Consider the following 44,159-nt stretch of genomic DNA (forward strand, 5'->3'; position numbering starts at 1 on the left):
CTATACGGGGAGAAGGTGGCGGCAGCCGGATGAGGGGCGGCGCAAACGCCCCCGAAAAATGCGACTGGAGGACGAGACCATTTCTTTCCGCACCGATCAGGCGTGGCCGCGCTTCAACCGTGCTTGCTTCAGGATGGCGCGCCAGCGGATCATGGCGAAAGGGATCGGCTCGTTGTTGTTGGCGATGGAAAAAATTTCGTAGTTGAGGTTCTTCAGCGAGCGCCAGAAATCGTAGTCGCTGATGCGTGGGTCGGCCGCCAGCCTGTCCGCCTCGACCTTGATGTCGGTTTTCATGCAATTTCCCCGAACCGCTTCAGCCCCCGCCGCCAGTATCGCAATGCGGACGGTTTTCGAACACCCGGCTGAGTCGTTCAACGCCTCAATTCGGCTTGTTCACGTTAAAACCTTGGTAAGGTTAACGGCGGTCTGACTGCGACTCAAGCGTCTTGCGACGAATACCGATCGAACGGCCGGCGCGCTCAGGCATCGGCAGCGCCGCATGGGCGGCGCGCATGACTTCGACCTTGGCCAGGACATCGGCCGGGAAGGGCGCCACCTTCGGTCCGGACATGTCGACATGCAGCGACAATGATTCGGACGTGGCAGCGAGCCAGCCGTCGACATGGCGGATTTCCTGGTAGGCTCTCAGCCGCTTGTCGTCATGGTCGAGCAGCTGGAACGAGACATCGACCTTGTGGTCGAGATGCAGCTCCCTGACATAGCAGACATGGACTTCCGCCGTGTAGATGGTCAGCCGGCGCTGCTTCGCATAGTCCGGCCCCATCCCCATCATTTCGAACGCTTGGTCGGAACAGCGGTCGAACAGCACGTTGTAATAGGCCATGTTGAGATGGCCGTTATAGTCGATCCAGTCTTTTTCGATGGCCATGGGAGCAGAGGCGAAGGGGGCGGCGGTGGACATCGAAAACTTCCTTCTGGCTGGACAGGACGTGGTCGGGGAGACTAGAGCGACGTGCGTCCAATTGGACGCACAAAGTACGCTCTAGCACATTGAATCTTCGCATCGTGCTTTCCGAAAATCGATTTCGATTTTCGGGCCGATGCGATAGGCATCCATAAGTCCATAACAAGGGTGGACGCTGGTCCATTCGCGGAGGAATAGATGGCTCTGAGCGACCTCAATCCGGTCGAGCGCAACGAAGAAGGCATCGCCGCGGTGCTCGGCATCCTCAAGCAGCGGCTCGGCGAACGGTTCCAGACCGGCCAGGCGATCCGCACCCAGCACGCGCATACCACCACCTACATTCCAACCCAGGCGCCGGATGGCGTGGCGTTTCCAGAGACGACACCGGAGGTGCAGGAGATCGTGTCGGCCTGCGCCGCGCACCGCGTGCCGGTGATCGCCTTCGGCGTCGGCTCTTCGCTGGAGGGCCACACCAACGCGCCGGGCGGCGGCATTTCTGTCGATACGTCGCGGATGAACCGCATCCTCGCGGTCAACCCGCAGGATCTCGATTGCACGGTTGAGCCCGGTGTGACGCGCGAGGATCTCAACCGGCACCTGCGCGACACCGGCCTGTTCTTTCCGATCGATCCGGGCGCCAATGCATCGCTCGGCGGCATGGCGGCGACGCGGGCGTCGGGCACCAATGCGGTGCGTTACGGCACGATGCGCGAGAATGTATTGTCGCTGACGGCGGTGATGGCCGACGGCGAGACGGTGACGACCGGCAAGCGCGCAAAAAAGAGCTCGGCCGGCTACGATCTGACGCGGCTCCTGATCGGCTCCGAAGGCACGCTCGGCATCATCACCGAGCTGACGCTTAAGCTGCAGGGCATTCCGCAGGCGATTTCCGGCGGCGTCTGTCCGTTTCCCAGCGTCGAGGCGGCCTGCAACGCGGTGATCGCGACAATCCAGATGGGCATTCCGGTGGCGCGCATCGAACTGGTCAATGCGCTGCAGATGCGGGCGATGAAGAGCTATTCGAAACTCGACTATCCCGAAAGCCCGTGCCTGTTCGTCGAATTCCATGGCAGCGACGCCGGCGTCGACGAGCAGGCCGAAACCTTCGGCACGATCGCCGAAGACTATGGCGGCGGACCATTCCTGTGGACCAGCGTCGCCGAGGAACGGACGAAGCTGTGGAAGGCCAGGCACGACGCCTATTGGTCGTCGCTGACGCTGCGGCCGGGCGCCAAGGGGCTGTCGACCGACGTTTGCGTGCCGATCTCGCGCTTTGCCGAATGCGTTACGCAAACCGAGGCCGACATCGTCGAGATGGGGCTGATCGCGCCGATCGTCGGCCATGCCGGTGACGGCAATTTCCATGTGCTGGTGCTGATGGACGCGGACGATCCGAAGGAAATCAAGCAGACGGAAGAGTTTGTCGCGCGGCTGAACATGCGGGCGATCGGCATGGATGGAACCTGCACCGGCGAGCACGGCATCGGACAAGGCAAGATCGGCTTCCTGCGCCATGAACTCGGCCACAGCGTCGATATCATGCGCACGATCAAGCAGGCGCTCGATCCGCAGAACATTATGAACCCTGGGAAGATACTGCCGGCCGACTAAAGTCTTTTGCTTTTGGGGCGATCGATTTGCCTCTTTATCGACACGCTGATGCGGGTAGAGTGCGGCTGATTTTCAATCGACTGCTTGGGGGTTGATGCTCGCACGTTTGTTCGTGATCTTCGGTGGCTTTTTCGTGCTGGTGCTGTGTGCGGCGCTGGTGGTGCCGTATTTTATCGACTGGACGGGCTACCGGGCCGATTTCGAGCGCGAGGCGAGCGCCATTCTGGGCCGCAAGGTCACCGTTCAGGGCGATGCAACGGCGAAGTTGCTGCCGTTTCCCTCGGTGACCTTCTCGAATGTCACTGTCGCCGGCGGCCCCGGCGGCCGGCCGGCAATGACCGTCGAGACCTTTTCGATGGATGCCGAACTGGCGCCCTTCCTGAGCGGCGAGGTGCTGATCTTCGACATGCGGCTGGTGCGGCCGAAGGCGACGATCGACATTGCCGCCGACGGCACGGTCGACTGGGCGATACGCCCGTCCTCGCCCTACGATCCCAGCCAGATCTCGATCGAGAAGCTGACGGTGACCGACGGAGAGATCGCGCTGCGCCATGCCGCCGGCGGCCGCAGCCATCGTCTTTCCGAGATCAATTCGACAATCTCTGCCAGATCGCTGGCCGGACCCTGGCGGATGGATGGTTCGCTGCGGCTCGACGGCCTGCGCAGCACGGTCGTCGTCTCCACCGGCAAGGCCAGTGGCGACGGACAATTGCGGCTCAGGCTCAAGGCCGACCCAGACGCCTATCCGGTGGTCATCGAAGCGGATGGCAATGCCGGCATTGTCGACGGGGCCGCGATCTATTCGGGCCAGTTCAGGGTCACAAGCTCTGACAGGAATGGCGCCGACAAGCGTTTGCCGCAGCTTGACAGCACCGACGGTGAGAAGGCCAGCGCCGGCAAGCCGGAACCGGGGTTCAGGCTGAACGGCAAGTTCTCGCTCGACCACCGGAAGCTTGGCGTCGACGAATTCCGCTTCGAAACCGGGCCACTCGACAATCCCTACACCGCCGACGGCAAGGCTGCCGTCGACCTTGGGCCGAACCCTCGCTTTTCAATCGAGGCCGATGGCGCTCAGGTGCAGTTCGATGAAGCCGTCGGCGCCGCGACCGGACTGACGCTGTCCGAGCGCGTCGCGGCGTTGGAGCAGGCGTTGCTCGCCCTGCCCAAGCCGACCATACCGGGCACCGTCGAGGTGAAGCTGCCGGCGGTGGTTGCCGGCGACACGACGGTTCGTGACGTGCGCCTTTCGGCCGAACCGGCCGATGCCGGCTGGTCGGTGAAGTCGCTGGGCGCGACGCTCCCGGGCCGCGCCAGGCTGGAAGCAAACGGCATGCTCAGTCTCGAGGATCAGTTCGGCTTCAGCGGTTCGCTGCTTCTGGCCGTGGGGCAGCCTTCCGGCTTCGCCGCCTGGCTGTCGAAGGATGTCGACGAGGCGATCCGCCGGCTTCCGGCCGCCGGCTTCAAGGCCAAGGTCGACCTGTCGGGGAACCGCCAGGCCTTCAGCGACCTCGAACTCGTTCTCGGCAAGGCGAAATTTTCCGGCCGCATCGATTCCAGCCAGGGCGAAGACGCCAGGCCGTCGGTGCTGATGCGGCTCGACGGCGGCGAGCTCGACGTCGACGGGCTCGCCGCCTTCGCCTCGATCTTCATCAGCGACAAGGGCGCCAACCGATTTTCCGACCGCGACCTCGATTTCCAGATCAAGGCCGGGCCGGTCAGCGCCGGCGGACTGACCGCCGATACGGTCGATACGGCGCTCAGGCTGCGCGACGGGCTGCTTGAAATCGACCGGCTCTCGGTCGGCGGACTTGCCGGCGCCTCGATCAGCGCCACCGGCCGGATCAAGGATTTCCCAGCGAGCCCGACCGGCAAGCTCGATGCCTCGGTGGTGGCCGTCGATCTCAAGCCGTTGGTCGATGTCGCGGCGAAGCACTATCCCGACAATGCCGTGCTGAAAGGGCTGGCGGGGCGTGTCGCCGCCTATCCCGAGCTGTTGCAGAATGCGCGCATCGATCTGGTGACAAGTGCCGCCGCCAATGGCGACGGCACGACGGGACTGGCGGTCAGCGCGCAAGGCAGGGCAGGCGGTTCGGCGTTTTCAGCATCGCTGTCCGGCAAAGGACTGGCCGATCGGCTTCTCGAGGCGCCGGTGTCGGTGACCCTCAACGCCAGGAATACCGACGCCACCGCGCTTCTGGCGCTTTACGGCCTGCCGGCGCTGCCGCTCGGCATGCTTGGCGAGGCGACTACTGATGTTTCGGCGAAAGGCACGCTTGGCGGCGGCATGGCGACGAGCTTCAACCTGACCGGCGACGATTTCAAAGCCGGTTTCGACGGGACGATCGCCAGCGCGCCACAAGGCGCCACCGCCAAGGGCAAGATCAGCCTGGAAGCCGCCGATATCGAGCCGTGGCTGATGACGACAGGCGTCGGACTGCCGGGCCTGGGGACAGGCATGTCGACTTGGCTTGCGGCCGACGCCGACTTCGGCAACGGCCGTCTGGTGCTGTCCAGCCTCAGCGGCGCCATCAACGAGGCTGCGGTTTCCGGCGACCTCAATGTCGGCGTCGCCGACGGGCTGCCGCATCTTGCCGGCGCGCTGGCGCTCGATGATCTGGATCTCGACCCGATGGCGGTGGCAGTGTTTGGCGACCAGGCCTTTCTGGGCTCTGGCAAGGCTTGGCCGGCCGCCCCATTCAGCCAGAAACCCATCCTGCCGTTCACCGCCGAACTCGAGTTGACCACGGCGTCGCTGGTCGCCGGCCCGTTGGCCACGGCCTATGACGCGGCGCTTTCGCTGAAGCTCGACCACGAAGGCATCCGCGTTTCGGACCTCAAGGCAAAGTTCGCCGGCGGCGCGCTTTCCGGACTGTTCGAGCTGAAGAACAATGACGGCACCGGGTTTTTCTCCGGCCAGCTGAAACTTGCCGGCGCCGATCTGGCCACCGTGCTGCCAGAGACCGGCATCAGCGGAACCGGCGATTTCTCGGCGGCGCTCTCGACCAGTGGCAAATCGGTCGATGCGATGGTTGCGGCGTTGTCCGGTTCCGGCACGGCGGCGCTGAAAGGCTTGACCATTGCCGGCGTCAATCCCGCCGCCTTTGGCGCCGTCATCGCCAAGGCCGACGCCATTGGGCGCGATATCGACGCGGCCAAGACCGCCGGCTTCGCGCCGCAGATCGCCGCGGACGGCAGTTTTCCGGCTGGGGATGCCGACATCGCCTTCACAATTGCCGGTGGCACGCTGAGGGCACCGCCGGTCAATCTTGAAAATCCGGCGGCGACGCTGTCGGCCGACATCACGGCGGACCTGAAAGCCAGCAAGGTCGCTGCCAGTGGCTCGATCACTTATCGGCCGGGCGACGAAGCGCTGGTCGGCTCCGATCCGACGGTGAATTTCAGCGTTGACGGGCCGTTCGGCGCCGCGAAGCGGCGGTTCGACAGTGAGCCGCTGGCGCAGTTCCTGACCCAGCGCGCGCTGGAAAAGGAGCAGCAGCGGGTCGAGGCGATGCAGGCAGCGCTGCTTGAAAAGCAGCGGTTGCGGCGCGAGGTGCGTTACTACGCGGCCCTGCAAGCCGAGCGCGACAGGGCAGCCGAAGAATTGCGCAAGCAGCAGGAGGCGGCGCGGCTGAAAGCCGAGGCAGATGCCAGGGCGAAAGCCGAAGCCGAGGCAAAGGCTAAAGCCGAAGCGGAGGCGAAGGCCAAGGCGGATGCGCAGGCGAGGGCTGAAGCCGAGGCTAAAGCCGAAGCCGAGGCGCAGGCGAAGGCTGAAGAGGAGGTTAAAGCCAAGGCTGAAGCCGAGGCCAAGGCTAAGGCGGATGCCGAAGCGAGAGCCAAGGCGGCGCAAAAAGCGGCGGACGAGGCGGCGAAGGCCGAGGAACAGCGACGTCGGAAAGCGGAAGAGGCGAGGCGGGCGGAAGAGGCGAGGCGGATCGCTGTGGAACAAAAGGCAAGGCTCGACGCCGAGCGCAGGGCCGCCGCCGAGCAGGCGCAGAAAATCGAGCGGGCGCGTCAGCCGCCGGCCAATGACAACCCGCCGCCATCAGGATCCGCGCCAAAACCCACGCTTGAACCTTCGTCGATCGACAAACTGCTGAAGTCGCTGGGCGGCGGATAGCTCGCCTAGACATCCGGGCTAGACCGGTTTCATCCCTCGCTTCGCCCAATCCAGGACGTAGAGCCTGAGCGCCGAGGACAGGTTGGCATCGCGCGGCCGGGCCTCGTCGATTTCGGCGACGAGGGCTGCGAGAGTCAGTTTGCGCGCGGCGGCGATGGCGACGAGATCGTCGAAAAACGGCTTTCGAGCGAATAGCTGGTGCGATGGCCGCGAATGGTCACCGAGCGTTTCTCGACCGGGCTCACCGGACCTGACTCATTTCACTTCAAGCATCGGACTTGTCCGAAAACCCCGCATTTTTCGGTCCGACATCCGGGAAACGCGGATCGCCTAAAATTTCGCGGCGATGGCCGGCGACAAATTTTTCTGCCTTGTTGGCGATCGAACGGTCACGCTCCCGGTCGGCCTTGGAGCGGCCGTGCAGCGTCCGGTTCTGTTCGGCCAGGCGCTCCTGCTCGGCTCGTGCCTTCTGCTTGCGGGCCTGGCGGAGGTTGACGATGTCGGCCATGTCGCGCGGCCCGTCGGATCACTTCTTGCGGAAGGCGTCGAGCGACACCACTTCGGCGCCCTTGGCGGCGGCGTCTGCTGCGGCCGGCTTCTTTTCGGCCTCAGCGGTCTTCTTCTTCTCGGGCTTTTTCTCGGCGACGACGGCCAGCGGTTCGGAAGCGGGCTTGCCGGTCAATTCCCCTTCTGCCGAGGTTTCCGTCTTCACGTCGAATTCGAGCTCGAAATTGACGGACGGGTCGTAAAAGCCGCGCACGGCCGAGAACGGGATTTCCAGCTTTTCCGGCACGTCGGAGAAAGACAGCCCGACCTCGAAGCCGGTGTCGGTCACCTTCAGGTCCCAATACTGGAACTGGATGACGATGGTCATCTGTTCGGGATAGCGCTCCCGCAAGCGGGAAGACACGCGCACGCCGGGGGCGCCGGTCAGGAAAGTGATGAAGAAATGATGGTTGCCGGGGAGGCCGGTGCGCGCGACTTCGGCCAGGACCTTGCGCATGACGCCGCGCAGTGCCTCCTGGGCCAGAATGTCGTAGCGAATGTGGTCGTCGGCCATGTCGCTGTCGGGTTCCGTTGAATCGTCCGCATAGCTGTAATCAAGCTTGAGCGCGGCGTAAACCGGATATAGATGCCGGCAGCACAGATGCGAGAGGGCATGCCTCAGATTTTATCGCTCAGGCGCCAGCGAGCGCGCCGTGCTTTTGCGCATCGGCCGCCGGCTGCCGCTTGGCGAAGGCGCGCAGGAAGGTGCGCACGCCATGTGTCGCGGATTGCAGCACTTCATCATCGGTCGGCGTGCCGCCGAGCATGAAGGTCGTCTGCAATTCGGCATTGGCGAGGGCCTGGAACTGGCGCGCCGCGACATCGGGGTCCTCGATGTCGAGGAAACCGGCATGAGCGAGGCGGGCGAATCGGGCGGCGATCGCCGGCCATGTCCTGCCCGGTCCCAGTTCGCGCCATTCGGCAAACAGCTCGGGATAGCGCTCGCCCTCGGTCTGGATCAGCTTGCGCAGGAACTTTCCGTCGCGGCTGCAGATACAGTTGCGGGTCATGCGCACGGCGAAGCCGATCAGATCGGCCTCGAGATCCTTCGGCTGGTCGGGAAAGGTTGAAATGGTGGCGAAGATGCCGGCATTGCAGCGCTCGGTGAGGTCGCGGACGATGGCGACGAAGAGTTTCTCCTTGTCGCCATGGTGATTGTAGATCGTCTGGCGCGACACGCCGGCCTCGGCGGCAATCATGTCGATATTGGCGCCGGCGAAGCTTTCGCGGCAGAACACCTCGCCGGCAGCGTCCATGATCGAGGCGCGCTTTGCCTCATGGCCGCGTGGCGGGATGCTGTCAGGAGAAACGTCGTGCTTCATGAAAACTATATATAGGTGATTGACGAATTAGACAAGAGTGTCTAAATTTATGGACTTAGATTTAGAGGAATTCCCGCTGCAGGAATTCCACGGGATGGGACGTCCCGGGATTACACGCCGGTCGGCAAACCAGATTGAAAGAAGCCCGCTATCATGAATCCCCAATTCCTCCGCATCGCGGTTGTGCTCGGCCTGTTGTCGGCCATCGGTCCGTTCGCCATCGACATGTATCTTCCCGCACTGCCTTCGATCGGCGCAGATCTGCAGGCCAGCACCGCAGCCGTGCAGATGAGCTTGCTGATCTTCTTTCTGTCCATGGGTTTTGGCCAGATCGTCGTCGGACCGATCTCCGACATGGTCGGGCGCAAGCTGCCGCTCTATGGCGGCCTCGCCCTGTTCATGGTCGGCGGCATCGGCTCGGCGCTGGCGCCCTCGGTCGAATGGCTGATCGCCTTCCGTTTCCTGCAAGGGCTCGGCGCCAGTGCAGGCATGGCGGTGCCGCGCGCCATCGTGCGTGACCTGCACACCGGCACCGAAGCTGCCAAGCTGATGTCGCTCCTGATGCTGGTGTTTTCGGTGTCGCCGATCCTGGCGCCGCTGACCGGCAGCGTCATTATCGAGAATTTCGGCTGGCGTGCCGTGTTCTGGACGGTGACCGGTGGGGCGGTGCTCGCCACCATCCTGCTGGCGACCTCGCTGAAGGAGACGCGGCCGGTCGAGGCGCGTGCAGGCAGTTCGTTCGGCACCGCGCTGTCGGCCTATCGCTTCCTGATCGGCGACCGCAACTTCCTTGGCCTGGCGGCCATCGGCGGCTTCGGGCTGGCGAGCTTCTTCGTCTATCTGTCGAGCTCCTCCTTCATCCTGATAGAACACTACGGGCTGTCGCCGTCGGTCTACAGCGTGTTCTTCTCGATCAACGCGGTCGCCTTCATCGGCATGTCGCAATTGACGGGAACGCTGTCCGAAAGGTTCGGGCTGAGGCCGGTGGTGCGGGTCGCGGTGGTCGGCTATGCGACGACGATGGTGGTGCTGTTCGCGGTGATGGCGTCCGGCGTCGATCGGCTCGACGTCATGGCGGCGCTGCTGTTCGTCGGCTACGGGTTCCTCGGCCTGGTGATCCCTGCGACTTCGGTGCTGGCCATGGAGGAGCATGGCGCGATCGCCGGCACGGCCTCGGCACTGATGGGCACCCTGCACTTCGCCATCGGCGCGGTCGCCATGGGCATCGCCGGGGTGTTCTTCGACGGCACGCCGCTGCCTATGGTGGCCGGCATCATGCTTTGCGCGGTGATCTCGTTCACGCTGGCCAAGGTGACGCTCGGCCGCAGACGGCAGGTTGTCGAAGCGCCGGCAGAATAGATGCTTTCCAGTGAGAGCAATGAAAAAGGCCGGGTCAGTCCCGGCCTTTTTCACGTCTGGGCGCGGCCGCGCGGCCAGCAAGCCTGCTGCCGTCACAGTATCGAGGGGAGATGGGGATCGGAGGGGAAGAATCGAAGCGGGAGAAGTGGAGGTTTCTGTTGCCAGGTACCTCCGAACCCCGCCTAGAAGTGCGAACCACTAGGGCTTGATTTGAAGCTATCGCACCGCTTACGCGGCGAGACGTGCTTCCGCATAGTTGTCGTTGGCAACTATAAGTTCAGCCCGATAACGGTGGTACAATGCCGGGCAAAAGTACGATCTTTACACCTTCGTCGATCCTATTTCGCCCCCAGCAAAAGCCGCTCTTCGCAGAGTGGTTTTTGGTGGAGGCGCCGGGTACCGCCCCCGGGTCCGAACGGCTTATTTCATCGCCTGTTTATCGCCATAGTCGGTCGAGCCGACGAAACAGATATAGGGACCGATCGTGAAAAATGAAAGGCCTCAATGATGCTTTGTCCGCTGTCTCAAACAGCATCGCCAAAGGCTTGACTTGTCAACGCTCTCAACCGAAGCTTTGCGGCGGTGAGGAGTTACCGACTAGCGCACATTTTGCGGCAGCGCGCCACAACCCTCATCGACTGGATCTCGTGGCGCCGACGAGGGGAAAATTTGATGGCCGATTATCTCGCAGACGTGAAGAAGTACGACGCCGCGGCGGATGCCGACGCGGTCGCCAAGATCGTGAAGCATTTGGGCATTGCGCTCAGGAATCGTGATTCCGCGCTGGTCTCCTGCACGGATCCCGACGAACTCGGTCGCGTCAAGGCCAGCTGGGTTGCCAAAAAGCTCGGCGTCGACGACGGCAGCAAGGCGGACGCCGCCATCGAAAAGGCCTGCAAGGCGATGGAGGCCGATAACACCAAGAGCCGGGTGACCTTTTATTACCTGGTCGCCAAGGAGCTGGGCAAGCTCGCCAGCCTCTGAGCATCGCATGTCAATTTGCGGATGCTGACGCGGGCAGCTGTTTCTCCCCGTCACTATACGGGGAGAAATGCCCGGCAGGGCAATGAGGGGCGGCGCTAACGAGCGGTAAGAGAAAGCGACTCTGGTGCCGTTTTGACATATTCGGCCGGCAGCCAGTCGGTTATGATTGCCTAACCCGAATCGAGCCCCCGAATCGCCGATGCGCCAATATCTCGACCTGTTGAAGCACGTGCTGGAAAACGGCGCCGATCGCGGTGACCGCACCGGCACCGGAACGCGCTCGGTGTTCGGCTACCAGATGCGCTTCGACCTCGCGCGCGGCTTTCCGGTCACCACCACCAAGAAGCTTCACCTGAAGTCGATCGTGCATGAACTTCTGTGGTTCCTGGCCGGCGACACCAATATCAAATATCTCAACGACCACGGCGTCTCGATCTGGGACGAATGGGCCGACGAGAATGGCGACCTCGGCCCGGTCTACGGCAAGCAATGGCGCTCCTGGCCGGACGGCCATGGCGGCGCCATCGACCAGATTGCCAATCTCTTGAAGGAGATACGCAAGAATTCTAATTCCCGACGGCTGATCGTTTCGGCGTGGAACCCCGCCGAAGTGGAAGCCATGGCGCTGCCACCCTGTCATTGCCTGTTCCAGTTCTATGTCTCGGAAGGCAGGCTCTCCTGCCAGCTCTACCAGCGTTCCGCCGATATCTTTCTCGGCGTGCCGTTCAACATCGCTTCCTATGCGCTGCTCACGTTGATGGTGGCGCAGGTGACAGGGCTGAAGCCCGGCGATTTCGTCCATACGCTGGGCGATGCGCATCTTTATGCAAACCATTTCGAGCAGGCGCGCGAACAGTTGCAGCGCACACCCAAGGCGCTGCCGACGCTATGGATCAATCCGGAGGTGAAGGACCTTTTTGCCTTCCGCTTCGAAGATTTCCGGCTGGAAAACTACCTCGCCGATGCGACGATCAAGGCGCCCATCGCGGTGTGAGCCGCAACATCGGGCTTTTTGCTTTGTCTCAAATTGCTCGCCGGTGCTGTGTCGTCCGCCCGCGAGCGGTGGCGGTGTCATGCAGTGCCGTCGGCGGGCTATTGGGCTAAGTCAGGCAAAAAGCCTTCCCTTGTTATATTCAGGCGGATATATCGACTGGCAGGGTCGCGCCGATCGGATTTCAAGCCGCGGGAGAGTTTCATGCTGGTGCGCAAGGGTTTCGGATTGAAGGCGGCCGCCATTGGCGGTCTTGCGATATTGATCGCGGCCATGCCGGTTGCCCATGCCGATGACAGGCTGATCGTCTTTGCCGCCGCAAGCATGAAGAACGCACTGGATGCAGTGAACACCGCCTGCGCCGCCGATGTCGGCGAGGCGGCGACCATTTCCTATGCGGCAAGCTCCGCATTGGCCAAGCAGATCGAGGGCGGCGCGCCGGCCGACGTCTTCATCTCGGCCGATCGCGACTGGATGAACTATCTGTCCGACAAGAAGCTGACCAAGCCGGGTTCCGAGGTGAAATTGCTCGGCAACCAGATCGTGCTGGTGGCGCCGAAGGGTTCGACGGTCGAAACCAGGATCGAAAAGGGTTTTGATCTTGCCGGGCTGATCGGTGACGGCAGGCTTGCCATGGGCGATTTCCAGGCGGTGCCGGCCGGCAAATATGGCAAGGCGGCGCTTGTATCGCTCGGCGTCTGGTCCTCGATCGAAGACAAGTTGGCGCAGGCCGAGAATGTGCGTGCCGCGCTCAAGCTGGTCTCCACAGGTGAGGCAGCGCTCGGCCTCGTCTACGCCACCGACGCGCATGCCGAGCCCGGCGTCAAAGTGATCGGCACCTTCCCGCAGGATTCGCACCCGCCGATCGTCTTCCCGGTTGCCCAGATCGCGGATTCGAAGGACAAGCATGCGTCGGCATTCCTAAAGTGCCTGCAATCCGCCAAGGCAGGCGAGCTCTTCAAGGCGCAAGGTTTTACGGTCCTCACGCCGAGCAACTGAGGCACGCCAAAAGATGGATTGGTTGCTGGACCTCACTCCCGACGAATGGAACGCGGTCCGGCTGTCGATCAAGGTGGCGACAGTGGCGATGGTCGCCAGCCTGCCGCCCGGCATATTGATCGCGCTTGTGCTTGCCCGTGGCCAATTCTGGGGCAAGACGCTGCTCAACGGGCTGGTGCATCTGCCGTTGATCCTGCCGCCGGTGGTTATCGGCTATCTGCTGCTGCTCTCCTTCGGCAGGCGCGGCCCGGTCGGGGCGTTTCTGGCCGAGCATTTCGGCATTGTCTTCTCCTTTCGCTGGACAGGTGCCGCATTGGCCTGCGCTGTCATGGGCTTTCCCCTGATGGTGCGGGCGATCCGGCTGTCGATCGAGGCGGTCGACCGCAGAATCGAGGCGGCGGCCGGGACGCTTGGCGCCAATCCGTTGTGGGTGTTCGCGACGATCACGCTGCCGCTGATCCTGCCCGGCCTGATTACCGGCGCGATCCTGTCTTTCGCCAAGGCGATGGGCGAATTCGGCGCAACGATCACTTTCGTTTCCAACATCCCCAACCAGACGCAGACGCTGCCGTCGGCGATCTACACGTTCACGCAGGTGCCGGGCGGCGATGCCGGCGCGCTCAGGCTGACGCTGATCTCGATCGTCATCTCGATGGCAGCACTTGTCGCATCGGAGGTGCTGGCGCGGCGCGTCGGCAGGCGGATGGATATCGAATGACGGTTGTGGTCGACATCAGCCATCGGCTTGGCGACTTCGAGGTCGACGCCCGCTTCGAGAGCGCCGGGCGGCTGACCGCGCTGTTCGGGCCCTCGGGCTCCGGCAAGACGACGCTGATCAACATGATTGCCGGCCTGATCCGGCCGGACAAGGGGCGGATCGAGGCCGACGGCCGCGTGCTGGTCGATACGGATGCGGGTCGGTTCGTGCCCAAGCACAAGCGCCGCATCGGCATGGTGTTCCAGGACGCGCGGCTGTTTCCGCATATGAGCGTGGCCAGCAATCTGCGCTACGGCCGCTGGTTCACGCCGACGGCCGAACGCTATGCGGACATCAATGCGGTGGTCGACCTTCTCGGCATCGGTGCTTTGCTGGACCGGCGGCCGGCAAAGCTTTCCGGCGGCGAGAAACAGCGCGTGGCGATCGGCCGGGCGCTGCTCGCCAGCCCGAAACTGTTGCTGATGGACGAGCCGCTGGCTTCGCTCGACGAGGCCCGCAAGGCAGAAATCCTGCCTTACATCGAGCGGCTGCGCGACGAGACGAAAATCCCGATCGTCTATGTCAGCCATTCGATTTCAGAGGTCGCGCGGCTGGCAAGCGACGTCGTCGTGCTGGCGCAAGGCAAAGTCGCTGCTTGCGGCCCGACCGGGGCGATCATGCAGCGGCTCGACCTGTTGCCGGCGGAGGAGCGCGGCGAGGGCGGCGCGGTGCTGGATACCGCGGTGCTGCGCCACGACGATGTCTTTGGCATGACCGTGCTCGGCTCGGTGGCGGGCGAGATCCGCGTGCCGCTTCTGGCAGTGCCGGTCGGTGCGCCGATGCGCATTCGCATCCGTGCCCGCGATGTGATGATCGCCACCGAACAGCCGACGGGTCTCAGCGCGCTCAACATCCTGCAGGGCACGATCGTGACGATGGCGCCGGGCGAGGGTCCCGCAGTCGAGATCGGCATCGACTGCCATGGCGCAACCGTGCTTGCCCGGATCACCGAGCAATCGCGACGGACGCTGAAACTCCGGCTTGGTCGAGAGGTCTACGCGGTGGTCAAGACGGTTAGCTTCGACCCGGCGAATATGAGCGCCGGCCTGCCAGTCGAGGCGGATGGATGACCCGAGGATGATTGTCGCTATATCATTTTGGAATAGCGGTATCGCCGGAGAGCTTCTAGGATGGATGGCGGGACTGCGGAGGAGCAAATGCCGTCGCTGAGCTTGCGGATAAACCTCGATCCAGAAGGGCGCATCGGGCCGGGCAAGATCGAGCTTCTGGAGCAGATCGCCGCCTTCGGCTCGATCTCGGCGGCGGCGCGGCGCATGGAAATGTCCTACAAACACGCCTGGGATCTGGTCGAGGACATGAACCGGGTGTTCGGCAAGCCGCTGGTCGCGGCGCAGACCGGTGGCAAAAAGGGCGGCGGCGCCCAGTTGACGCCGGCGGGACTTGCGGTGGTCAGCCGCTTTCGCGCCATCGAACGGGCTGCGGCTTCCGCGGCGGCGGCGCATCTGGAAGCATTACAGGCGGAGATCGATGCCGGCTGAGGTCGGTGGAACCTCTATCGGCGGAGCCTACTCCTCCGGCTCGCCGGGCTTGCGCAGCAGATAAGTGTCCATGATCCAGCCTTTTTTCCGACGCGCCTCGTCGCGGGTCCTGACGATCTCGTCGCCGACGTCGCCAAGGCGGCCGGAAATGAGGATCTCGTCGGGCATGCCGAGATAAGCGCCCCAATGGATCAGGAGGTCGTTGTCGTCCAGCGTGTTGAAGGCGCATTTGCCGTCCAGCATGACGACGGTGCTGCCGGCATTGTCGGGCAGGCCTTCCTCGGCGAGCCGGCGGCCGGTGGTGATCTGAACCGCATCGCCGATGCGGTTCAGCGCCATCTTGTGGCTGGCGGCGAGCGCCTGGACGGCAGTGATGCCGGGGATCACCTCGAGCTCGAACTCGACATTGCCTCTCATGCGCACCCGCTCCAGGATGCGCAGCGCGCTGTCGTAGAGCGAGGGATCGCCCCAGATCAGGAACGCACCGCAGCCATCTTGCGAAAGCTCGTCGCGGATCAGGCTTTCATAGATCGCGGCGATCGCCTCGTGCCAGTCATCGACGGTCGAGCGATAGGAGGGCGTTGGCTCGGCCCGCACCGGCACGTCGAATTCGACCCGGCGCGAGTCTGGATTGGTGACGAACCGGTCGCAGATCTGGCGGCGCAGTTCTGCGAGATCGTTCTTTCTGGCGCCCTTGTCGGGAATGAACAGCACGTCGGCGCGGTTCAGGCCGTCGACCGCCTGCACGGTCATGTGGTCGGGATTGCCGGCGCCGGTGCCGATGACGAGAAGCTTGCGCATGGGCGAACTCCTGCCCGATCGGAACGTCGCTGTCCAGACTGGCCCGGCAGGTCGGTATGGCATGTGGGCAAGCGCGGAAGGGCTTTGAAACTCCGCATTGAAACGGCTAGAGCGACGTGCGTCCACCTGGACGCACAAAGTACGCTCTAGCACCCTGAATTGGTCGCATCGTGCTTTCCGAAAATCGATTCCGATTTTCGGGCCGATGCGATAGAGTCATAGCGGCATCTCGCCCAGGGAGCTTCCATGTTCCGTTATGTCCTGACCGCCGCGCTGGCGCTTTCGGCCACGCCCGTGTTCGCCAATGATTCGATCGCCGAATTGGGGACGGGCGGCCTGATCCTGTCGCGCAGCGACGCGGTCGCCATGGAGAGCGAGGACCTCTACATCTCACCGGAAAAGGTGACGGTCGACTATGTCTTCCGCAACATCACCGACAAGGATGTCGACGCGATCGTCGCCTTTCCGATGCCTGACATCGAAGGCGATCCGAACGAGATGCCGGCAATTCCCGACGGCCAGAGCGACAATTTCCTCGGCTTCGAGGTGACGATCGACGGCGTGGCGGCAAAGCCGCAGCTCGAGCAGAAGGCATTTGCGCTCGGCATCGACATCAGTGCCGATCTCGAGTCGCAGAACGTGCCGTTCTACCCGTTCGGCGATGCGGCCAGGGCGGCATTGGCGAAGCTGCCGCAAGCGGTTGCCGACGACTGGGTCGACCGCGGCCTCATCATCGAGGACACCGCCGACGACGGGTCGGGCATGAGAACCGTCCATGTGCCGTTCTGGCAATTGCGCTCGACCTATTGGTGGCGCTCGACCTTTCCAGCCAACAAGGCAGTCCGCGTCGCCCATCGCTACAAGCCCAGCGTCGGCGGCACCTCTTCGGTCAGCTTCTTCTATGACGGCCAGTTCCAGGGCCAATACGCCGCCTACAAGACCCGTTACTGCATGGACGGCACGTTCGAGAATGCGATTCGCAAGGCGGCGAAGGGCAATCCCGACGGCACCCCGAGATATTTCGAAAACCGCATCGCCTATGTCCTGACCACTGGCGGCAACTGGGCGACTGGCTCGATCGGCAAGTTCAAGCTGACCGTCGACAAGGGCGATCCGAAGAACCTGGTCTCGTTCTGTGGCGAAAACGTCAGGAAAGTCGGGCCGACGCGTTTCGAGATGACGGCAGAGAATTTCTACCCTGAGCACGACATCGACATATTGCTGCTGGCACCTTCGGGCGGGAGCGGCGGCTGATGGACGTCGCGATCTATGTCGCCATCGCCGAAAACGGTGTGATCGGGCGCGATGGCGGTTTGCCGTGGCGGCTTTCTAGCGATCTCAAGCGGTTCAAGGCCGACACAATGGGCAAACCTGTCATCATGGGTCGCAAGACCTATGAAGGCATCGGCCGGCCTCTGCCTGGCAGGCTCAATATCGTGGTGACCCGCGACACGGCCTGGCGCGCCGAGGGCGTCGAAACCGTGCATTCGCTCGACGAGGCGATCCGCCTGGCCAAGGTGCGCGGGCGCTGCATGGCCGGCGCCGACGAAATCTGCGTCATCGGCGGCGGCGAGATCTATGCCCAGGCGCTGCCGCTGGCCGACCGCCTGCATGTCACCCATGTCCTTGCCGCGGTTGACGGCGACGCGCATTTCCCGCCGATCGACCCGGATTTGTGGCGCATCGGCCGCACGCAGGACGTTCCGGCCGGTGAAAAGGATAGTCATGCGACACGCTATTCGGTTTACGAGCGACGCCGCGACGTGCATTGAGAGACGGTAAAGGGTCGCGACGGTCCAAAACGGGCGGTGACGACGACCGATCGCGTTGAAAGCGCGCCGTCGCATCCCTATAGAAGAACAACACCGGATTTTGCGTCGTCAGGCCGGCGCATGAGGGAGCGAAAGGACATTTATGCCCTGGAATGACAAAAGCGGCGGAGGCGGCGGCCCATGGGGCGGCGGCAACAATCCAGGACCCTGGGGGCAGGGACCTAAGGGGCCTAGCGGTCCGCAGGGCTCGCCTCCCGATCTCGAAGACATCATCCGGCGCGGCCAGGACAGGTTGCGGCGTGCTTTGCCGGGTGGCGCTGGCGCCAGCCCAGCCGTGTTCGGATTGATCGCGGCGGCGCTTTTAGCGCTGTGGGCGTTCAAGGCGGTCTATACCGTGCAGCCCGACGAGGTTGCGGTCGAACTCAGATTCGGCGTGCCAAAGGCAGAGTTCTCCCAGCCCGGCCTGCATTTCCATTGGTGGCCCATCGAGACGGTCGAGACGGCCGTCATTGCCGAACAACTCGTCAACATCGGCGGCGGCACGGCCTCCGGCAACGGTTCAGGGCTGATGCTTTCGGGCGACCAGAACATCGTCAACGTCCAGTTCTCGGTGGCCTATCAGGTCTCCGATCCGAGGGCCTATCTGTTCGACGTGTCCGATCCCGACGGCATGCTGCGCCAGGTCGCCGAAAGCGCCATGCGCGAAGCGGTCGGTCGGCGGCCGGCGCAGGACATCTTCCGCGACGATCGCGAGGGCATTGCAGCGTCCGTGCGCGAAATCATCCAGACGACGCTGGACGGCTACAAGGCCGGCCTGAACGTCAACGCGATTTCGATCGAGGATGCCGCACCGCCGCGCGAAGTGGCCGACGCCTTTGACGAGGTGCAGCGCGCCGAACAGGACGAGGACAAGTTCGTCGAGCAGGCCAACCAGTATTCCAACCAGAAGCTCGGCCAGGCGCGCGGCGAGGCAGCACAGATCCGCGAGGAGGCGGCCGGCTACAAGAACCGGGTCGTGCAGGAGGCCGAAGGCGAGGCGCAGCGCTTCATCTCGGTCTATGACGAATACGCCAAGGCGCCGGATGTGACGCGCCAGCGGCTTTATCTGGAAACGATGGAGAGGGTTCTGAAGGATTCCAGCAAGGTCATTATCGAGCAAGGCAGCGGACCAGGGGTCGTTCCCTATCTGCCGCTGCCGGCATTGCAGCAGAAGGCGCCGGCGCCGGCGCCGGTGCTGGGAGGAAACCAGTGATGGCCAACCGTCTTCCCATCATCGCCGTCATCGCCGCGGTCGTCCTGTTCCTGCTCTATTCGTCGGTCTTCGTTGTCAATGCGCGCCAGCAGGCACTGGTGCTCAGGTTCGGCGAGATCGTCGACGTCAAGAGCCAGCCGGGCATCTATTTCAAGGCGCCGTTCGCCTTCTTCGATGCCGACAGCGTGCAGTTGATCGAAAACAGGGTGCTGCGCTTCGACCTCGACAACATCCGCGTCCAGGTTTCGGGTGGCAAGTTTTATGAGGTCGACGCCTTCATCGCCTATCGGATCTCGGATCCGCGCGTGTTTCGCTCCGCGGTGTCCGGCCAGATCGAGCTGGCCGAGGCACGCTTGAGGACGCGTCTCGACGCCGCCTTGCGCCGTGTCTACGGTCTGCGCGACTTCGAGGCGGCGCTCTCGGAAGAGCGAGCCGTGATGATGCGCGAAGTGCGCGATCAGCTGAGGCCCGACGCCACGTCGCTCGGCCTGCAGATCGAGGATGTCCGCATTCGCCGGACCGATTTGACGGCGGAAGTCTCGCAACAGACATATGACCGCATGAAGGCTGAGCGTCTGGCCGAAGCCGAGCGGCTGCGGGCGCGCGGCAACGAGGCGGCGCAGCGCATCAGGGCGCGCGCCGACCGCGAAGTGGTGGAGATCGTCGCCGAGGCACGGAGAGAGTCTGAAATCCTGCGCGGTGAAGGTGAAGCTCAACGCAGCGCCACCTTCGCGAACGCCTACCAGCGCGATCCAGCCTTCTTCGACTTTTACCGGTCGATGAATGCCTACGGCACGGCGCTGAACAGTACCGGGACGACGATGGTGCTGTCGCCGAATTCGGACTTCTTCCGCTTCTTCCGCAATCCCGCCGGCGCGGACACGCCGGCAGCGCCGGCTGCACCGGCAGCGCCTGGGCCAGCAGCTGGGCCCCGTGCACCCGCTGCACCGACAGCGCAGCCAGGCACCGGCCAGTAACGGCCGGTGCAGGACTTTCTGGCGGCAATAGGCCTGGTTCTCGCGCATGACCCCGAAAATCGGAATCGATTTTCGGAAAGGATCATGCGCCAAATCAAAGTGCTACAGCGTCCTTTGCGCGTCCAAAAAGACGCGCGGCGCTGTAGTGTCGAGGGCCTGGTCTTTGGCGGCTTTCCCGGTCTCGCCAAGAAATTTGCCGGCGAAGTTCTGTCGATGCCGGAAAATGCGCTGCGGGTCGCCGGGCTGATTGCAATCGCCGTTGGTGTCGGCCTGGTCTGGCTGGTGCGTGGTGGATGACGATGATTTCGGGATAACGGAGGATTTATCCTCTGCCGATAGCCATAGCCGCAAACGTGCCGTATTTCTTGCCAACATGGCTCGACGCAGCGTTTTCGGCGAGCGCTTTTCTTCTCAGAGACACCGGGAGACTTCTCGATGACATCCAACAGCTTTTTGCGCGCGGCGAGGCGGACATTCACCGCGGGTGCTGCAGCACTTCTTATCGGCGTCGCTACCGTCCCGTCGCTGGTGACGCCCGCGGCCGCCGACGACGGCCCGGCTTCGGTCGCCGATCTGGCGCAGGGCCTGCTCGGCGCCGTGGTCAATATATCGACCTCGCAGAGGGTGAAGGGCACGGAAGGCCCGGGCGCGGTGCCGATGCCGCAGCTTCCAGAGGGCTCGCCCTTCCAGGACTTCTTCGACGATTTCTTCAAGAACCGTCCCGGCGAACAGGGCAACCCCTCGCAAAAGGTGCAGTCGCTGGGCTCAGGCTTCGTGGTCGACGCCGAGCAGGGCATCGTGGTGACGAATAACCACGTGATCGCCGATGCCGACGACATCGAGGTGAATTTCTCCGACGGCGTGACGCTGAAGGCGACGCTGGTCGGCACCGACACCAAGACCGACGTGGCGGTGCTGAAGGTCGATCCGAAAGGGCACAAGCTGACGGCGGTGAAATTCGGCGATTCCAGCAAGATGCGCGTCGGTGACTGGGTGATGGCGATCGGCAATCCGTTCGGCCTCGGCGGCACCGTGACGGTCGGCATCGTCTCGGCCCGCAACCGCGACATCAATTCCGGCCCCTATGACGATTTCATCCAGACTGATGCCGCGATCAACCGCGGCAATTCCGGCGGGCCGCTGTTCAACAGCGCCGGCGAGGTGATCGGCATCAACACGGCGATCATCTCGCCGTCCGGCGGCTCGATCGGCATCGGCTTTTCCATTCCCTCGCAGCTGGCGTTGGGCGTCGTCGACCAGCTCCGCCAGTTCGGCGAGACGCGGCGCGGCTGGCTCGGTGTGCGCATCCAGCCGGTGACGGACGACATTGCCGAGAGCCTCGGCATGGCGACCGCCAAGGGCGCACTGGTCGCCGGCGTCATCAAGGGCGGGCCTGTCGACAACGGCACCATCCTGGCGGGCGACGTCATCATCAAGTTCGACGGCAGGGACGTCAATGAAATGCGCGACCTGCCGCGCGTCGTCGCCGAGAGCACGGTCGGCAAGGCTGTCGACGTGGTCATCGTGCGCAAGGGCGTCGAGCAGACCGTGAAGGTGACGCTTGGCCGGCTCGAAGATGGCGAAAAGCTTGCCAGCGGCGAGAACGGCAATACCGACAAGGACACTGGCGACGAGGCGCCTGCCGTCCCGACGGCGTCCGTGCTCGGCATGACCGTTGGCGACCTCAACGACGAGACGCGGACGAAATTCGGCATTGCCGCCGAAGTCTCCGGCGTGGTCATCACTGAAGTCGCCAAGGATTCGGCCGCTGCCGAACGCGGCATTCAGGCCGGCGAGGTGATCACCGAGATCGCGCAGGAATCGGTCGCCACGCCCAAGGATGTCATGGACCGGATTGCTGCGTTGAAGGAGCAGGGACGCAAGAATGCGCTGCTGATGCTGGCGTCGAAGAGCGGCGAATTGCGGTTTGTGACGATCCGGATGGACTGAGTCCCGGAGGCGCGTGCTGATGGTGTGTCGCTGAACCAGTGGATCGCGTCGGCGGTGGCGCAAAAGGTTGGAGCCATGAAGACAGCGGCCGATTTCCTGCGCCGACGGGCTGGTAATGCATCGGGCGACGATTTCGCGAAAGTGCTCGATCGGGTCGGCGTCAAACCGCCGCAACCCGGCGACGAGCTTCCGTTTGAAAAGCGCTGATCAGGGCCGGCGCTGATCAGCGCCGATTTGCTCGCCAATCCGTGGCTGTCAGCCTGTAGAACACATGCCGCTTGAGCCTGGCGTGGCTGTCCGGAATGCCGGGGTGGTCGAAATCCCTGGCCGGGTCGGCGGTCATGCCCAGGCGTTCCATGACGGCGGTGGACCGGCTGTTATCCCTGACGGCGAAAGAAACGATTTCCTCGAGGCCAAGCGTTTCGAAGCCATAGGCGAGCCAGGCTTCGGCTGCCTCGGTGACATAGCCATGGCCCCAGAATTCGGGCGCCAGCCGCCAGCCGATCTCGACGGTGCCGGCCGGCAGGAACGGCAAATGATCGGTGTCGAGGAGGCCGACGAAGCCGATGCATTGGCGCGTTTCAACTATCTCGGCGGCAGCGAAACCGTAGCCATCCTCGGCAATCCAGGCGCGGAACTCGTCCATCTTGGCGTCGGCCTGCGCGCGGTCGCGGCGAAACGGAAAGAACTCCATGACGCGCTCGTCGGAGTTGATGCGGTAGAAGAGGTCGCGGTCGCGATCCTCCCAGTTGCGCAGGATCAGGCGCTCGGTGCGGATTGGCGTCACTCCACAAACTCCTCCCGCCGGTAGCCCTGCAGATAGAGAAGCGCGGTCAGGTCGCCATGGTCGATGCGGAATTTTGCCTCCGCCGCCACGACCTGCTTGGCATGAAGCGCCACACCGGTGCCGGCAAGGCGGATCATGTCGAGGTCGTTGGCGCCATCGCCGACAGCAATGGCGTCGGCGGTCGTCAGCCCGAGGCGCGCCGAAATCTCGAGCAGCGCATCGGCCTTGGCGGCGCGCCCCAGGATCGGCTCGGCGACCAGCCCGGTGAAGCGGCCATCCTGCTCGATCAGGCGGTTGGCGCGATTCTCCTGAAAGCCGAGCATGCCGCCGATGCGTGAGGTGAAGACGTTGAAGCCACCCGACACGAGTGCAGTCCAAGCGCCGTTGGCCCGCATGGTCTGGACAAGCGCGCGGCCACCGGAAGCCAGCGTCAGGCGATTGGCGATGATGCGGTCGACCACGGCAGTGTCGAGGCCTTTCAGCAGCGCCACCCGCTCGCGCAAGGCCGGCTCGAAAGCGATCTCGCCATTCATCGATCGCGCCGTGATGGCGGCGACGTAATCCTTGACGCCGATCTCGTCGGCGAGTTCGTCGATGCACTCCTGGTCGATGACAGTCGAATCCATATCGGCGATAAGGATTTTCTTTCGCCTGCCCTCGGGCCGCTGAACGATCACGTCAACCGGTTCGGGTGCAAGCACGGCGCGCAGGCTGGCGGTCGTTTCAGCGGCTTCGGCCGTCTCGGGCAGGGCGATTTCACAAGCGATGCCTTCGGCCAGCCAGCGAACAGTGCTTGCGCCGACCGACCGCGACGCCATATTCGCAAGCGCCGGCGACAATGCGCGACCGGCGGGATGGGATACAAGCGTGGCGATCAGCGGCATAAAAAATTCCGGCGGGCAGGCGGGCGAGGGCCGCGTTAAGAACGCGATCCTGATAGCCGGGCCGACCGCCAGCGGCAAGTCCGCCCTTGCGCTCGCCCTCGCCGAGCGCAACGGCGGCGTCATCGTCAACACCGATTCGATGCAGGTCTATTCGGTGCTCGACGTGCTGACGGCGCGGCCGACTGCTGCCGAACTCGCTCGCGTCCCGCATTTCCTCTACGGACATGTCCATCCCTCCACCGTCTATTCCACTGGCGCCTGGCTGCGCGACGTGATGAATCTCATCGACGACGGCGCGTTCGTCGAACGTCCGGTCGGCACGTTCTTCGAACGGCCGGTGATTTTCGTCGGCGGCACCGGGCTTTATTTCCGAGCGCTTGCGGAGGGCATTTCGGAAATGCCCGACATTCCGCAGTCGATCCGTGATCGCTGGCGCTCCGAACTCCAGGAGCAGGGCGCAGCCAAGCTGCACCGTATCCTGCTGCGCAGGGATTCTGCAGCCGGCATGATGCTGAAGCCGACCGACGGCCAGCGCATCGTGCGGGCGCTGGAGGTGCTCGACGCATCGGGCCGTTCCATCCTGGAATGGCAGGCGGCGCGCGGCCGTCCACTGATCGACAGAGCCAGCACGCGCTTCCTTGTGATCGAGCCGGACCGAGCGGAGCTGGTGGAGCGGATCGAGGCGCGGTTCGACCGCATGCTGGAGAAGGGCGCCCTCGACGAGGTCAGGCAGATCACCGACCTTGGCCTCGATCCCGACTTGCCGGCGATGAAAGCCATCGGCGTTCGCGAACTCCAGGCCGCAATGGCCGGCGAGCTGAGTTTTCCCGAAGCGATCGAGCGCGCGAAGATCGCGACGCGACAGTATGCCAAGCGCCAGACGACCTGGTTCAGGCATCAGTTGGGTCCGGAATGGCTGAGATTGCGCCTTGGTGATCGTGTGGTATCCACGATCTTGGACGCCTTTTCGAGTGCAACCTGAAAAGTTGACTTTAAGGGAAGACCTCCCGTTGAAGTTGTCCTAGTTAACCCTCCGTAAGGCCGTCGATGCCATAACGTCTTTGGGGTTTTGCAACGGGGAGCAGATGCGTTTTCACAAGGCGGAATCAGCCTTTTTCGTCTTCATCTTCGTGATCCTGGCCGCCGGCCTGGTGACGCTTCACGCCTATGGGCTTCTGCAGGCGCTCGCGGCGGAGATCACTACCCCTGCCGCGATTGAGAAGACCACTTATCTCAACAAGCTGTTGTTTGGGACCGGCGTCCTTTTGGCGACTGCCCTGTTCTTCGGCATTTTCTTCATCTACCCGCTGATCCGCAAGCAGGCGACGGAAGAAGGCAAGCTGCGCGCCATGACGGTTTCGCTCAGCGCCCGTTCGGAAACGCTGGAGCATGCGGCGCTGACCGACGGCCTGACCGGCATGCAGAACCGGCGTTATTTCGACGATGCACTGAAGGAATATCTCGAGGAATTCCGTCGCATCGACAAGCCGGTCGGGCTGATGATCCTTGATCTCGACCATTTCAAGCAGGTCAACGACACCCACGGCCATGATGTCGGTGACCAGGTGTTGCGGGCGGTCGCCAGTTGTCTCAAGGACATGACGCGTTATCACGACGTGGCAGCGCGCCTGGGTGGCGAGGAGTTCGCGGTGGTCACGCCCAACATGGACGCCGAACTTCTGTCCAGGTTCGCCGAGCGCATCCGCAAGGCGATCGCCAACATGTCGATACTGTCGGGCAATGTCCGGCTGAAGATCACCACCAGCGTCGGCCTTGCGATCTGGGATCGCAAGGAAACCGCCGAAGAGTTCTATCGGCGCGCCGACCGCCAGCTCTACGAGGCCAAGAGGCAAGGCCGCAACCGCGTCTGCGCCTGAAATCCCGGAGAAGAATTCATGAGGCCGGCCGACTGACGCAGCTTTCTCGACTTCCGGTGCTCATGGACTCAAATGTCCACTCCGCGCCGGGTTCTCGAAAGCCACGTCATTCGATCCGGCCTGATGAATTCCCTTCCGGGATTTGCGCTGGTTTCCTAGGGTGACATAGTTTTAACTTTGGAAGCGCCTTAGCCTCACAGGCTAAAGCCGCCCGGCTCAATCGTTCTGCGAGCGCAGGCCGAAGGTTGCGGGTTTCAGGCCATAACGCATGTCGAAATCGTCGTCCGGCTGGGCGCGTGCGACCGTCGGGGCGGGCGGCTTGCGGTAGTCGGGATCGCCGGCCTGCCGGCTCGAATCGACGACTTCGGCGAAGGCCATCGCCTGCTGCGGTTTTGGAACGTTGCGAAGCCTTTCGACGATCGCCACCAGATCGACATCATGGCCAAGCTCGGACGGCAAGGCTTCCTCGCGCTTGGCTGTGCCCGGGATCAGGCCATCGGACAGTTTTTCGAATTTCATTCGCATGGTCGTCGCCACGCCTTCACCAAAGGCGATGGCTTCGCGCTGGCCCATCGAAGACAGGAATGCCAGTGTCGAGGCCGAGGAATCGGCGATCGCCGAGCGGATGATCGCCTGGTCCTGCTCGTTGGCGAGCCGCATCGCAAAAAAGGTCGAGCACTGCGACAGGATGGTGGGGTCGAGTTCGCCCGGGCGCTGTGTGACGATGCCGAGATAACAACCATATTTGCGGCCTTCCTTGGCGATGCGCGACAGCGCGTGCCGGGTCGGCGCGAAACCAAGGCGCGGATCGGCCGGCATGTAGCGGTGCGCTTCCTCGCACAGCAAAAGCAGCCGCAGCCGGCCTTCGCTCCACAGCGCCAGGTCGAAGGCCAGACGCGCCAGCACCGAGCAGACGGAATTGACCACTTCCGAAGGCATGCCTGCCATCTCGAAGCAGGTCACCGGGCGCCCGTGATGCGGCACACGGAAGATGTTGCCGATCGTCTCGTGGATGGTGTCCTCGATCAGCCGCGAGTTGAACATGAAGCGGTAGCGCGGATCGGAGGCTGCCGATTCGATGCGCGTCTTCAGCGATTTGAGGGTGGGGCGGTCGTTCTTGCTTTCCAGCAGTCCCATGCGCTCGTCGATCTGCTTGATGAGATCGACAATGCGATAGGGCACCGGCGTGTCCGCGGTCAGCGCATCGCTGCCGCGCCTGAGATACGTGCCCGAATTCGGGTTGCGATAAAGGTTTTTGGCCGCGGGAATAAGATCGCGCAAGGCGTCCACCTCTTCCGGCACGATCTCTCGACCGCGAAACAGCACTTCGGCAAACTCCTCGAGCTTGAACATCCAGAAGGGCAGGTCCAGCGTCGCCGAATCGACCCTGACGCAGTGCTCTGGCAAGGACGCGGCGAACTCGTTGTGCGGATCGAGGATGAGAACGCGCAGGTCGGGTCGAGCGGCGATCGACTTGCGCAAAAGCAGCGAGACGGCGGTGGATTTGCCGACGCCGGTGGTGCCGACAATGGCGAAATGGCGCGCCAGCGTGTCGTCGATAGCGATGTTGGCGTCGATCTCCTCATCCTGTGACAGCGTGCCGATGGTGATCGAGTGACGCCCGGCCAGGTCATAGACCGCCTGCAGGTCGCGGCTGCGGATGCGGTGGGCAATGGCGCCGATATGCGGATAGGTGGTGATGCCGCGGTCGAAAACCGGTTTGGCGCCGGGCTCGGCGCCGTCGCGCACCTCGCCGATGAGCTCGATACTGACCTCGATCGGGTTCTGGCCCTCATCGTGCCAGGCGCGATCCGACTTGCCGACCGCGTAGACCAGCCCGACGGTTCGCGTGTTGCCAAGGTTGATGGAGATCATCTTGCCGACGCTCCAATGGCCGGTGACCGTGCCTAGGATATCGGCGGCATGGGCGCTGATGGTGGCGCGCGCGCCGTCGCACTGGACGACATTGCCCAGAACGCGCTTGTCGCTCTGCTCCGCCTTGCGGCGCTCCTGCAATGTCGGCTCTCCAACGGAGGCGTCGCGGTCGACGAACATGGACAGGCTGTTCCCCATTTCCCTCTTCCATTTTCCCCAAGGCGATCGACCTTACGCCGACGCGGTTAAGGGGGGGTGAGGTCGGATGGTGTAAGGACGATTAAGCCGGTCGCGAAAATTGAACCGACCGGCGCCGAGTCCCGGCGACAGCCTCGATCGTCTACCCTGTGTGATGGACCTGCTGCAGCCCGTAGACCGGCGTCGCGATGCCCTCGTGCCGCGCTTTCAACTGCAGCGACAGGAACTGCGAATAGTGGCGTGACTGGTGCAGATTGCCGCCGTGGAACCAGAGCGCTTCCTGTTGCGTCGGCTTCCACATGTTGCGCTGCTCGCCCTCCCAGGGACCGGGATCCTTGGTGGTGTTCGAGCCGAGCCCCCAGCATTTCCCGACTTTGTCGGCGACCTCTTTCGAGATCAGCTCTGCCGCCCAGCCGTTCATCGAACCGTAGCCGGTGGCATAGACGACGACATCGGCCGGCAGCTCGGTGCCGTCGCTGAGCAGGACCGAATGTTCCTTGATCTCGGTCACGTCGACGCCGCTCTTCAGCTTGATGGCGCCGTCGATGATCAGCTGGGAGGCGCCGATATCGATATAGTAGCCGGAACCGCGCCTGAGATATTTCATGAACAGGCCCGAACCGTCGTCGCCCCAGTCGAGCATGAAGCCAGCTCTTTCCAGGCCCTCGTAGAAGGCGGCATCACGCTCCTTCATCTTCTCGTAGAGCGGGATCTGGAATTCGTGCAGGATCTTGTAGGGCAGCGAGGCGAAGATGAGATCGGCCTTGGCCGTGGTCATGCCGTTTTGCACGGCCTGCTCCGAATAGAGGGCTCCGAGCCCGATATCCATCAGCGTGTCGGATCTGACGATGTGCGTGGTCGATCGCTGCACCATGGTGACGTCGACGCCAGCTTCCCAAAGTGCGGCGCAGATATCATGCGCGGAATTGTTCGACCCGATGACGACGACTTTCTTGCCAACGCAGCTGTCTGGACCGGGATGTTTCGAGGAATGGTGCTGATCGCCCTTGAATTTCTCCATGCCTTTGAACTGCGGGATGTTGGGTCGGCCCGACATGCCGGTGGCCAGCACCAGCTGCTTCGGCTTCAGCGTGATGTCCTTGCCGTGGCGATGGACGACGACCGTCCATTCCTTCTTCTGATCGTCATAGGTGGCGCCCTTGGCCTCAGTGGAGGACCAATAGTTCAGCTCCATGACCTTGGTGTACATTTCCAGCCAGTCCCCGATCTTGTCCTTGGGCGAGAAGACCGGCCAGTTCCGAGGAAAGTCGATATAGGGCAGATGGTCGTACCAGACCGGATCGTGCAGGCAGAGCGACTTGTAACGCTTGCGCCATGAATCGCCGGCACGCTCGTTCTTCTCGACGATGATGGTCGGCACGCCGAGCTGCCTCAACCGGGCACCGAGCGCGATGCCGCCCTGGCCGCCGCCGATGATCAGCGTGTTGGGTTGATTGACAAAGCCGAGTTCGGTCGCCTCCTTCTCGCGCTCCTCCTTCCAGGTCGGCCGGTTTTTGCCGTGACCGTGCTTGGCACCCATCGGCCGGGCGAAGCCGGCGGGTTCCTCATGGCCCTTCAGCTCGACCATGGTGGTGAGCAGTGTCCAGATCTTGCCGTTCTTCAGCCGGATATGGCCGAAGCCGCGCGCAACCTCCGTTTCGAAACTGATCCAGCCTTCGAGCAGCCCGTCGCTCTCCGTGGCGTCTTCGCCTTTCGCAAGCGCCCAGTTCGATGGCTTTATCGTCGCAAACTGGCTCATCAGCATATTGCGCACCTGGTCGCGACCTTCCATGGTCTTGATGTTCCAGGTGAAGGTCACCAGGTCGCGCCAGTAGCAGTCTTCCTGAAAGCACCCGACCGCTCCGTCGATGTCGCCGGCGGCGAGCGCTGCGCTGAATTGGTCGAGCACGTCGGATAGTTTCTTGGCTGGGGCCTTGTCGAGCATCGAATTTCCTCCCGTGAGTGCTGGTCGTCATCGCGGCGTGCCGGACCCTCCCAGGCCGGTCGACCGGAGTATCGCGGCAAACTGTGCGCCGCGTCACGTCGTCAAATAGTTTGGCGCGGTTTCAATGGCTTATCGGGATGATCGCGGACACTGATCCTGCCGGTGATCATGCGGAACGGTGGTTCAACGCGATGGGTGGCAACCGGGCTGCCTGGCCCGAACCGTCTGGCGTCTTTCATATTCGCCGTTGACAGCGGCGCAAAACCAATTCTATTGTCCGCCACCATGAAAACGGCACTCATTCTCGTAGTAGGAAAGCGTGTGGGCAAGGCGGTGTAACCGCCGGGCGAAAACCCCCCATGCGCAGACACAGGCTCCCTCGGGGGCCTTTTTTATTGCCCGAAACACGACTAAACGACCAGCAATCGCCCGATGGCGGACAATACGGGACCAGACCGATGAGCAGTGGACAGAACGAACGGCGCGAAATGACCGGTGCCGAAATGGTGGTGCAGGCGCTGAAGGACAATGGCGTCAAGCATGTTTTCGGCTATCCGGGCGGCGCGGTTCTCCCGATCTATGATGAAATCTTCCAACAGGACGAGGTCGAGCACATCCTCGTCCGTCACGAGCAGGGTGCCGGTCATGCGGCGGAGGGATATGCGCGCTCGACCGGCAAGGCCGGCGTCATGCTGGTGACATCGGGGCCGGGCGCCACCAACGCGGTCACGCCGCTGCAGGATGCGCTGATGGATTCGATCCCGCTGGTCTGCCTGACCGGTCAGGTGCCGACCTCGCTGATCGGCTCGGATGCCTTCCAGGAGTGCGACACGATCGGTATCACGCGGCCCTGCACCAAGCACAATTGGCTGGTGAAGGATGTCAACGAGCTCGCGGCGATCATCCATGAGGCCTTTCACGTCGCGACGACAGGACGCCCCGGTCCGGTCGTCGTCGATATCCCGAAGGACGTGCAGTTCGCCAAGGGCATCTATGTGCCGCCGCAGACGGCGCCGCGCACCAGCTATCAGCCTAAGGTCCAGGGTGACCTGGAAAAGATCAAGGCGGCGGTCGAGCTGATGGCCGCCGCGAAAAGGCCGATCCTCTATACCGGCGGCGGTGTCATCAATTCCGGCCCGGAAGCCAGCCATTTGCTGCGCGAACTGGTCGACCTGACCGGCTTCCCGATAACCTCGACGCTGATGGGCCTTGGCGCCTATCCGGCATCAGGCAGGAACTGGATGGGCATGCTCGGCATGCACGGCACCTATGAAGCCAACATGGCGATGCATGATTGCGACGTCATGGTCTGCATCGGCGCGCGCTTCGACGACCGCATCACCGGCCGGCTCACCGCGTTCTCGCCGAACTCGAAAAAAATCCATATCGACATCGATCCGTCTTCGATCAACAAGAACGTCCACACCGATGTGCCCATTATCGGCGATGTCGGCCGGGTTCTGGAGGATCTGGTGCGGCTGTGGCGGGCCACCGCCAGGGCCGACAAGAAGGCGCTGCACCCGTGGTGGGAGCAGATCGCGAAATGGCGGGCGCGGGATTCGCTCGCCTACAAGATGAACCACGACGTCATCATGCCGCAATATGCCGTGCAGCGGCTCTATGCGCTGACCAAGGACATGGACACCTACATCACCACCGAGGTCGGCCAGCACCAGATGTGGGCGGCGCAGCACTATCATTTCGAGAAACCGAACCGCTGGATGACCTCCGGCGGGCTCGGCACGATGGGCTACGGTCTGCCGGCGGCGCTCGGCGTGCAGATTGCGCACCCGGATGCGCTGGTCATCGACATTGCCGGCGACGCCTCGGTGCAGATGACGATGCAGGAGATGAGCGCCGCGGTGCAGCACGAGGCGCCGATCAAGATCTTCATCCTCAACAATCAGTACATGGGCATGGTGCGGCAGTGGCAGCAGCTTCTGCACGGCAACCGGCTGTCGCATTCCTACACCGAAGCGATGCCGGATTTCGTCAAGCTCGCCGAAGCCTATGGCGGCCATGGCATCCGTTGCGAGAAGCCGGACGAGCTGGACGACGCCATCAAGGAGATGATCTCGGTGAAGAAGCCGGTGATCTTCGACTGCCGGGTCGCCACGCTTGCCAACTGCTTCCCGATGATCCCGTCGGGCAAGGCGCATAACGAGATGCTGCTGCCGGACGAGGCGACCGACGAGGCGGTGGCCAACGCTATCGACGCCAAGGGCAGGGAACTGGTGTAGGCCTGTCGCCCGAGCCGAGGCAGGGCTGTCGGAAGCCGTGTGGAAACAGAAAAACAGCTCAAAGTTTGAAATCGAGATTCATGTCATGAACGCACAGCACCTTCAACCCACCGGTTCCGCCTACTTCATCGCCAAGGAGACGGAAAGACCGGAAATCCACACGCTTTCCGTGCTGGTCGACAATGAGCCGGGCGTGCTTGCCCGGGTCATAGGCCTGTTTTCCGGACGCGGCTACAATATCGAGAGCCTGACCGTTTCCGAAACCGAGCACGAGAAGCATCTGTCACGCATCACCATCGTGACGCGCGGCACGCCGCATGTGCTGGAGCAGATCAAGCACCAACTCGAGCGCATCGTGCCGGTGCACCGTGTCGTCGACCTCACCGTGCGCTCGCACGAGCTCGGCCAGGAACGGCCGCTGGAGCGGGAACTCGCGCTGGTGAAAGTGGCCGGCACCGGCGAGGGCCGCGTCGAGGCGCTGAGGCTGGCCGATGCCTTCCGGGCCAGCGTCATCGACGCCAACACCGAGCATTTCATTTTCGAGATCACCGGCAAGGGCTCCAAGATCGACCAGTTCATCGCCATCATGAAGCCGCTCGGCCTGGTCGAGATCTGCCGCACCGGCGTGGCGGCGATGAATCGCGGCCCGCAAGGGATGTGATCATCCGGCGCTTTGGGTCCAGTGCTCTGGCACCGCCTGTATTTATTCTGTCGGCTTGATCCTGACCTTCTGGCCCGGCTGCCGCCGTGAGCTGGCCTTTGCACGTCTGAGATAAAAGGACAATATTGCTGACCTGCTTGGGAGAAGCCAATGACCCTCGATGCGTTCCTTGCCCTGCTGGTCTATGCCTTCGTGACTTCGATCACACCGGGTCCGAACAACTTCATGCTTCTGGCTTCCGGCGTGAATTTCGGTTTTGCCAAAACCATTCCGCACATGCTGGGCATCAGCATCGGCTTCCTCGTGCTGTTGCTTGCCGTCGGCTTCGGCCTTGGCGCGGTGCTGATTGCGTTTCCGGTTCTCGACACTGCATTGAAGATCGCTGGCGGCGTCTATCTGCTCTATCTCGCCTGGAAGATCGCCATGTCGCGTTCGCTCAGCAGCAAGGGCGAGGCCAAGGCGCGACCGATGCGCTTCATCGATGCGGCAGCGTTCCAGTGGGTCAATCCCAAGGCGTGGGTGATGGCGATCACCGCCATGGCCGTCTATGCCGTTCCGGAGCATCCGTTTCTGTCGGTGGCGCTGGTTTCGATAGCCTTCACCGTCGTCAACCTGCCGAGCGTTTCGGTGTGGGCAGGTTTCGGCACGGCGCTGCGCGGTTTTCTGTCGGACCCGGTGCGGCTAAAATGGTTCAACATCGCCATGGGCGTGCTGCTGGCAGCGACACTGTGGCCGATGCTGCGGTAGCTGCCGTTTTATTGTGCACTGCACATTAAATCTTCGTAATCCCGGGTTTTGGCCCTTTTTTGCCCTCGGCGCCCTCTATCTATTTGGTGAAACCGCGGCATCAGGCTGCGAGTTATACCCAGACATGACCACCGAACCACGGCGTGTCGGATGGAAGGTCTTTGACGATGCGTGGAAAGATCGTGCTTGCGATGCTTGCGGTCGCCTGCCTTGTCACGGCTGGGCTCTATCTTTCGCCCGCGGCAACGGACAAGGTCCGGCAGATGCTGTCAGCGGGTCAGGCGCCTGACAAACCGGCGGCCGCCGCGAATGCCGCACGTGCGACCGCGGTGGTTGCCGCCACCGCTTCGACGGCCGATTTCCCGATCCGGCGCTACGCCATCGGCCTTGTATCCTCGCCCGCCGTGGTCAGCGTGAATGCGCGGATCTCGAGCCAGATCACATCGATCGCCGTCAAGGACGGGCAGATGGTGAAGGTCGGCGACCTTCTGTTCTCGCTGGACGACCGCGCGCTGAAGGCGCAACTGGCCCGTGACCAGGCGACGCTCGCCAAGGACCAGGCGCTGCTTGCCAGTGCGACGGCCGATCTTGAGCGTGCCAAGGCTCTTGTCGCCAGGCAGGCCGGCACGCAGCAGACCTATGACCAGGCGATCGCCGCGCAGAAGTCCGCTGCGGCCACGGTCGATGCCGACAGAGCAACGATCGAAGCGGACGAGATCCAGCTCGGCTTTGCCACGATCACGGCGCCGATTTCCGGCAGGCTGGGTGCGGTCAGCGTCGCGATCGGCGATCTCGTCACCACCAACAGCGGCAGCAGCACGTCGACCCCGCTGGTGACCATCACCCAGATGGACCCGCTGCGGGTGAACTTCAATCTTCCGGAAAGCGATCTTGCCCTTTTGCACAAGGCGCTGGCGGCACCAGGGCAAGGCGCAGTCACGCTGACCAGGGACGGCGACCCGACACCGATCGGCAAGGGGACCCTCGATTTCGTCGATTCCAGCGTCGACACCGCCTCCGGCACGATTGCAGCGCGGGCCAGCGTGCCCAACCCCGATCTTTCGCTGTGGCCGGGCCAGTATGTCAATGTCGTGCTCGATGCCGGCATCATGCCGCAAATGACCTCGGTTCCCACGGTTGCGGTCCAGCCAAGCCAGAAGGGGCCGTTCGTCTATGTGATCAAGCCCGACAACACGGTGGAGGTGCGGCCCGTCCAGGTCGCACTAACCGAAGGCGATAACAGCGCCATCGGCGCGGGGCTGAAAAGCGGCGAAAATGTCGTCGTCGAGGGCCAGGCAAAGCTGAAGGACGGCGCGCCGGTCCGCGGAGGCGATGCCGTTGATCAGGCGCCTCCCAGGGTTGCCGAGGCTGGCAAGGCGGGCGGGACGCGGCCATGATCTCCGAATTCTGCATCCGCAGGCCTGTCGCCACCCTGCTCATGTCGTTTGCGCTCGTGCTGGGCGGGCTGTTCGCTTACAAGTTCCTGCCGGTGGCCGCTCTGCCGAGCGCCGAGTTTCCGGTGGTCAACGTCTCGGCCTCGCTGCCCGGCGCCTCGCCGGAAACCATGGCGACCTCGGTGGCAACGCCGCTGATCAAGCAGTTCACCACCATCGCCGGTATCGATTCGATCTCGACCACCAACGCGCTCGGCTCGACCTCGATCGCCATCCAGTTCGTGCTCAACCGCGATATCGATGCGGCCGCCGCCGACGTGCAGGCGGCGATCGCGCGAACGCAGCGGCAATTGCCGCCCGAGATGACCGGCCCGCCGAGCTACCGCAAGGTCAATCCGGCCGATGCGCCGATCCTGCTGATGTCGCTGGTCAGCGACACGGTTCCGCTGACCGATCTCGATGCATTTGCCGAGAATGTGATCTCGCCGTCGCTGTCGACGATCGAAGGCGTGGCGCAGGTCTCGATCTTCGGCCAGCAGAAATACGCGGTGCGCGTCCAGATCGATCCGACGGCGCTCGCTGCACGCGGTATCTCGATCGACCAGTTGCAGACGGCGATCGCCTCGGCCAACAGCAACACGCCGCTCGGCGTGCTGCAGAACGACAAGCAGCAGCTGACGATCACCGCCAATACCCAACTGAACAACGCGGCGGGATTTTCCAACATCATCATAGCCACCAGGAACGGCCGTCCGGTGCGGCTCGGCGAGGTCACCCGCGTCATCGATTCGGTCGAGACCACGACGACGGCAAGCTGGTACGACGGCACCCGCGCGATCATCATGGCGGTGCAGCGTCAGCCCGATGCCAACACCGTCGACGTTGTCGACCGGGTCAAGGCGATGCTGCCGTCCTTCCAGGATCAGATGCCGGCGGCGGCCAGCATCCGGTTGCTCAACGACCGCTCGACGTCGATCCGCGAGGCGGTCGACGACGTGCAGTTCACGCTGCTGCTCACCATCGCGCTGGTGGTGATGGTGATCTTCCTGTTCCTGCGCCGGGTAACGGCGACGATCATCCCGGCGGTGGCGGTGCCGATCTCGCTGATCGCCACGCTCGGCGCCATGTTCCTGTTCGGCTTTTCCATCGACAACATCTCGCTGATGGGGCTGACGCTGGCGGTCGGCCTTGTCGTCGACGACGCGATCGTCATGCTGGAAAACATTTTTCGCCACATGGAGGAGGAGGGACTCTCGGCTTTCGACGCGGCACTCAAGGGTGCGCGCGAAATCGGCTTCACCATTATTTCGATCTCGATCTCGCTGGTCGCTGTGTTCATCCCCGTGCTTTTGATGGGCGGCGTGATCGGCCGCATCTTCAACGAATTCGCGGTGGTGGTGACGGTCGCCATCCTGGCCTCGATGTTCGTGTCGCTGACGCTGACGCCGATGCTGTGCTCGCGGCTCTTGTCGGTTTCGAGGGCTGAGCGCGAAGCAGCGCAGGGCGAAGGTCACAGGCACAATTTCTTCATGCGGGGTTATGACTGGCTGCTGACAGTTTGCCTGCGGCACAGGTTCCTGGTTCTTCTCGTCTTCATTGGGACGGCCGCACTGTCGGCCTGGCTGATCCAGACCTCGCCGAAGGGCTTCTTTCCGCAGGAGGATATCGGCCAGATTTCGGTGACGACCACCGCGCGCCAGGACATCTCGTTCGACGCCATGGTGAAGCTGCAGGGGCAAGTGGCTGATGTCTTTACCCATTCACCCTATGTCTCGCATGTCGGGTGGTCGGTGGGCAGCGGCGACAACGCACTCAACCAGGGCCGGCTCTATGTGCAGTTGAAGGACAAGCACCAACGCCCCGACATCGACAAGGTGCTCTCGGATCTGCGGCGGCAGCTGGCCAATGTCCCCGGCATCGAGACCTTCATGCAGCCGGTGCAGAACCTGCGGCTCGGCGCGCGCGCTTCGGCCAGCGCCTATCAACTCGTCGTGCAGGGCCTCGACATCGGCGCGGCGGACAACTGGGCGCAGAAGCTCACCGACGCGATGGCCGCCGACCGTAGCGACTTCACCGACGTCACCAATGACTTGCAGAACAACGCCCTGCAGGCGTCGCTGGTGGTCGACCGCGACAAGGCGGCGACGCTCGGCGTCGACACCGATACGTTGCGCTCCAGCCTCTATGGCGGTTTCGGCACCGAGCAGGTCTCGACCATCTTCGGTTCGGCCGACAGCTACGAGGTGATCATGGAGCTCGACCCGAGGATCGAGTGGTCGCCAGAAAGGATGCTGGCGATCAAGGTAAGGACGGCCAGCGGCAGCCTGGTGCCGCTCGGCGCCTTTGCCCGCGTCGATCGGACCGCCGGCGCCTTGACCGTCAATCAGCTCGGCCAGCTTCCGGCGGTGACCATTTCCTACAACCTGCCGCAGGGCGTCGCGCTCGGCGACAGCGTGAGCCGCATCGATGCGCTGAAGGAGAAGATCGGCATGCCGGCGACGATCTCGACCACTTTTTCGGGCACGGCGAAAACTTTTCAGGATTCGCTTGCCAACCAGGGCCTGCTGATCGCCGGCGCGATCCTGACCATCTATATCGTCCTCGGCATCCTCTACGAGAGTTTTATCCATCCGCTTACCATCCTGACTGGACTGCCGTCGGCGGTGCTCGGCGCGCTTGTTGCACTGCGGCTTGCGGGGATGGACCTGTCGGTGATCGCGGTCATCGGTATCCTGATGCTGATCGGCATCGTCAAGAAGAACGGCATCATGATGATCGACGTCGCGCTCGAACTCAGGCGCGAGGGGATGTCGCCGCTCGAGTCCATTCACAAGGCCTGCCTGATGCGCTTCCGGCCGATCATGATGACGACGCTGGCGACACTGATGGGCACGCTCCCGATCGCGCTCGGCACCGGCGCCAGCGCCGAACTGCGCCAGCCGCTCGGCGTGGCGGTGGTCGGCGGCCTCGTCGCTTCGCAAGCGCTGACGCTGTTCGTCACGCCGGTCATCTATGTCTACATGGAGCATTTTTCGGGCTGGCTTGTCGGGCTGTGGCCGAAGCGCCGGCAAGAGCAGCCACCTGTCGAGGCCGTCGACCAGCCGTCGCTGTTCGAGAACGGAGAAGCGTTGCAGGGCGAGCCGCACAAGGCGGCGGCCGAATAGAAGCCGACGGGCCGGCCCAAGCCGTGGCGCTTGCGGTGGAACGCTTGCAGCCGTAATTTACGGCCATGTCCCACGATCATAATCACGACAACGAGCTTGATCCTTTTGCCGCCCGGGTGCGCGCACTGGAGACGATCCTCACCCAGAAGGGGCTGATCGATCCGGCCGCGATCGACGTGATCGTCGACACCTATGAGACAAAGATTGGTCCGCGCAACGGCGCCAAGGTGGTGGCGAAGGCGTGGGTCGAGCCGGACTTCGCTGTCTGGCTGAAACGCGACGCGACGGCGGCGATCGGCTCGCTCGGCTACACCGGCCGGCAGGGCGAGCACATGCAGGCCGTGTTCAACACGGCGGACACGCACAACCTCGTCGTCTGCACGCTGTGCTCCTGCTACCCGTGGTCGGTGCTCGGCCTGCCGCCGGTCTGGTACAAGGCGCCACCCTATCGTTCGCGCGCGGTCATCGATCCGCGCGGCGTGCTCGAGGAATTCGGGCTGACCTTGCCGGCAACGACAAAGATCCGGGTGTGGGATTCGACCGCCGAGCTGCGTTACCTGGTCGTGCCGATGCGGCCGAAGGGCACCGACAGCTGGAGCGAGGAGCGGCTGGCAGATCTGGTGACGCGCGACGCGATGATCGGCACCGGACTGGCGCGGGAGCCGGCATGAACGGGCCGCAGGATCTCGGCGGGCAGATGGGGTTCGGGCCGGTCGCACCCGAAAAGGACGAGCCCTGTTTCCATGCCGCCTGGGAAAGGCGGGCGCTTGGCGTGACCTTGTGCGCGGGCGCCATGGGCGCCTGGACCATCGACGAGAGCCGGCATGCGCGGGAATTGCTGCATCCCGCCGACTATTATGGCTCGAGCTATTATGAGATCTGGATCAAGGCGCTCGAAACCTTGCTGAAGCGACATGGTTTTGTCAGCGACCGCGATCTGGCCGCGGGCAAGGCGGTCGACCCTGCCGCGACGCCAAAGCGGGTGCTGAAGGCCGAAAACGTGCCGGCAGTGTTGGCCAAGGGCGGCCCATGCGACCGGCCGATCGCCGCGCCGGCCCGGTTCAAGGCAGGCGAAATGGTGCGGACGAAGAATTTCCATCCGACCGGCCACACAAGGTTGCCACGCTACGCACGCGGCAGGCAGGGAACGATCGAGGCGGTGCGCGCTGGTTTTGTCTTCCCTGACACCAATGCACATGGCCAAGGCGAAAACCCGCAATGGGTCTATACGGTGGTTTTTGACGGCGCCGAGATCTGGGGCGAGGGCGCCGACCCGACGCTGACCGTGTCGATCGATGCCTGGGAGAGCTATCTTGAGCCGGCGTGAGGCGAAGTCAGCCACCGCCACGCTGCCGGCGGATGCGCAGGTATTCGCCGAGCCGTGGCAGGCGGAAGCCTTCGCCATGACGGTCGCGCTGCACGACAGCGGCGTGTTCTCCTGGAGCGAATGGGCGGACGCCTTGTCCGCCGAGGTCAAGCAGCCTGGTGCCGCAAGCGATGGCCACGATTATTACGAGCACTGGCTGGCGGCGCTGGAAAATTTGCTGTCGGCAAAAGGGGTTGCCGGCAAGCGCGAAATCGATGCGCTCGCTGCCGCCTGGGAACGCGCCGCGCATGCAACGCCGCACGGCAAGCCGATCCTGCTCGAGAACGATCCCGGACCGGCCGAAGGTCGTGGCGGCCCGACCGAAGGTCGTGGCGGAACGGCCGGCTAGACCGTCTCGAATCATGCTTGTTCTCTTTACGTTCTGATCGCTGCCTGTTAAATTGCGTCATTGGAGGCGGTGCGGCCCGCCGCCGATGATCGTTGGCGGCCTTGTCTTTCCCTCGCGAATCCGGTCTCTCGCGCTGATGGAATTCTCTCCTCAACAGGACGATGCACTGAAGGCGGTCGCCACCTGGCTCAAGACCGGAAAGCCGCAGCTGTTCCGGCTGTTCGGCTATGCCGGCACCGGCAAGACGACGCTGGCGCGCTATTTCGCCGAGCATGTCGACGGCCAGGTGCAGTTCGCCGCCTTCACCGGCAAGGCGGCGCAGGTGCTGCGTTCCAAGGGCGCGGTCAATGCCCGCACCATCCATTCGCTGATCTATCGGCCGAAGGGCGAGGAGACGGTTTCGGACGAGGTGACCGGCAAGACGTCGATGTCGCCGACCTTTTCGCTCAACCGGCAAAGCCCGATCTCGCGGGCCAAGCTCGTCGTCATCGACGAATGCTCGATGGTCGACGAGCAGCTTGGCCGCGACCTGTTGAGTTTCGGCACGCCAATCCTGGTTCTCGGCGATCCCGGCCAGTTGCCGCCGATCTCGGGCGGCGGCTTCTTCACCGACCATGAACCGGATATTCTGCTCACCGAGATCCACCGGCAGGCGCGCGACAACCCGATCATCCGGCTGGCGCTCGACGTGCGCGAGGGCCGCGAATTCATGCGTGGCGACTATGGCGCGGCGCAGGTGATCGGCAAGGAAGACGTCACCCAGGAGCTGGTGCTGAAGGCGGACCAGGTGCTGGTCGGCACCAACAGGACGCGGCGCCGCTACAATCAGCGGTTGCGCGAGCTGAAGGGCTTCAATGCCGACTATCCACAGGCCGGCGACAAGCTCGTCTGCCTGCGCAACGACCCGGCCAAGGGACTGCTCAACGGTTCGCTATGGAAGGTGATGACCTCGTCGCGCGAGACGGTGAAACCCGGCATCAATCTGCTGGTCTCCCCGGAAGAGGACGATCCGGACCGCGGCGTCGCCAAGATCAAGCTGCTCAAAGCGGCGTTCGAGGACCCGGACGCCGACATTCCCTGGCAGCAGAAAAAACGCTTCGACGATTTCGACTATGGCTACGCGCTGACCGTGCACAAGGCGCAAGGCTCTCAGTGGAACGAGATCGTGCTGTTCGACGAAAGCTGGGCGTTCAAGGAAACCCGCCAGCGCTGGCTCTACACGGCAATCACGCGCGCGGCGCAACGGCTGACGATCGTCAGATAGGCCGGTCGAGCCAGCAGCCTTGGGACTCGTGCGGCGTCAGCGTGGGGCCAGCGGTCTGGCGTCGAGCCATTCCCACGCGGATGCTTCCTCCTCTGCCTCGAAATGCCTGAGCTCGACTGATGAGGAAGCAGGCAGCAAGCTCTGCGCGCTGGGTACCCAGTTCGGCTCGCCGAGCGCAGCGCAGCGGCCGACATGCTCCACTGCATGGGCCGTGCCCTGTTCAAGCGTTTCGTCCGACACATCGGCCCAATCGACGCCTTCATGGTCGATCAGGCGCACCAGCACATCGATTTTCGGGTGCAGCGCGTAGGCCGCCTCCAGCAATCCGAACAGGTTTTCGGCGTCGGCCGCCGTGACATGGCCGACGACGTCGATGGCGAACAGGTCGTCGCGGTCGGTGTCGATGCGGCGAACCGCCGGCACGTCTTCAAGATAATTCACGGGTCTTCCTCTAGCTGGATATTACACGTCCCTCTGGAACACCGGAAACCCCCTGTCTGTTCCCGCCAAAGGCGGTATAGATGGCCGCGAATTCATCCGGACACGAGACGCCATGCCTGCAAAACTCTCCGTCAATCTCAATGCCATCGCCATGCTGCGCAACCGGCGCGACCTGCCGTGGCCGAGCGTCATCGGGCTCGGGCGCCTGGCGCTGGCCGCGGGCGCGCATGGCCTGACCGTGCATCCGCGGCCCGACGAGCGGCACACCAGGCATTCCGACCTGCCGGAGATCAGGGCGCTGATCGACGACGAATTCCCCAAGGCGGAGTTCAACATCGAGGGCTATCCGAGCGAGGATTTCCTGGCGCTCGTGGAAAAGCACCAGCCGGAGCAGGTGACGCTGGTGCCCGACGACCCTGCCCAGGCGACCTCCGACCATGGCTGGAACTTTGCCGCCGAGGCGGCGTTCCTGACACCGATCGTCAAACGGCTGAAAAAGGGGGGCTTTCGCGTGTCGTTGTTTTCCGACCCGGACCCGGCAGGCATGATCGCCGCGTGCGACACCGGCGCCGACCGGATCGAGCTCTACACGGGGCCGTATGGCAGCTTTCATTCCGATTCGGCAAAAGCGGCGAATGAGCTGGAAAGATTGGGAAAAACCGCGGATGCCGCGCTTGCCGCCGGGCTTCAGGTCAATGCCGGCCACGATCTGGTGGTGAACAACCTGCCGGCATTGGCAAAGCGCATCCCGGCATTGGCTGAAGTGTCGATCGGACATGGGTTGACAGCCGATGCGTTGGAGTATGGCATGGCCAATACGGTCAAAAGATTTCTGAAGGCCTGTGGGTGGTAGAGATGGAAGCCTCGCTCAGCGGACATGGCAGCCATCACGTTGGGGCACTTGATATTGCATCGCAGCAAGCGTAGAGCACCGCGCGCTTATCGGAGTGTCGTCCATGGCCCTTACCAACAGTGGTAGTGAGGCAGAACCAGTCGAACAATCCAGCCATCCTGAGGTCGAAAAGCACAGCACCAAGGTCTTGATGCTGGGCGCCCTCGGCGTGGTCTATGGCGATATCGGCACCAGCCCTATCTATGCGCTTCGCGAAGCATTGCATGCTTCGTCCGGCACCGATCCGCGCAGTGCCGTCCTGGGTATTCTGTCGCTGATCGTCTGGGCACTGACGATTATCGTGACCATAAAGTATGTCGCCTTCGTGCTTCGAGCGGATAACAAGGGTGAAGGCGGTACCCTGTCGCTCATGGCGCTGGCCCGGAAAGCCTATCCGGCTGGTTCCGGCATCATTCTTGTCATCGGTCTGTGCGGAGCCGCACTGTTTTTCGGCGACGCGATCATAACGCCGGCCATTTCGGTGCTTTCAGCGGTGGAAGGGCTGAGCGTCGTGACCCCGGCGTTCGATCCATACGTGGTTCCCATTACATTGGTGATTCTTGCCGTCCTGTTTGCCGTGCAGCGCTTCGGGACCGGCAGGGTGGCCACGGTTTTCGGGCCGGTGACGGCGCTCTGGTTTCTGGCGATCGGCATTGCCGGATTGGTGCACATTAGCGACGATCCGTCGGTGCTTTTGGCAATCAACCCCTACTATGCCGTCGCCTACCTTGCCGAGGCCAAAGCGGGCGCGTTTCTCACCGTCGGCGCGGTTTTTCTGGCGGTTACCGGTGCCGAAGCGCTTTACGTCGATCTCGGCCATTTCGGTCGCCGTCCAATCGTGCTGGCCTGGTTCTGGATCGTCTTTCCCTGCCTGCTGCTCAGCTATTTTGGGCAAGGCGCGTTCGTTCTTGCCCATGGCGGCGTGCCCGACAATCCGTTTTTCCAGATGTTGCCGGATTGGGCACTGATACCGATGGTCGGGCTCGCAACAGCAGCGACTGTCATCGCCAGTCAAGCCGTTATCTCCGGGGCGTTTTCGCTGACCCGGCAAGCGGTGCAGCTCAATCTTCTGCCCAGAATCGAAGTTCAGCATACTTCCGAGATGCAACTCGGCCAGATTTACATGCCGCGCGTGAACCTCCTTCTCGCGCTCGGCGTCATGCTGCTGGTCGTCGGCTTTGGCAGTTCGAGTTCGCTCGCTTCCGCCTATGGAATTTCGGTGACAGGCGAGATGCTGATGACGACGATCTTGCTGTTCGTGGTGATGCGGTGGCAATGGAAATGGCAGACCGCGCTCGCTGCGGCGCTGGCGCTGCTGTTTGGCACGATAGACACCGGCTTCTTCCTGGCGAATATCGTGAAATTCTTGGAAGGCGGATGGGTTTCAATCGCCGTGGCCTGCATCATGGGGTTGATCATGGGGACCTGGATACGCGGCAGCCGCTATCTGTTCGACAAGACGCGCAGGAACGAGATTCCGCTCGATTTCCTTGCCGCCAATTTGTTGAAGAAGAAACCGCAGCTGGTGTCCGGTACGGCGGTGTTCCTGACCAGCGATCCGGTCAGCGCGCCGACCGCGCTGATGCACAGCCTGAAGCACTACAAGGTGCTGCACGAACAGAACGTCATCCTCTCGGTGGTGACGGCGCAGCAGCCTGTCGTGCCCGACAGTGACCGGGTCAAGATGGAAACCATCAACGATCTGTTCATGCGGGTGACACTGACCTTCGGCTACATGGAACAGCCCAACATTCCGCGTGCGCTGGCGATCTGCCGCAAGCAGGGCTGGAAGTTCGACATCATGACGACGTCCTTCTTCCTGTCGCGGCGCTCGCTCAAGGCGTCACCCAATTCCGGCATGCCGGTGTGGCAGGACAAGCTGTTCATCGGTTTGGCGCGCACGGCAGCCGATGCGACGGAGTATTTCCAGATCCCGACCGGACGTGTGGTCGAGATCGGAACGCAGGTGGCGATTTAGGGGCGGGGCGAATACTGAGCCGTTGCGATCCTTCGCGCCCCCCTCTGTCCTGCCGGACATCTCCCCCACAAGGGGGGAGATCGGCAGCTTCGGCCTTACAGCCATCCTGCGACGCTTGAAGATTGGCGAAAACCTCGGTGACGGCCAATCTCCCCCCGTGTGGGGGAGATGTCCGGCAGGACAGAGGGGGGCGCTGTCCCGCCGGCTTCGGAAGTCCGGCACTCTATTCCGACTT

Annotated in this window: 40 protein-coding genes, 1 other RNA gene and 1 pseudogene; 29 read left to right on the forward strand and 13 right to left on the reverse strand. The window is 63.2% G+C overall.

The features are described from left to right. Nucleotides 1-96 precede the first annotated feature (96 nt). Together AC0L2A_RS28820 and AC0L2A_RS28825 are read right to left on the reverse strand one after the other, a co-directional pair. A complete protein-coding gene (locus tag AC0L2A_RS28820; protein WP_473493986.1) occupies nucleotides 97-294 on the reverse strand; it encodes a hypothetical protein in 198 nt (65 codons plus the stop codon). 121 nt (nucleotides 295-415) lie between these two features. Next, nucleotides 416-922: a thioesterase family protein gene (locus AC0L2A_RS28825; protein ID WP_473611674.1), complete on the reverse strand. Its 507-nt coding sequence runs from the start codon at nucleotides 920-922 to the stop codon at nucleotides 416-418. A gap of 201 nt (nucleotides 923-1,123) precedes the next feature. On the opposite strand from AC0L2A_RS28825, the gene AC0L2A_RS28830 reads away from it, so the two are divergent. Both AC0L2A_RS28830 and AC0L2A_RS28835 read left to right on the forward strand, forming a co-directional pair. Continuing rightward, the gene (locus AC0L2A_RS28830; RefSeq protein ID WP_473611675.1) at nucleotides 1,124-2,536 is read left to right on the forward strand and encodes an FAD-binding oxidoreductase; all 1,413 of its coding nucleotides are present in this window, start codon (nucleotides 1,124-1,126) and stop codon (nucleotides 2,534-2,536) included. 94 nt (nucleotides 2,537-2,630) lie between these two features. Beyond that, nucleotides 2,631-6,653, forward strand: coding sequence for an AsmA family protein (locus AC0L2A_RS28835; RefSeq protein ID WP_473611677.1), 4,023 nt, complete (start codon nucleotides 2,631-2,633; stop codon nucleotides 6,651-6,653). Between the two features lie 18 nt (nucleotides 6,654-6,671). Here the strand turns inward: AC0L2A_RS28835 and AC0L2A_RS28840 are convergent. From AC0L2A_RS28840 to AC0L2A_RS28855, 4 genes and pseudogenes are all read right to left on the reverse strand, one after another. Beyond that, nucleotides 6,672-6,898: pseudogene (locus tag AC0L2A_RS28840) on the reverse strand (ribbon-helix-helix domain-containing protein). Nucleotides 6,899-6,918: 20 nt separating this feature from the next. Then, entirely contained in the window at nucleotides 6,919-7,161 is a 243-nt protein-coding gene (locus AC0L2A_RS28845; protein ID WP_473611678.1) for a DUF4169 family protein, read from the reverse strand. 18 nt (nucleotides 7,162-7,179) lie between these two features. Beyond that, entirely contained in the window at nucleotides 7,180-7,713 is a 534-nt protein-coding gene (locus AC0L2A_RS28850; protein WP_023798780.1) for an SspB family protein, read from the reverse strand. A 118-nt stretch (nucleotides 7,714-7,831) separates the two neighbouring features. After that, nucleotides 7,832-8,521 (reverse strand): TetR/AcrR family transcriptional regulator, encoded by a 690-nt coding sequence (locus tag AC0L2A_RS28855; protein ID WP_473611679.1) that lies wholly within the window; start codon nucleotides 8,519-8,521, stop codon nucleotides 7,832-7,834. Between the two features lie 153 nt (nucleotides 8,522-8,674). On the opposite strand from AC0L2A_RS28855, the gene AC0L2A_RS28860 reads away from it, so the two are divergent. Next, the gene (locus AC0L2A_RS28860) at nucleotides 8,675-9,880 is read left to right on the forward strand and encodes a multidrug effflux MFS transporter (RefSeq protein ID WP_473611681.1); all 1,206 of its coding nucleotides are present in this window, start codon (nucleotides 8,675-8,677) and stop codon (nucleotides 9,878-9,880) included. Nucleotides 9,881-10,024: 144 nt separating this feature from the next. On the opposite strand, the gene ssrA is transcribed toward AC0L2A_RS28860, so the two are convergent. Beyond that, nucleotides 10,025-10,381: a transfer-messenger RNA gene (ssrA, locus tag AC0L2A_RS28865) on the reverse strand. 171 nt (nucleotides 10,382-10,552) lie between these two features. Between ssrA and AC0L2A_RS28870 the strand changes: the two genes are divergently transcribed. The 6 genes from AC0L2A_RS28870 (at nucleotide 10,553) to AC0L2A_RS28895 (ending at nucleotide 15,110) form a co-directional block, all read left to right on the forward strand. Next, nucleotides 10,553-10,864 (forward strand): DUF2853 family protein, encoded by a 312-nt coding sequence (locus AC0L2A_RS28870; RefSeq protein WP_473611682.1) that lies wholly within the window; start codon nucleotides 10,553-10,555, stop codon nucleotides 10,862-10,864. A gap of 199 nt (nucleotides 10,865-11,063) precedes the next feature. Further along, entirely contained in the window at nucleotides 11,064-11,858 is a 795-nt protein-coding gene (locus AC0L2A_RS28875) for a thymidylate synthase (RefSeq protein WP_473611683.1), read from the forward strand. Nucleotides 11,859-12,059: 201 nt separating this feature from the next. Beyond that, nucleotides 12,060-12,854, forward strand: coding sequence for a molybdate ABC transporter substrate-binding protein (gene modA / locus AC0L2A_RS28880; RefSeq protein ID WP_473611685.1), 795 nt, complete (start codon nucleotides 12,060-12,062; stop codon nucleotides 12,852-12,854). A 13-nt stretch (nucleotides 12,855-12,867) separates the two neighbouring features. After that, nucleotides 12,868-13,572, forward strand: a complete 705-nt coding sequence (modB, locus tag AC0L2A_RS28885; RefSeq protein WP_091594220.1) for a molybdate ABC transporter permease subunit — start codon at nucleotides 12,868-12,870, stop codon at nucleotides 13,570-13,572. Beyond that, the gene (gene modC, locus AC0L2A_RS28890; RefSeq protein ID WP_473611686.1) at nucleotides 13,569-14,681 is read left to right on the forward strand and encodes a molybdenum ABC transporter ATP-binding protein; all 1,113 of its coding nucleotides are present in this window, start codon (nucleotides 13,569-13,571) and stop codon (nucleotides 14,679-14,681) included. The genes modB and modC overlap by 4 nt, the downstream gene beginning before the upstream one ends. An 87-nt stretch (nucleotides 14,682-14,768) precedes the next feature. Beyond that, complete coding sequence (locus tag AC0L2A_RS28895; protein ID WP_473611687.1) at nucleotides 14,769-15,110, forward strand: winged helix-turn-helix domain-containing protein; 342 nt, start codon at nucleotides 14,769-14,771, stop codon at nucleotides 15,108-15,110. A 27-nt stretch (nucleotides 15,111-15,137) separates the two neighbouring features. Here the strand turns inward: AC0L2A_RS28895 and cobF are convergent, their stop codons facing one another. Beyond that, on the reverse strand, nucleotides 15,138-15,911 hold the full coding sequence (gene cobF / locus AC0L2A_RS28900; protein WP_473611689.1) for a precorrin-6A synthase (deacetylating): 774 nt from the start codon (nucleotides 15,909-15,911) through the stop codon (nucleotides 15,138-15,140). Between the two features lie 246 nt (nucleotides 15,912-16,157). On the opposite strand from cobF, the gene AC0L2A_RS28905 reads away from it, so the two are divergent. The 7 genes from AC0L2A_RS28905 (at nucleotide 16,158) to AC0L2A_RS28935 (ending at nucleotide 22,069) form a co-directional block, all read left to right on the forward strand. After that, on the forward strand, nucleotides 16,158-17,165 hold the full coding sequence (locus AC0L2A_RS28905) for a DUF4424 domain-containing protein (protein WP_473611690.1): 1,008 nt from the start codon (nucleotides 16,158-16,160) through the stop codon (nucleotides 17,163-17,165). Next, the gene (locus AC0L2A_RS28910) at nucleotides 17,165-17,683 is read left to right on the forward strand and encodes a dihydrofolate reductase (RefSeq protein ID WP_473611691.1); all 519 of its coding nucleotides are present in this window, start codon (nucleotides 17,165-17,167) and stop codon (nucleotides 17,681-17,683) included. Before AC0L2A_RS28905 ends, AC0L2A_RS28910 begins: the two co-directional genes overlap by 1 nt. 142 nt (nucleotides 17,684-17,825) lie before the next feature. Further along, nucleotides 17,826-18,935 (forward strand): FtsH protease activity modulator HflK, encoded by a 1,110-nt coding sequence (gene hflK / locus AC0L2A_RS28915; protein ID WP_091594230.1) that lies wholly within the window; start codon nucleotides 17,826-17,828, stop codon nucleotides 18,933-18,935. After that, entirely contained in the window at nucleotides 18,935-19,912 is a 978-nt protein-coding gene (gene hflC, locus AC0L2A_RS28920) for a protease modulator HflC (protein WP_128167091.1), read from the forward strand. Before hflK ends, hflC begins: the two co-directional genes overlap by 1 nt. An 84-nt stretch (nucleotides 19,913-19,996) precedes the next feature. Next, a complete protein-coding gene (locus AC0L2A_RS28925; RefSeq protein WP_473611692.1) occupies nucleotides 19,997-20,209 on the forward strand; it encodes a DUF2065 domain-containing protein in 213 nt (70 codons plus the stop codon). A 138-nt stretch (nucleotides 20,210-20,347) separates the two neighbouring features. Next, complete coding sequence (locus AC0L2A_RS28930) at nucleotides 20,348-21,862, forward strand: DegQ family serine endoprotease (protein WP_128167087.1); 1,515 nt, start codon at nucleotides 20,348-20,350, stop codon at nucleotides 21,860-21,862. 24 nt (nucleotides 21,863-21,886) lie between these two features. Further along, a complete protein-coding gene (locus AC0L2A_RS28935) occupies nucleotides 21,887-22,069 on the forward strand; it encodes a toxin-antitoxin system HicB family antitoxin (RefSeq protein ID WP_236386158.1) in 183 nt (60 codons plus the stop codon). 16 nt (nucleotides 22,070-22,085) lie between these two features. Here the strand turns inward: AC0L2A_RS28935 and AC0L2A_RS28940 are convergent, their stop codons facing one another. Beyond that, nucleotides 22,086-22,649: a GNAT family N-acetyltransferase gene (locus AC0L2A_RS28940; protein WP_128167085.1), complete on the reverse strand. Its 564-nt coding sequence runs from the start codon at nucleotides 22,647-22,649 to the stop codon at nucleotides 22,086-22,088. Continuing rightward, entirely contained in the window at nucleotides 22,646-23,533 is an 888-nt protein-coding gene (gene serB / locus AC0L2A_RS28945) for a phosphoserine phosphatase SerB (RefSeq protein ID WP_128167083.1), read from the reverse strand. The genes AC0L2A_RS28940 and serB overlap by 4 nt, the downstream gene beginning before the upstream one ends. On the opposite strand from serB, the gene miaA reads away from it, so the two are divergent. Beyond that, nucleotides 23,523-24,515 carry a tRNA (adenosine(37)-N6)-dimethylallyltransferase MiaA gene (miaA, locus tag AC0L2A_RS28950; RefSeq protein WP_473611705.1) on the forward strand — a complete coding sequence of 331 codons (993 nt, stop codon included), beginning with the start codon at nucleotides 23,523-23,525 and terminating at the stop codon, nucleotides 24,513-24,515. The two genes, serB and miaA, sit on opposite strands and share 11 nt — an antisense overlap. A 103-nt stretch (nucleotides 24,516-24,618) precedes the next feature. Next, nucleotides 24,619-25,410 carry a GGDEF domain-containing protein gene (locus AC0L2A_RS28955; RefSeq protein WP_287219123.1) on the forward strand — a complete coding sequence of 264 codons (792 nt, stop codon included), beginning with the start codon at nucleotides 24,619-24,621 and terminating at the stop codon, nucleotides 25,408-25,410. Between the two features lie 216 nt (nucleotides 25,411-25,626). Here AC0L2A_RS28955 and AC0L2A_RS28960 read toward each other — a convergent pair whose 3' ends face one another. Beyond that, a complete protein-coding gene (locus AC0L2A_RS28960) occupies nucleotides 25,627-27,465 on the reverse strand; it encodes an ATP-binding protein (RefSeq protein WP_236377169.1) in 1,839 nt (612 codons plus the stop codon). 160 nt (nucleotides 27,466-27,625) lie between these two features. Next, nucleotides 27,626-29,428, reverse strand: coding sequence for an NAD(P)-binding domain-containing protein (locus tag AC0L2A_RS28965; protein WP_473611694.1), 1,803 nt, complete (start codon nucleotides 29,426-29,428; stop codon nucleotides 27,626-27,628). 458 nt (nucleotides 29,429-29,886) lie between these two features. On the opposite strand from AC0L2A_RS28965, the gene AC0L2A_RS28970 reads away from it, so the two are divergent. The 9 genes from AC0L2A_RS28970 to AC0L2A_RS29010 all read left to right on the forward strand — a co-directional run bounded on the left by AC0L2A_RS28970 (nucleotide 29,887) and on the right by AC0L2A_RS29010 (nucleotide 40,613). After that, nucleotides 29,887-31,668, forward strand: a complete 1,782-nt coding sequence (locus AC0L2A_RS28970; RefSeq protein WP_128180488.1) for an acetolactate synthase 3 large subunit — start codon at nucleotides 29,887-29,889, stop codon at nucleotides 31,666-31,668. A gap of 85 nt (nucleotides 31,669-31,753) precedes the next feature. Then, nucleotides 31,754-32,329 (forward strand): acetolactate synthase small subunit, encoded by a 576-nt coding sequence (gene ilvN, locus AC0L2A_RS28975; RefSeq protein ID WP_091594244.1) that lies wholly within the window; start codon nucleotides 31,754-31,756, stop codon nucleotides 32,327-32,329. Nucleotides 32,330-32,479: 150 nt separating this feature from the next. After that, complete coding sequence (locus AC0L2A_RS28980; protein ID WP_236386168.1) at nucleotides 32,480-33,076, forward strand: LysE family translocator; 597 nt, start codon at nucleotides 32,480-32,482, stop codon at nucleotides 33,074-33,076. Between the two features lie 167 nt (nucleotides 33,077-33,243). Further along, nucleotides 33,244-34,473, forward strand: a complete 1,230-nt coding sequence (locus AC0L2A_RS28985) for an efflux RND transporter periplasmic adaptor subunit (RefSeq protein ID WP_473611695.1) — start codon at nucleotides 33,244-33,246, stop codon at nucleotides 34,471-34,473. Continuing rightward, nucleotides 34,470-37,634 carry an efflux RND transporter permease subunit gene (locus AC0L2A_RS28990; RefSeq protein ID WP_473611696.1) on the forward strand — a complete coding sequence of 1,055 codons (3,165 nt, stop codon included), beginning with the start codon at nucleotides 34,470-34,472 and terminating at the stop codon, nucleotides 37,632-37,634. Before AC0L2A_RS28985 ends, AC0L2A_RS28990 begins: the two co-directional genes overlap by 4 nt. Before the next feature lie 65 nt (nucleotides 37,635-37,699). After that, nucleotides 37,700-38,305: a nitrile hydratase subunit alpha gene (gene nthA / locus AC0L2A_RS28995; RefSeq protein WP_473611698.1), complete on the forward strand. Its 606-nt coding sequence runs from the start codon at nucleotides 37,700-37,702 to the stop codon at nucleotides 38,303-38,305. After that, nucleotides 38,302-38,961, forward strand: a complete 660-nt coding sequence (nthB, locus tag AC0L2A_RS29000; RefSeq protein ID WP_473611699.1) for a nitrile hydratase subunit beta — start codon at nucleotides 38,302-38,304, stop codon at nucleotides 38,959-38,961. Before nthA ends, nthB begins: the two co-directional genes overlap by 4 nt. Then, complete coding sequence (locus AC0L2A_RS29005) at nucleotides 38,948-39,349, forward strand: nitrile hydratase accessory protein (protein WP_167366439.1); 402 nt, start codon at nucleotides 38,948-38,950, stop codon at nucleotides 39,347-39,349. Before nthB ends, AC0L2A_RS29005 begins: the two co-directional genes overlap by 14 nt. A 136-nt stretch (nucleotides 39,350-39,485) precedes the next feature. After that, nucleotides 39,486-40,613: an ATP-dependent DNA helicase gene (locus AC0L2A_RS29010; protein ID WP_091594503.1), complete on the forward strand. Its 1,128-nt coding sequence runs from the start codon at nucleotides 39,486-39,488 to the stop codon at nucleotides 40,611-40,613. Between the two features lie 36 nt (nucleotides 40,614-40,649). Here AC0L2A_RS29010 and AC0L2A_RS29015 read toward each other — a convergent pair whose 3' ends face one another. Continuing rightward, complete coding sequence (locus AC0L2A_RS29015) at nucleotides 40,650-41,054, reverse strand: SpoIIAA family protein (protein ID WP_473611700.1); 405 nt, start codon at nucleotides 41,052-41,054, stop codon at nucleotides 40,650-40,652. A gap of 112 nt (nucleotides 41,055-41,166) precedes the next feature. Here AC0L2A_RS29015 and AC0L2A_RS29020 point away from each other — a divergent pair, with 112 nt between their 5' ends. Next, complete coding sequence (locus AC0L2A_RS29020; protein ID WP_473611702.1) at nucleotides 41,167-41,907, forward strand: pyridoxine 5'-phosphate synthase; 741 nt, start codon at nucleotides 41,167-41,169, stop codon at nucleotides 41,905-41,907. 103 nt (nucleotides 41,908-42,010) lie between these two features. Continuing rightward, nucleotides 42,011-43,924 carry a potassium transporter Kup gene (locus tag AC0L2A_RS29025; RefSeq protein WP_473611703.1) on the forward strand — a complete coding sequence of 638 codons (1,914 nt, stop codon included), beginning with the start codon at nucleotides 42,011-42,013 and terminating at the stop codon, nucleotides 43,922-43,924. Nucleotides 43,925-44,159 lie beyond the last annotated feature (235 nt).

Source organism: Mesorhizobium sp. WSM4844 (genome assembly GCF_055811775.1).

What these genes read in the sequence shown, in the direction of transcription:
- AC0L2A_RS28965 (WP_473611694.1), bottom strand. Translation starts at nt 29,428, where the DNA reads ATGCTCGACAAGGCCCCAGCCAAGAAACTATCCGACGTGCTCGACCAA.
- AC0L2A_RS28970 (WP_128180488.1), top strand. Translation starts at nt 29,887, where the DNA reads ATGAGCAGTGGACAGAACGAACGGCGCGAAATGACCGGTGCCGAAATG.
- AC0L2A_RS28895 (WP_473611687.1), top strand. Translation starts at nt 14,769, where the DNA reads ATGCCGTCGCTGAGCTTGCGGATAAACCTCGATCCAGAAGGGCGCATC.
- AC0L2A_RS28930 (WP_128167087.1), top strand. Translation starts at nt 20,348, where the DNA reads ATGACATCCAACAGCTTTTTGCGCGCGGCGAGGCGGACATTCACCGCG.
- modC (WP_473611686.1), top strand. Translation starts at nt 13,569, where the DNA reads ATGACGGTTGTGGTCGACATCAGCCATCGGCTTGGCGACTTCGAGGTC.
- AC0L2A_RS29020 (WP_473611702.1), top strand. Translation starts at nt 41,167, where the DNA reads ATGCCTGCAAAACTCTCCGTCAATCTCAATGCCATCGCCATGCTGCGC.
- AC0L2A_RS28830 (WP_473611675.1), top strand. Translation starts at nt 1,124, where the DNA reads ATGGCTCTGAGCGACCTCAATCCGGTCGAGCGCAACGAAGAAGGCATC.
- modA (WP_473611685.1), top strand. Translation starts at nt 12,060, where the DNA reads ATGCTGGTGCGCAAGGGTTTCGGATTGAAGGCGGCCGCCATTGGCGGT.
- AC0L2A_RS28910 (WP_473611691.1), top strand. Translation starts at nt 17,165, where the DNA reads ATGGACGTCGCGATCTATGTCGCCATCGCCGAAAACGGTGTGATCGGG.
- AC0L2A_RS28855 (WP_473611679.1), bottom strand. Translation starts at nt 8,521, where the DNA reads ATGAAGCACGACGTTTCTCCTGACAGCATCCCGCCACGCGGCCATGAG.
- nthB (WP_473611699.1), top strand. Translation starts at nt 38,302, where the DNA reads ATGAACGGGCCGCAGGATCTCGGCGGGCAGATGGGGTTCGGGCCGGTC.
- nthA (WP_473611698.1), top strand. Translation starts at nt 37,700, where the DNA reads ATGTCCCACGATCATAATCACGACAACGAGCTTGATCCTTTTGCCGCC.
- AC0L2A_RS28980 (WP_236386168.1), top strand. Translation starts at nt 32,480, where the DNA reads ATGACCCTCGATGCGTTCCTTGCCCTGCTGGTCTATGCCTTCGTGACT.
- AC0L2A_RS28825 (WP_473611674.1), bottom strand. Translation starts at nt 922, where the DNA reads ATGTCCACCGCCGCCCCCTTCGCCTCTGCTCCCATGGCCATCGAAAAA.
- AC0L2A_RS28870 (WP_473611682.1), top strand. Translation starts at nt 10,553, where the DNA reads ATGGCCGATTATCTCGCAGACGTGAAGAAGTACGACGCCGCGGCGGAT.
- AC0L2A_RS28845 (WP_473611678.1), bottom strand. Translation starts at nt 7,161, where the DNA reads ATGGCCGACATCGTCAACCTCCGCCAGGCCCGCAAGCAGAAGGCACGA.
- AC0L2A_RS28835 (WP_473611677.1), top strand. Translation starts at nt 2,631, where the DNA reads ATGCTCGCACGTTTGTTCGTGATCTTCGGTGGCTTTTTCGTGCTGGTG.
- AC0L2A_RS28925 (WP_473611692.1), top strand. Translation starts at nt 19,997, where the DNA reads ATGCGCCAAATCAAAGTGCTACAGCGTCCTTTGCGCGTCCAAAAAGAC.
- modB (WP_091594220.1), top strand. Translation starts at nt 12,868, where the DNA reads ATGGATTGGTTGCTGGACCTCACTCCCGACGAATGGAACGCGGTCCGG.
- AC0L2A_RS28955 (WP_287219123.1), top strand. Translation starts at nt 24,619, where the DNA reads ATGCGTTTTCACAAGGCGGAATCAGCCTTTTTCGTCTTCATCTTCGTG.
- AC0L2A_RS28820 (WP_473493986.1), bottom strand. Translation starts at nt 294, where the DNA reads ATGAAAACCGACATCAAGGTCGAGGCGGACAGGCTGGCGGCCGACCCA.
- ilvN (WP_091594244.1), top strand. Translation starts at nt 31,754, where the DNA reads ATGAACGCACAGCACCTTCAACCCACCGGTTCCGCCTACTTCATCGCC.
- AC0L2A_RS29010 (WP_091594503.1), top strand. Translation starts at nt 39,486, where the DNA reads ATGGAATTCTCTCCTCAACAGGACGATGCACTGAAGGCGGTCGCCACC.
- AC0L2A_RS28990 (WP_473611696.1), top strand. Translation starts at nt 34,470, where the DNA reads ATGATCTCCGAATTCTGCATCCGCAGGCCTGTCGCCACCCTGCTCATG.
- AC0L2A_RS28985 (WP_473611695.1), top strand. Translation starts at nt 33,244, where the DNA reads ATGCGTGGAAAGATCGTGCTTGCGATGCTTGCGGTCGCCTGCCTTGTC.
- hflC (WP_128167091.1), top strand. Translation starts at nt 18,935, where the DNA reads ATGGCCAACCGTCTTCCCATCATCGCCGTCATCGCCGCGGTCGTCCTG.
- AC0L2A_RS28905 (WP_473611690.1), top strand. Translation starts at nt 16,158, where the DNA reads ATGTTCCGTTATGTCCTGACCGCCGCGCTGGCGCTTTCGGCCACGCCC.
- serB (WP_128167083.1), bottom strand. Translation starts at nt 23,533, where the DNA reads ATGCCGCTGATCGCCACGCTTGTATCCCATCCCGCCGGTCGCGCATTG.
- cobF (WP_473611689.1), bottom strand. Translation starts at nt 15,911, where the DNA reads ATGCGCAAGCTTCTCGTCATCGGCACCGGCGCCGGCAATCCCGACCAC.
- hflK (WP_091594230.1), top strand. Translation starts at nt 17,826, where the DNA reads ATGCCCTGGAATGACAAAAGCGGCGGAGGCGGCGGCCCATGGGGCGGC.
- AC0L2A_RS28960 (WP_236377169.1), bottom strand. Translation starts at nt 27,465, where the DNA reads ATGTTCGTCGACCGCGACGCCTCCGTTGGAGAGCCGACATTGCAGGAG.
- AC0L2A_RS28860 (WP_473611681.1), top strand. Translation starts at nt 8,675, where the DNA reads ATGAATCCCCAATTCCTCCGCATCGCGGTTGTGCTCGGCCTGTTGTCG.
- AC0L2A_RS28850 (WP_023798780.1), bottom strand. Translation starts at nt 7,713, where the DNA reads ATGGCCGACGACCACATTCGCTACGACATTCTGGCCCAGGAGGCACTG.
- AC0L2A_RS28875 (WP_473611683.1), top strand. Translation starts at nt 11,064, where the DNA reads ATGCGCCAATATCTCGACCTGTTGAAGCACGTGCTGGAAAACGGCGCC.
- AC0L2A_RS29025 (WP_473611703.1), top strand. Translation starts at nt 42,011, where the DNA reads ATGGCCCTTACCAACAGTGGTAGTGAGGCAGAACCAGTCGAACAATCC.